A 57,671-nucleotide genomic window follows, 5' to 3' on the forward strand; every position below is an offset into this window, starting at 1 on the left:
GACCGACAAACAGAATCTTCTGCGACTCTATTGCCGATTGTCGCCCTGATGTTCGACGCTTCCCGCATGACGACCGTGGACACCAGAGCAGTGCACGCCGGCCGCGCCGACCTGGCCGCCCTCGGCGTCCACGTCCCACCCATCGACCTGTCCACCACCAACCCCCTGCCGTCGGTCACCGACGGCGGCGACGCGTACGAACTCCTCGCCACCGGCGGCGCCCTCCCACCCGGCGGCAGCGCCGTCTACCAGCGCCTCTGGAACCCCACCGTCGCCCGCTTCGAGACCGCCCTCGCCGAGCTCGAAGGCACCGCCGCCGCCGTCGCCTTCGCCAGCGGCATGGCCGCCCTCACCGCCACCCTCCTCGCCGCCACCCGGGACGGGAAGCGCCACATCGTCGCCGTCCGCCCCCTCTACGGCGGCACCGACCACGTCCTCGCCACCGGCCTGCTCGGCACCGAGGTCACCTGGGCCCACCCCGACGGCGTCGTCGCCGCCGTCCGCCCCGACACCGCCCTCGTCATCGTCGAGACCCCCGCCAACCCCACCCTCGACCTCGTCGACATCGCCGCCCTGGCCACCGCCGCCGGCGAGGTGCCCCTCCTCGTCGACAACACCGTCGCCACCCCTGTGCTCCAGCAACCCGCCCGGCACGGCGCCGCGCTCGTCCTGCACAGCGCCACCAAGAGCATCGGCGGCCACGGCGACGTCCTCGCCGGCGTCGTCGCCTGCGACGACCAGTGGGCCGCCCGGCTGCGCCAGGTCCGCGCCCTCACCGGCGCGATCCTGCACCCCCTCGGCGCGTACCTGCTGCACCGCGGCCTCCAGACCCTGCCCGTGCGGGTCCGCGCCCAGTCCGCCGGGGCCGAGAAGCTCGCCGGCTGGCTCGCCCGCCACCCCGCTGTCGCCCGCGTGCACCACCCCGGCATCGACGACCCCGCCGGGCTCGTCGGCCGGCAGATGGCCGGCACCGGCAGCCTGCTCGCCTTCGAGGTACGCGGCGGCGCGCCCGCCGCCGCAGCCGTCGCCGGGGCGTGCCGGCTGATCACCCACGCCGTCTCCCTCGGCGGCGTGGACACCCTCATCCAGCACCCGGCCTCGCTCACCCACCGGCCGGTCGAAGGCGACGCCAAGCCGGTCGGCGGTTTGCTGCGGATCTCCGTCGGCCTGGAGGATCCGGAGGACCTGCGGGCGGACCTGGAGCAGGCGCTCGCCGCACTCGGCTGACCGGCGGGTGCCCGGGTCGGGCGGCGGTCCCGCCCAGCGGGGTCAGGACTTCGGGCCGACGTGCCGGTCCAGCGCGGCGACCGCCTCGCGCCTGGCCACCGACAGCGAGTTGCGGCGGCTCATCCGCCAGGCGACGCCCAGCAGGCCCAGCGCCCACTGGCACAGCCCCATGATGTCGGCCGACTCGTTGGTGAACATGTAGCGGGGATAGACGTAGCCTTTGCCGCGCACGGTCACCCGGTTGGCGAACCGGCAGCCGTCGGAGTGGAAGAGGCCGCGAACGAAGTCGCCGGGGTGGGCGGTGACGATCTCGCGCTGCCAGTCGGCGAGGACGATGGGCCGCTCGTGCTTTTTGCCCGGCCCGTGCTGCGGCAGCAGGCAGGGCCAGTGCACGCCGTAGCTCTGCACGCTGACGCACCCCTGCTGCTGAACCCGTTGCACTTTTGCCGCCAAGACCGCTCGCATGGCGGAGTCGCAAGCCTCGATAAGGCCCGGCCACACGTTGCTGCACGAGATCCTCAGGACCGGAACCCGACTCGAGGTGGTGAGGTGCCCATCTCCGAGGTAAAGCCCCAGGAGATAGGCATAGGCATGTGGGTCTGTCGAATTGCCGATACCGGGACCGCAGCGAAAACAGCGGAAGGCGGTGCCTTGCTGCTTCGGCTCAGGACGATGCCTGCACCACTGACGGACCGTCGCGTAGGGGAGGCCGACACTGCGGGCGGTTTCGGCAACCGTGGCCCCGGAGAGGTAGAGGCGACGGGCGCGCGCTCGGATCTCAGGTGGATGCACCCACCCATCTTCGAACGCCTGTATGACAACTTCTGTGCCCCCGGTGGGACTCGAACCCACACTGTCGGAGGTTTGAGCTCCGTCTCTCTTCCGGTTGGAGTACAGGGGCTTCCGTGGTTCGGCCCTGACAGACTACCCACTACGCTAGGGGCGGCGACACCCGGCACGGCGGTGTCGGGCACAGACTGGTGGGAGTGGCTCGTGGCCGAGACGCAGACGGATGCCGAGCGCAGGCGGGTGTTGATCGCCGAGGACGAGGCGCTCATCCGGCTGGACCTGGCCGAGATGCTGGTCGAGGAGGGCTACGACGTCGTCGGCGAGGCCGGCGACGGCGAGACGGCCGTCCGGCTCGCCGAGGAGCTGAAGCCCGATCTGGTCATCCTCGACATCAAGATGCCGATCATGGACGGGCTGGCCGCCGCCGAGCGGATCGCCGGTGCCCGGATCGCCCCGGTGATCATCCTGACCGCGTTCAGTCAGCGTGACCTGGTGGAGCGGGCCCGGGCGGCCGGCGCGATGGCGTACCTGGTGAAGCCGTTCCAGAAGAGCGATCTGGTGCCGGCGGTGGAGATCGCGCTGTCCCGGTACTCGGAGGTCGCCGCGCTGGAGGCCGAGGTCGCCGGCCTGACCGACCGGCTGGAGATCCGCAAGACGGTGGAGCGCGCCAAGGGCACGCTGATGACCACGTACGGGATGACGGAGCCGGAAGCGTTCAAGTGGATCCAGCGCACGGCGATGGACCACCGACTGACCATGAAGGAGGTCGCCGAGCGGATCCTCGCCGAGACCGCCGGCGGCGAGGTGGCCCAGCCGGCCTCCTGACGGCCCCGTCCGGCGGCGGGCCCGCGCGTCGCGGGCTCCCCGTCGTTGCGATTGATCGATACGATCGCGTCCATGTCCTCTCGGCGCCTGCGGGCGATGCCCGGCGTGGTGGCCGCGTGCGCGGTGCTGCTGGCCGGGTGCTGGTCGGCCCCGCGTCCCGCGCCGACGCCGACCCCGCTGCGCCCCGACTGGCGGGCGGTGGCCCTGCCGACGCCGCCGGGCGCTCCGGGGCGGCTGCTGCTGCGCGACGCGGTGGCCTGCGGTGGGCGCTGGTTCGTGGTGGGCGCGGTCGCGGATGCGGCGGGCGTGACCCGGCCGGCGGCGTGGTCCAGCCCGGACGCGACGGCGTGGACGTCGCTGCGGCTGGCGGCGCGCAGCGGGTACGGCCCGGAGAACGTGCTGACGGCGGTGGGCTGCCGCGACGGCCGGCTGGCGGCGGTGGGCGCGAAGAGCGGCGGGGTGCACGGCAATCCCCGGGTGAGCACGTGGCGGCAGCTCGCCGACGGCTCGGTGGTGGAGGTGCCGGCGGAGTTCGAGGTGTTCGGCGGCCCGGACGCGGTGAACGTGGGGCGGATCGCGGGCGGCCCGGAGGGTTGGGTGATCGCCGGCAACCGGGGCACCGGCGCGGCGGCCTGGTCCTCGGTGGACGCGGGGGAGTTCCGGCTGGTCAGCGGCGTGCCGCCGCTGGCGTCTGACGCGGCGGGGCGGACCTGGGCGGCGGACGTGGCAGCGGGAGCGTCGGGTTGGGTGCTGGTGGGCTCGTCGCGAACGCCGGGGCGGCCGGGCGGTGAGCCGGCGGTGTGGACCTCGCCGGACGGCCTGGACTGGCGGCGGGAGACGCTGTCGGACGCGGACGCGCCGGGCGATCTCCAGCGGGTGGTCCGGGCGGGGGAGCGGCTGGTCGCGGTGGGTAGACGCGGTGACGGCGTGGGGGCCTGGATCGAGGGGCCCGGCGGAGCTGCGGGGGCGACCCGGGTGGAGTGGCGGCCGGGCGGGGTGCTGGATCGGGCCGGGGGCGCGTCGGCGCAGGTGGCGGGCCTGGCGGCGGTGGACGGCGGGATGGTCGCGGTGGTCCTGTCCGACGCGGGCGGGGCGGCCTGGTTCTCGACGGACGGTGGCGGCTGGTCGCCGGTGCTGGTGCCGGCCCCGTTGCCGGTGGGGGCGGACCGGTCGGTCGCGGTGGCCGGGGCGGGGGACCGGGTGTTGCTGCTGGTGGATGGCGCGCGGGGCACCGGGGTCTGGTCGGCGCGTATGCCGGACGGGCCCGGGTGAGCGTGCCTGTGGTTTGTTTCCGGACAGTGTCGGATGTCGGCTTTTACCCGATCCTCCCGAGTGTGTGTTACAGCACTTCAGTGAATCTGGCCACTCAACGTAACGGTTAGGTCAACCCCGCTTCTCAGGTCTTACGGCGTGCCCTGCTGGTGGGATAACGTCCCGCCCCAGACCGGGTTCGCGGTCGGTTCGAAACCCCTCCAGCAAGAGCCAATTTCCACATTGCGGCGGGTGATTCGGGCCTTCGGACGGAGGAGGGTACGAGCCGTGAGGCAGAAGCTCGCACGGGTGCTCGGTGGCGTAGCCATCAGCGCGCTCGTTTTCAGTGGCACGGCCGCGTGTAAGGCCGACAGTGGCACCGAGGAGGGTGGCAGCTCCGCCGCCTGTGACCTCAAGATCGGCTTCTTCGGCCCGCTCACCGGCGACGCCGCGGGTCTCGGTATCCACATGCGCAACGGCACCAAGCTGGCGATCGACCAGTACAACAAGGACAACGCGGACTGCAAGGTCAACCTCGAGCAGTACGACTCGCAGGGTGACCCGGCCAAGGCCCCGCCGCTGGCGCAGAAGGCGGTGGGCGACACCAAGGTCGTCGGCCTCGTCGGCCCGGCGTTCTCCGGCGAGTCCGAGGTGGGCGGCCCGATCTTCGACGAGGCCGGCCTGCCGGTCATCACCCCGTCGGCGACCAACCCGACTCTGACCACCAAGGGCTGGAAGGTTTACCACCGGGGCGTCGGCAACGACACCTCGCAGGGCCCGGCCGCCGGTCGCTACATCAAGAACGTGCTGAAGGCCGAGAAGGTCTACGTCGTCGACGACCAGTCGGCGTACGGCACGGGCCTGGTGGGCGAGGTCAAGAAGGTTCTCGGCTCGGTCACCGGCGAGGACAAGATCCAGGTCAAGCAGACCAACTTCTCCGCGGTCGTCACCAAGATCGTCGGCAGCGGCTCGACCGTCCTCTTCTTCGGTGGCTACTACACCGAGGCGGGCCTGCTGCTCAAGCAGCTCAAGGGCGCCGGCTGGAAGGGCACCATGGTCGCCGGTGACGGCGTCAACGACGCCCTCTTCATCAAGGTCGCCGGCCAGGCGGTCGCCGAGGGCACCGTCCTGACCTGCCCCTGCGCCCCGGCCACCGCGGCCAAGGGCACCTTCGTGACCGACTACAAGGCGGCCTTCGAGAACGCCGAGCCGGGCACCTACGCCGACGTGTCGTACGACATCGCCAAGATCTACCTCGAGGGCATCAAGGCCGGCAAGGTCACCCGCGCCGACCTCCTCGCCTTCGTGAAGGCCTACAACAAGGCCGGCACCGCCACCGGTGTGACCTACAAGTTCGAGGCCAGTGGCGAGCTGGACCCGGCGCAGGTGGTGGTCTGGGCGTTCAAGGTCAACGCGGGCAAGGTCGTTCCGGACATCGAGATCCCGAAGGCCTGACCGGTTCTCCGGTCCCGCCAGGGATACCAGACGACGCGGCCGGGAGTGATCCTCCCGGCCGCCTCGTTTGGCCGCACAGTTGGAGCCCTACTTGAACTTCGATGAGTTGTTCGGGAATTTCCCGGCCCTGACCATCACCGGGCTGGAACAGGGCGCGATCTACGCCCTGGTCGCCCTCGGCTACACCCTGGTCTACGGCGTCCTCCGCCTGATCAACTTTGCCCACTCCGAGGTCTTCATGGTCGGTACCTTCACCGCCTTCTGGACCTGGGAGGCCCTCGGCTACGACCAGAATTCCGCCGCGCCGGCCCTCGGCCCGCTGATCCTCGCGCTGGCGGCCGGCCTGATCGTGGCGGGCGTCGCCTCCGCGGCGACGGCGGTGACCGTGGAGTTGGTCGCCTACCGGCCGCTGCGGCGGCGCAACGCGCCACCGCTGGCCTTCCTCATCACCGCGATCGGCGCGTCGTTCGTGCTCGCCGAGTCCTTCGGCATCGGCACCCGCCGGGCGCCGTTCGGCATGCCGACGCTGCTTCCCTCCGAGACGCTGTTCACCGTCTTCGGTGCCGCCGTCACCAACGTCCAGCTGCTGATTCTCGGCGTGACGCTGGTGATGATGGTCGGCCTGGACCAGTTCGTGAACCGCAGCCGGCTCGGCCGTGGCATCCGGGCGGTGGCCCAGGACCCGGACACCGCCGCCCTGATGGGCGTCAACAAGAACCGGGTGATCCTGCTGGTGTTCGTGCTCGGCGGCCTGATGGCCGGCGTCGCGGCGCTGCTGTGGAACGTCCGCTACGGCTACACGAAGTTCAACGTGGGCTTCCTGATCGGGCTGAAGGCGTTCGCGGCGGCGGTGCTCGGCGGCATCGGCAACCTGCGTGGCGCGCTGCTCGGCGGTCTGCTGCTCGGGGTGGCGGAGAACTACGCCGCCGGCCTGTTCGGCGGAGACTGGAAGGACTTCACCGGCTTCGTGCTGCTGATCGTGCTGCTGATGTTCCGCCCCACCGGCCTGCTCGGCGAATCTCTCGGGAGGGCGCGCGCATGACCGCCACCGTGGACAAGGGTCGGCCCGCCGGCTTCAAGGGCCGCTGGTCGGCCATGCCCAAGCAGGTCCGCTGGGCCGCGATCGCGGCGCTGATCGTCCTGCTCTACATCCTGCCCAACAAGTGGTTCTACGAGTACCTGGGCTTCCCGATCGGGAGCGAGTACTTCGCGCTCTACACCACCCGGTCGGACTTCGCGGGCGTGCTCTTCGACACCGCGGTCTTCGTCCTGCTGGCCGTGGGGCTCAACGTCGTGGTCGGCTTCGCCGGCCTGCTCGACCTGGGCTATTTCGGGTTCTACGCGCTCGGCGCGTACACGGTCGCGTTGCTGACCTCGCCGGAGAGCCGGCTCGGGACGGAGTGGCCGTGGCTGGCGGCGGTGCCGATCGCGGTCATGGTCGCGATGATCTCCGGCGTCATCCTCGGTGGCCCGACGCTGCGGCTGCGCGGCGACTACCTGGCCATCGTGACCCTCGGCTTCGCCGAGATGATCCGGCTCTACGCCGCCCGTAACGAGGGTGTCCTCCAGGGGCAGCGGGGCATCCCGGGCATCCCGCACCCGCCGGGCACCGGATCGGACGGCAAGCCGTTGTTCGGGGTGGTGGACGCCCGCCCGTACTACTGGCTCCTGCTGACGTTGATCCTCCTGGTGATCGTGCTGGTCCGGAACCTGGCCAACAGCCGGGTCGGCCGGGCCTGGGTCGCCACCCGCGAGGACGAGGACGCCGCCGAGGTCATGGGCGTGCCGACGTTCAAGTACAAGCTCTGGGCGTTCGCCATCGGGGCGGCGGTGGCCGGCCTGACCGGTGCCGTCTTCGCCGGCAAGCAGACGTTCATCAACTCGGACCAGTTCGTGTTGGAGAGCTCCATCCTGGTGCTCGCGGCGGTCATCCTGGGTGGTGTCGGCAACATCAAGGGCGCCATCGTCGGCGGCGCGATCACCTGGTACCTGCCGGAGTGGTTGCGTGGCGTCGGCGAACTGCTGGGGGTGGAGTTCGACGCGGCGGAGTACCGGATCCTGATCTTCGGCCTGGTCGTCATCGTGATGATGATCTTCCGTCCGCAGGGTATCGTGCCCAACCGGCGGCGGGCGGCGGAGTTCGCCGACCGACGCCAGGAGGCGGTTCCGCAGGAGAAGGTGCCCAGTGAGTGACCCGCAGATGAAGAGCGAGCGCGACGCCCGCAGCGACCGCGACGTCGCCGCCGACGGCCGTAGCACGGTCGGCGTTCCGCCGGAGAAGGGCCCCGACGGGCCCACGGCCACCGCCCCGGCGGCGCGGGACGCCGCGGGGCGGGAGCCGCTGCTCGAGGTCGACGACGTCACGCTGCGCTTCGGCGGCGTGGTCGCCCTCGACAAGGTCAACTTCACCCTCTACAAGGGGGAGATCCTCGGCCTGATCGGCCCGAACGGCGCCGGCAAGACGACCTGCTTCAACGCGATGACCGGCGTCTACCGGCCCACCGAGGGCGAGATCCGGTTCAAGGGGCAGCGCACCAACGGCAAGCGGCGGTCGTGGATCACCAAGGCCGGCATCGCCCGGACGTTCCAGAACATCCGGCTCTTCCCCGAGATGACGGCGCTGGAGAACGTGATGGTGGGCGCGGACGTCCACCACAAGACCAGCGTCATCTCGGCCATGCTGCGCCTGCCGCGGCACTGGCGGGAGGAGCGGGAGGGCCGGGAGAAGGCGTACGAGCTGCTGCGGTTCGTCGGCATCGAGCGGCGCGCGAACGACCTGTCCCGCAACCTGTCGTACGGCGAACAGCGCCGGCTGGAGATCGCCCGGGCTCTCGCGACGGACCCCGCCCTGCTCTGCCTGGACGAGCCGGCCGCCGGCTTCACCCCGGCGGAGAAGGAGGAGCTGCTCGGCCTGATCCGGTTGATCCGCGACAACGGTACGACCGTGCTGTTGATCGAGCACGACATGCGGCTGGTGATGGGCGTGACCGACCGGATCGTCGTGCTGGAGTTCGGCAAGAAGATCGCCGAGGGGTTGCCGGCCGAGGTCCGGGACAACCCGAAGGTGATCGCCGCGTACCTGGGGGTGCCGACCGATGCTGCTTGAGATCAAGGACCTGACCCTGCTGTACGGACGCATCCAGGCGCTGCACGGGATCAGCCTGGTGGTCAACGAGGGCGAGGTGGTCGCGCTCATCGGCGCCAACGGCGCGGGCAAGACCACCACCATGCGGGCGATCTCCGGGCTGCGTCCGGTGGCCCAGGGCTCGATCGTCTTCGACGGCACGGACGTCACCCGGATGCGGGCCGACCTGCGGGTGACCCGCGGGATCGGGCAGGCGCCCGAGGGCCGGGGCGTGTTCCCCGGCATGACGGTGATGGAGAACCTGGAGATGGGGGCGTACACCCGCCGGGACAAGGCGGAGATCGCCAAGGACCTGGCGATGGTGCTGGACCTCTTCCCCCGGCTGGCGGAGCGGCGCAAGCAGGCCGGCGGCACCCTCTCCGGCGGTGAGCAGCAGATGCTCGCCGTGGGTCGGGCGCTGATGGCCCGGCCGCGGTTGCTGCTGCTCGACGAGCCGTCGATGGGTCTGGCGCCGAAGCTGATCCAGCAGATCTTCGAGATCATCACCCGGATCAACGAGCAGGGCACGACGATCCTGCTGGTGGAGCAGAACGCCCAGCAGGCGCTGTCCCGCGCCCACCGGGGGTACGTGCTGGAGACCGGCCGGATCGTCAAGGAGGGCACCGGCCGGGACCTGCTGCACGACCCGGCGGTCAAGGAGGCGTACCTCGGCGTTGCCTGAGGTCGTACCGTCGGCGGCCGGCTGTCCCCACCCGGGGGCGGCCGGCCGCCGACGTCTGCGTCCCCGACGTCCGGTCGCCGGGGCGATTCCCGGCTCCGCCGGCCGTGCCGGCGGGCGGCGATGTCGGGCGTACGGGCTAGAGTCGCGGGCGTGACAGCTACGACGCCGCGCCTGCTTCTCGTCGACGGACACTCCATGGCATACCGGGCGTTCTTCGCCCTGCCGGTGGAGAACTTCTCCACCACGACGGGGCAGCCGACAAACGCCGTCTACGGCTTCACCTCGATGCTGATCAACGCGCTGCGCGACGAGCAGCCGACCCACATCGTCGTCGCCTTCGACGTGTCCCGCCGCTCCTTCCGCACGGAGAAGTACGCGGAGTACAAGGCGGGCCGCAGCGAGACCCCGGCGGACTTCAAGGGCCAGGTCAGCCTGGTCAAGGAGGTCCTGGCCGCGCTCCAGATCCCGGTGGTGGAGATGGAGGGCTACGAGGCCGACGACGTCATCGCCACCCTCGCCTGCCAGGCCCGCGACCAGGGCATGACGGTGCTGATCTCCAGCGGCGACCGGGACGCCTTCCAGCTCATCGACGACAACATCACGGTGCTCTACCCGCGCAAGGGCGTCTCCGACCTGGCCCGGATGGACGCCGCCGCGATCGAGACGAAGTACGGCGTCGGCCCGCAGCGCTACCGCGACCTGGCCGCCCTGGTCGGCGAGACCAGCGACAACCTGCCGGGCGTGCCCGGGGTGGGGCCGAAGACCGCCGCCAAGTGGATCAACCTGTACGGCGGGGTCGACGGCGTCATCGCGCACGCCGACGAGATCAAGGGCAAGGCCGGCGACAGCCTGCGCGAGCGGCTCGCCGACGTGATCCGCAACTACGAGATCAACTGCCTGGTCTCCGACCTGGAGCTGCCGCTCCGCCCCGAGGACGCCCGCTGGGCCGGCTGGGACCGGGAGGCGGTGCACCAGGTCTTCGACACCCTGGAGTTCCGCATCCTGCGCGACCGGCTCTACCAGTACCTGGAGGCCGTGGAGCCGGAGGCGGAGGCCGGGTTCGACCTGACCGGCGAGAAGCTCACCGAGCCCGGCGCGCTGGCCGGTTGGCTCGACGCGCACGCCCCGGCCGGCGTCCAGGTCGGCGTCGCGGTGAAGACCCCGGCGAAGCCGACCACCCCCCGGGAGCGGTACGAGCCGCAGCTCGACGGCGTGGCCCTCGCCCTGGCGGCCGGCCAGGCGGCCTGGTTCGACCCGGCGCAGCTGGCCGAGGCCGACGAGCGGGCCCTGGCCGGCTGGCTGGCCGACCCGCAGCGGCCCAAGGTGGTGCACGACAGCAAGCACGCCCGGCTGGCGTTCGCCGCCCGCGGCTGGTCCCTGGCGGGCGTGGCCCGCGACACCGAGCTGGCCGCCTACCTGGCGCGCCCCGACCAGCGCTCCTACGACCTGACCGACCTGGCGCTGCGCTACCTGCACCGGGAGCTGCGGGTCGACGCCCCGGAGACCGGTCAGCTCACCCTCGACGGCTTCGGCGACGACGGCGAGGCCGAGCAGAACCTGATGCTCCAGGCCCGGGCCACCCTCGACCTGGCCGACGCGATCGACGCCGAGCTGTCCCGCGACGGCGAGCAGTCCGCCCGGCTCATGGCGGGGGTCGAGCTGCCGCTGTCGGAGGTGCTCGCGACGATCCAGCGGGTCGGCATCGCCGCAGACCTGGACTATCTCCAGGAGCTGGAGGCGCACTTCGCGGGCGAGGTCAAGGCCGCCGCCCAGGGCGCGTATGCCGCGGTGGGGCGGGAGTTCAACCTCGGCTCCCCGAAGCAGCTCCAGGAACTGCTCTTCGGCGAGCTGGATCTGCCCAAGACCAAGAAGATCAAGACCGGCTACACCACGGACGCCGACGCCCTCCAGTGGCTCTACGCGCAGAACCCGCTGCCGGTGCTGGAGCACCTGCTGCGCCACCGGGACGTGGCCAAGCTCAAGTCGACCGTCGACGGCCTGCTCAAGTCGGTCTCCGACGACGGCCGCATCCACACCACGTTCAAGCAGACGGTGGCGGCCACCGGCCGGCTCTCCTCCACCGACCCCAACCTGCAGAACATCCCGATCCGCACCGAGGAGGGCCGGCGGATCCGCCGGGCCTTCGTGGTGGGGCAGGGGTACGACTGCCTGCTCACCGCCGACTACAGCCAGATCGAGATGCGGATCATGGCGCACCTGTCGTCGGACGACGCGCTGATCGAGGCCTTCAACTCCGGCCGGGACTTCCACGCCGCCACCGCGTCGTCGGTGTTCGGGGTGCTGGTGGAGGCGGTCACCGCCGACCAGCGTCGCAAGATCAAGGCGATGAACTACGGCCTGGCGTACGGGCTGAGCGCGTTCGGCCTGTCCCAGCAGCTCGGGATCACCGCCGAGGAGGCGCGCGGGCTGATGGAGAACTACTTCGCCGGCTTCGGCGGCGTCCGCGACTACCTCAACGAGGTCGTCGCCCGGGCCCGGCACGACGGTTACACCTCCACCCTTCTGGGCCGCCGGCGATACCTCCCTGACCTGGTCAGCGACAACCGGCAGCGCCGGGAGATGGCCGAGCGGATGGCGCTGAACGCCCCGATCCAGGGCTCGGCGGCCGACATCATCAAGGTCGCCATGCTGCACGTCGACGCGGCGCTGCGTGACGCCGGCCTGCGGTCCCGGATGCTGCTCCAGGTGCACGACGAACTGGTCTTCGAGGTGGCCCCGGGCGAGCGGGACGCCCTGGAGGCGCTGGTCCGCAAGGAGATGGGCGGGGCGTACCCGCTGTCGGTGCCGCTGGAGGTCTCCGTCGGGGAGGGCCGCGACTGGAACAGCGCCGACCACTGACGCTCCACCCGGTCGCCGTGGCGGTCGGTCGCCGTAAACCCCGGTCGCCCCACCGGGGCCACGACCCGTCTCACTTGAGCGGGTCGTGGCCCCAGTTCATCAGCGACCACCGCCACTTCGTGTCGCGCACGTTCCCGGACGGCCGCTGCGCCATGTGCCGGCGGACGTATCCGACGACCTTGCGCATGTGCTGGTAGTCGGCCTCGGACAGCCCGGCCCGGCCGCGCCGCAGCAGGTTGATGATCTTCCGGCCGGACTCGTGCCCGACCGACTCGCCGCCGCCCGCCCGGCCGCCCTTGTGCGAGCCGACCTGCTTCGACTCGTCGGTCTCCAGCCACGTCGACAGCTCGCCCGGCTTCATGTTCACCGTCTCGGCGAACTCCCGGTACGTGTCGCGTCCCCGCTCAGCCCTGCTCACGGCGCAGCACCTCCGGCCGGTGGGCGACGTCCCGTCCCGAGTCGTCGACGCGGATGCGGTACTGCGGCTCGTCCTGCGACGCGTTCACGGTGTGCCCGCGCACGTGCGTCCGCTCGGTCAGCTCCTCCCGCACCACTCCGTGGGCGCGGCCGCTGTGGCTGGCCCAGGAGACGTGGTCACCCCTGTGGAACTTCTTGTCGGCCATGAGGCTGGCTACCCGGGGTGCCCTCGGCCAAACGGCGGCTACGCGGCGAGCTCGGCGACCGGTAGCTTGATCTCGAACGGCTCGGTCAGCTCGATGAGCTCCGCGCTGTCGGCGACCAGCTCGTACTGCCGCTCACCGCTCAGGCTGAGCTGGCCGCTGAGCCGGTACGCGTACACGTGCACAGGGTCCTGCTCGATGCGCCAGTAGAACGGGATGCCGGCGGCGGCGTACTCGCCCGGCTTGGCGAAGCGGTCGACCCGCCGGGTGCCGGGGGACACCACATCCACCGCGAGGACGACGTCCTCCGGCAGGAGCAGGGAACGGTCGGACCGCACCTCGGCGCGGCGCAGCAGCACGTCCGGCTGTCGGCTGGTGTTCGCGTTCAGCGCCACCCCGACGGCCTGCGTGGCGCGGAGGTGGTCGGGCGCGTGTTGCAACAACCAGCGGGCCAGGAGCAGGGAGATGTCCTGATGGCCCAGGGTGGGGGAGGGTGTCACCTGGATGACTCCGCCGACGAGTTCGACGCGCGGGGCGTCGTCCGGCAGGTTGGGCAGGTCTTCCAGCGTGTAGTCGGCACGCTGCTGCCGGATCGGGTCCGGACACCAGGGGCCAGGTGGTGTCGCGATCGGCTCGGCGCTCACCCGGTCAGCGTAACCCCGGCCCTCGCCCGGGGCGTCGCACCCGCTGTGCGACTCCGCTCAGCCGGCGGGCTTCTCCGCGACGAAGATGGCGGTGCCGGGGAAGAGCCGGCCGCGCAGCGGGCTCCACTGCCCCCAGATCCCCTCGTGTTCCTCCGGCCACTCCGGCTCCACCAGGTCGACCAGCCGGAACCCGGCGCCGACCAGCTCGCGGACCCGGTCGCCGAGGGTACGGTGCTGCTCGACGTACGTCGCCGCGCCCGCCGCGTCCTGCTCCACGTACGGGGAGCGGTCGAAGTACGAGTGCACGGCCGTCAGACCGTCCTGGCCCGGGTCGTCGAGGAAGACCCAGCGCATCGGGTGGGTCACCGAGAACACCCACCGGCCGCCGGGCCGCAGCACCCGGAACACCTCGCGCATCACCGCCGCCGAGTCGGCCACGAACGGGACCGCCCCGAACGCCGTGCACGCGATGTCGAACGCCGCGTCCGCGAAGGGCAGCGCGAGCGCGTCGGCCTGCACCAGTGGCACCCGTACACCCGAGCGGTCGGCGGCCGCCGCGGCGTGCCGGAGCATGCCGGCGGACAGGTCCAGCGCGACCGGTCTCGCCCCCGCCGTGGCCAGCCAGCGGGCGGCGGCCGCCGCCCCGGCGCCCACCTCCAGCACCCGCTGCCCGGTGACGTCGCCGAGCAGCCGGGCCTCGGCCTCCCGCAGCCCTTCGGGGCACCAGACGAACTCCACGTCGCCGAGGAACGCGCCGTGCTCGGCCTGGTAGTCGTCGGCGTCGGCGTCCCACCAGCCACGGCTGGCCCGGCGGCTCTCCGCGTCGGTGACCGGGCGCCGCAGCACGCCCTGCGGGTCGGCGTGGTCGGCGTGGGTGGCGGCACCCGCCCGATCGTCGGTCATCGCGGCAGTCTAGTGGCCACCCGGCCTGGTCCCCGGTTCCGCGCCGAGGCGGCCCGCCGCCCGGCGCGGCGCCGGCCGGACGGGGGCAAAGCACCGCCTGTCGGGACGTAAGAGACGGCGCATCGCGAAAGCGGGCTGGATCACTTATGCCCGGGGCTTGCACGCTGTGGTAATACACACGGTAGGCTGGACGATGCGCTCGCGGATCGTGTGCCTCGGCAGGGAGCAGGTGCGCGGTCGACGGAGCTACATCAGATCTCACTCAGCGATCGTTCGGTGTGCCCGGCGACGGATCCGTTGGCGCGGAACAGGTCACCGCGACACCAGCCTGCTGTGACAACCCAAAACCCATCCGACCGGAGCAACCGCCCACATGACGAGCAGCATCGAGGCCCCCTCGAGCGCCACCCGGGTCACCCACGACGATCTCGGTTCCGAGGAGGCTTTCCTCGCCGCGATCGACGAGACCATCAAGTACTTCAACGACGGCGACATTGTCGAAGGCACCGTCGTCAAGGTCGATCGGGACGAGGTCCTGCTCGACATCGGCTACAAGACCGAGGGCGTCATCCCCTCTCGTGAGTTGTCGATCAAGCACGACGTGGATCCCGCCGAGGTCGTCTCGGTCGGTGACCACATCGAGGCCCTGGTCCTCCAGAAGGAGGACAAGGAGGGTCGTCTGATCCTCTCCAAGAAGCGGGCGCAGTACGAGCGGGCCTGGGGCACGATCGAGAAGATCAAGGACGAGGACGGTGTCGTCCGCGGCTCGGTCATCGAGGTCGTCAAGGGTGGCCTCATCCTCGACATCGGGCTCCGCGGCTTCCTGCCGGCGTCCCTGGTCGAGATGCGGCGGGTGCGTGACCTGCAGCCGTACGTCGGACGCGAGCTCGAGGCCAAGATCATCGAGCTGGACAAGAACCGCAACAACGTGGTCCTGTCCCGCCGGGCCTGGCTGGAGCAGACGCAGTCCGAGGTGCGCACCGAGTTCCTCAACAAGCTGCAGAAGGGCCAGGTCCGCAAGGGCGTCGTGTCCTCGATCGTCAACTTCGGCGCGTTCGTCGACCTGGGCGGCGTGGACGGCCTCGTGCACGTCTCCGAGCTGTCCTGGAAGCACATCGACCACCCGTCCGAGGTCGTCGAGGTCGGCCAGGAGGTCGAGGTCGAGGTCCTGGACGTCGACCTGGACCGCGAGCGGGTCTCGCTGTCGCTGAAGGCGACCCAGGAGGACCCGTGGCGGCAGTTCGCCCGCACCCACGCGATCCAGCAGATCGTGCCGGGTAAGGTCACCAAGCTGGTGCCGTTCGGCGCCTTCGTCCGGGTGGACGACGGCATCGAGGGCCTGGTCCACATCTCCGAGCTGGCCGAGCGCCACGTGGAGATCCCGGAGCAGGTCGTCCAGGTCGGCTCCGAGGTCATGGTCAAGGTCATCGACATCGACCTGGAGCGTCGCCGGATCTCGCTGTCGCTCAAGCAGGCCAACGAGGGCTTCGTCGAGGGCGAGGAGCACTTCGACCCGACCCTCTACGGCATGGCCGCGACGTACGACACCGAGGGCAACTACATCTACCCGGACGGCTTCGACCCCGAGACGGGCGAGTGGCTCGAGGGGTACGACAAGCAGCGCGAGACCTGGGAGAACCAGTACGCCGAGGCTCGCGTGCGCTGGGAGGCCCACACCAAGCAGGTGCAGACCTCTCGGGCTGCCGACGCCGAGGCCGCTGCCAACCCGGCTCCGCCGGTGTCCGCTGGTGGCACCACCACCACCTCGACCAGCTCGGCCCCGAGCCGGCAGGCCGAGGAGCCGGCCGGCACCCTGGCCACCGACGAGGCGCTCGCCGCTCTGCGGGAGAAGCTCGCCGGCGGCAAGTGACCCGCTGACGACGACGGGCCCCGTCCCCGCGATCCGGTTTCACCGGGTCGCCGGGGGCGGGGCCCTCGCCGTGCCCGGTCCTGGGGGAATGCCCGGCCCTGCGGGCCGTCCCGCGTCGTGCCTGTCGCGTTGTGCTCGGCCCCCGCATGATCGAGCACGATCGTGGGCCACCAGCGGTGCCGGTGCCCTGTCCCCGGCACCGGCCGTCGGGCCGGTTTGGCTCGGCGCACCGGATCCGGTTGACTGGTCCGGTGTTGATGGTGGGACTGACCGGCGGAATCGCGTCCGGCAAGAGTGCTGTCGCGGCGCGGCTGGCCGCGCTCGGCGCGGTGTTGATCGACTCCGACCGGATCGCCCGGGAGGTGGTCGCCCCGGGCAGCGAGGGACTGGCGGAGATCGTCGACGCCTTCTCCGACCGGGTGCTCGGTCCCGACGGGGCACTGGACCGGGCCGCGCTGGGCGCGGTCGTCTTCGCCGACGAGGCTGCCCGCCGCCGGCTGGAGGCGATCACCCATCCCCGGGTCCGGGCCCGCAGCGCCGAACTCGTCGCGGCGGCGGCCCCGGACGCGGTCGTCGTCAACGACGTGCCGCTGCTGGTCGAGGTCGGGCTCGCCCCGACGTACCACCTGGTGGTCGTCGTGCGGGCGGAGGTGGCGACCCGGCTGACCAGGCTGGAGCGCGACCGGGGCATGGACCGGGTGGACGCCGAGCGGCGGATCGCCGCGCAGACCGACGACGCCCGCCGCCGGGCGGCGGCCGACGTGGTGCTGTCCAACGACGGCACCCTCGACGAGCTGCACGCCGCGGTGGACCAACTGTGGCGGGACCGGCTGCTGCCGTACGAGGCGAACGTGCGAGACCGGCGCGCGGTGCGTCCCGAGCGGGTGAGGCTGACGGACCCCGACCCCACCTGGCCCCAGCAGTACGCCCGGCTGGCGGCCCGGATCCGGCACGCGATCGCCCCCGCCGACCTGCGGATCGATCACATCGGGTCGACCGCCGTGTCCGGCCTGGCGGCCAAGGACGTCATCGATATCCAGCTCACGGTGCCGAGCCTGGCCGAGGCGGACGGTCCGCTGGCGGACCGACTCGCCGCCGCAGGGTTTCCCCGGCTGCCCGGCCAGTGGTGGGACAACCCCCGGCCGGAGGGCTGCGACCGGTGGGAGAAGCGTCTGCACGGCAGCGCCGACCCCGACCGCCCGGTGAACCTGCACCTGCGTCCGGCGGGCTCGCCCGGCTGGCGCTATGCCCTGCTGATGCGGGACCACCTGCGCGCGGACCCGGACCAGCGGGCGGCGTACCTGGCGCTCAAGCGGGAACTGGCGGCCAGCGCGCCGGACACCATGGCGTACGCCACCGCCAAGGACCCGTGGTTCGACGAGGAGCACCACCTCGCCGAGGAGTGGGCCGCACGGAGCGGCTGGCGGCCCTGACCCGTCGTATCCGTCCTGCGCCGCGGCGACCGGGCGTCAGCGCCCCGGCTCGCGGGCGGGCGGGACGGGCGAGGGCAACGCCGGCACCCGCCCCGGCACGAGGTCGAGCTGGGCGTACGTGCCGAGCCGGGTACGCAGCTCCAGCCGACGGAGCAGGCCCTTCTTGTCGATCCAGTAGCGCAGCCGGCCGTGCCGGGTGTCCACCTCGATGACGTCGACGGTCCGGTCGGCGAGGCGGTCCCCACGGATCCGGGTGGCTGGCCGGGGCGGCCTGGTCGCCGAGCCCACCCGCAGCGCGGTGGCCAGCAGCACGTCGACGTCGTCAGCGCCGGGCCTGCCGCGTTCCCAGGTGGGTCCGGCGCGTGGGGGCGGCACCGGCGGCGCGACGAGCACGTCCCCGGCGTACGGCGTCGACCAGACCCCGGCGGCGTCGTAGCGGCGCAGGGTCCGCCCGGCGGGTGCGTCGCGGGTGCCGACCGACAGGTACGCGGCCCGTTCGGTCCAGCTGATCCAGCCCGCGCCGCGCAGGGTGACGCCTGGGGCGACGGGTGCGGTGAGGGTCGCCGCCGCGCCACCCGCGGCGCGCATCCGGGCCGCCACTCGCGCGAACCGGTCCTCCTCGGGCTCGGTGAGCGCTCTGGGCAGCCCCGCCCGGCCGCCCAGCGCCGCCACCGGCCACAGCACCGGCCGGTTGGCCCGTTGCAGTTCCACCGTCACCGGCACGCCGCCGGGGAGGCGTCCCTCCAACCGGTGCAACCGGGCGTCCCGATCGAGCCACCAGCGTGCGGCCCCGTCGAGGAGCGCGGTCCCGGCGGGCCTGGCGGCTGCGGCCGGCAGGCTCACCGCCGGGCCGGGCCAGCCCGCGGGCCGACCGGCGGTGTCGGATCGCAATGGGGACGCCGTGGGAGCGTCCTGCGGTCCCTGCCGGCCGGCGTCGTCGGGCAGCGGGGCCTGGAGGACGTCCACGGGCTGCCTGCCGGCCTCGGCGCGGGCCAGCCACCGGGCGGTGCCGGCAGGGATCGCCCCGGCCGGCTCGGCCCGGGGCGCGGCGAGCGCGAAGAGCAGGTCGAGGGTGGGGCGCAGGGGGCGAGCGGCGGACCCGTCGGCGACCCGCCACCCGTCGACCGGGGGCACCATGGGCGGGGCTGCCGGTGCCGGCACCGCCGTGGGGTCGGGCCGGGCCATCAGCAGCCCGGGGGTGGCCTGGACCAGGCCCCGGCCCCGCCCGGCCCCCGGGCCGCCGACGTCCACGTAGGCCAGCGGCCGGGACCAGTCCACCCAGCCCACCACGTCGGTGCGGGCGGCGGCGGTGCCGATCGTGATCCGCAGGCCGGACCGGACGTCCCGGTGGTTGGTGACCCGGACGGCGGCGAGCCGCTCCGCCTCGGCGGGGGTCAGCGGCCGGGCCGGCTCCGGGGCCGCCGGCGCCCAGGTCAGCAGACCGGCGGCCAGGCCCGCGGCGGAGGCGACGGCGATCGCCCCGAGGGTGACCACGGTGGTACGCCGACGCCGGCTGTCGCGCCGGTCGCTTGCGCCGTCGCTTGCCGAAAGGTGACGGTTCCGGTCGGGCACGGCGTCGGTTGCCGAATGGCGACGGTTCCGGTCGGGTACGGCGTCGGCGCCCGGCCCACGCGGATCCCGGTCGAATTCGGCGCTGCGGGCACCCGGTGGGCGGCGGTCCCGGTCGGGTCGGGGCGTCGGGTCGGGGGAGTTGTCCACGGCAGGATGAACGTCCGGCGCGCGTGACAGGTGACGCACGAATCGCCCCTGGTGGGGCGCTCGCGGCGGCCGGTCTGCGCGTCGCGCGACCACCGGGGGCGCGCACGCCGGTGATGTCCGGGTGCTGCGACCCCCTGTGCCGGGGGCGCCGGCCGTTGAGGCCAGGCCGCCGGCCCGGACGGCCGCCGCGAGCGGCCTACGGCCCATACCCTAGCGCGGTGAGATGTGCCACACAATGCGAATATTGAAGCCGATCACTGACTGACGGTGGTCGCCGCGTTGTGTCGGGCCCCCGGCGTACGGTTGGGGTCATGGCGCTCGACATTCCCCGGCTCGACGGCCGGTTCCAGGTGGTCAGCGATTTCCAGCCGGCCGGCGACCAGCCGGCAGCCATCGACGATCTGGAGCGTCGGGTGCGGCGCGGAGAACGCAACACGGTCCTGCTCGGCGCGACCGGCACGGGAAAGAGCGCCACCACGGCCTGGCTCGTCGAGCGGTTGCAGCGCCCCACCCTGGTGCTCGCCCCCAACAAGACGCTCTGCGCCCAGCTGGCGAAGGAGTTCGGCGAGCTGCTGCCGCACAACGCGGTGGAGTACTTCGTCTCCTACTACGACTACTACCAGCCCGAGGCCTACATCCCGCAGACCGACACCTACATCGAGAAGGACTCCTCGATCAACGAGGAGGTCGAGCGGTTGCGGCACTCGACGACCATGTCGCTGCTCACCCGCCGCGACGTGGTCGTGGTGGCCACGGTCTCGGCGATCTACGGCCTGGGCACCCCGGAGGAGTACCTCGACCGGGCCGTCCGGGTCGCCGTCGGGCAGGAGCTCGACCGCGACCAGCTGCTGCGTCGCCTCGTCGACATCCAGTACACCCGCAACGACATGTCCTTCCAGCGGGGCACGTTCCGGGTGCGCGGCGACACGCTGGAGATCATCCCGGCGTACGAGGAGCTGGCCATCCGGGTCGAGCTGTTCGGCGACGAGGTGGAGAAGCTCTACTACCTCAACCCACTGACCGGTGACGTGGTCCGCGAGGCCGACGCTCTGATGATCTTCCCGGCCACGCACTACGCCGCCGGCCCGGAGCGGATGGAGCGGGCCACCCGAGACATCGAGGCCGAGCTGGCCGAGCGGCTCGCCGAGCTGGAGCGGCAGGGCAAGCTGCTGGAGGCGCAGCGGCTGCGGATGCGCACCACCTACGACCTGGAGATGATGCGTCAGGTCGGCTTCTGCTCCGGCATCGAGAACTACTCCATGCACATCGACGGGCGGCAGCCCGGCAGCCCGCCGCACTGCCTGCTCGACTACTTCCCGGACGACTTCCTCACCGTCGTCGACGAGTCGCACGTGACGATCCCCCAGATCGGCGGCATGTACGAGGGCGACGCCTCCCGCAAGCGGATGCTCATCGACCACGGCTTCCGGCTGCCCAGCGCCGCCGACAACCGGCCGCTGCGCTTCGACGAGTTCCTGGAGCGCGTCGGCCAGATGGTCTTCCTCTCCGCCACTCCCGGCCCGTGGGAGCTGGAGCGGGCCCAGGGTGAGTTCGTCGAGCAGGTGATCCGCCCGACCGGCCTGATCGACCCCGAGGTGGTGGTGAAGCCCACCCGGGGGCAGATCGACGACCTCATGCACGAGATCAAGCTGCGCACCGAGCGGGACGAGCGGGTCCTGGTCACCACGCTGACCAAGAAGATGGCCGAGGACCTGTCCGACTACCTGCTGGAGAACGGCATCCGGGTGCGCTACCTGCACTCCGAGGTGGACACCCTGCGCCGGGTGGAGCTGCTGCGCGAGCTGCGCAAGGGCGACTACGACGTGCTGGTCGGCATCAACCTGCTCCGGGAGGGCCTCGACCTGCCCGAGGTGTCCCTCGTGGCGATCCTCGACGCCGACAAGGAGGGCTTCCTGCGCAGCGGCCGGTCGTTGATCCAGACCATCGGCCGGGCCGCCCGGAACGTCTCCGGCCAGGTGCACATGTACGCGGACAAGATCACTCCGTCGATGGCGACGGCGATCGAGGAGACCAACCGGCGCCGGGACAAGCAGATCGCCCACAACAAGGCGCACGGCATCAGCCCCGAGCCGCTGCGCAAGAAGATCCACGACATCCTCGACGACATCTACCGGGAGGCGGAGGACACCGAGAACTCCCGGATCGGCGGGGCGGCGCGGCAGCTTTCCCGGGGCAAGGCGCCGGTCAAGGAGACCCGCAGCCGCAGCCGGATCGGCGCGGCGGGCCCGTCCCGTGAGGGGATGGCCCGGGCCGACCTGGCCCAGCTGATCCAGGAGCTCAACGACCAGATGCTGGCCGCCGCCCGGGAGCTGCAGTTCGAGCTGGCCGCCCGCATCCGCGACGAGGTCTCCGACCTCAAGAAGGAGTTGCGGGGGATGGACGCGGCCGGCGTGAAGTGACCGAGCACGGCTGACCGGGGTGACCACCGGCGCCCGTTGCGGACGGCGAGCGAGGTATTGCAGCGTGTGATCGATCTGCGTACTCTCCGTCCTGGGAGGCGGGGATGCCGTTGCCAACGAGTCCGGTGATTCGACGTGCGCGACTCGGTGCCGAGTTGCGCCAGCTACGCAGGCGGGAGGAGCTCACCCTTGAGCAGGTCTGCGAGCGGCTGGGCTGGGCGTCGACCTCCAAGCTGTCCCGCATCGAGCTGGGCCAGAGCCGCCCCGATCTCGCCGACGTGCTCGACCTGCTGGACGTCTACCGGGTCGCCGCCGAGGACCGCGACGCGCTGATCGTCATCGCCCGGGACGCGGCCATCGGTCGTGGCTGGTGGAAGACCCTCGGCGGGATGGGCGAGCGCCAGCGTGCGTACGCCGAGCTGGAGGCCGGGGCAGCGACCGTGGTGGAGTACCAGCCGGCCGTCGTGCCGGGCCTGTTACAGACCCCGGCGTACGCCCGGCTGCGTCTCGGGGTCGCCCGGCTGCTGCACCCCGAGGTCGACGTGGAGGCCGACGTGCGGGCCCGGCTGGTTCGGCAGGAGGTCTTGCACCGGGCCGAGCCGCCGCAGTACACGGCGCTGCTGGAGTTCACCGCCTGCGGCCCGGGTGGGTTGCCGGAAGGGGTCTGGCGCGAGCAGGTCCGCCACCTGGCCATCCTGTCCCGCAAGCCGAACGTGACGATCAGGGTGGTGCCGCCCGGCGTCACGACCGGCGGCGCCCATCCGCTGACCCCGTTCGCCCGGTATTCCTTCCCCGACCCGGCCGACCCGCGCACCGTGATGCTTGAGGCGTTGACCACCGATGTCCGGCTGGTCTCCGCCGCCGACCTCGCCTGGTACGACACCGTGGTCGACCGGATGCTCGACGCCGCCCTCCCGGCAGCCGAGACGACGGCGCTGCTGGCCCAACTGGCCGACGATCCGGCGCTGCCGTCGCCGACCGGTCCGGGCGGCCATCCACTGGCCTTCCGGGTGCGGCCGGATGAGGTGGCGGCGGTGCCCCGGCCCCGCCCGCCGCAGGACTGAGCCCGGACTGTCGCCGCGCCGCCACCGGGCCCGGCGGCCCCGAGCCCGTCGGCACCGGTGGTCGGCGCGTCAGGCGCACTGTAGGCGGGGGGTACGACACATTCGGCGGCCGACCGCTACGGCAGGCGTACCAGTCAAGCGCACCCGCGGTGCCGGGGTCGCTCAGGCAGGGACGTCGACGAAGTGCTCGACCAGCGGCGGGCCGGCGAAGTGTGGGCCGATCAGCTCCCGCCACCGGGTGAACCGCTCGGTGCCCCGGAAGTTCGCCTCGTGCGCCTCGACGGAGTCCCACTCGACCAGCAGCACGAATCGCGACGGCGACTCGATGCCGCGAGTCATCCGCACCGAGCGGCAGCCGGGCGTCGTCGCGAGGATCTCGTGACCCTGCGCGTACGCGGCGGCGAACGTGTCCTCGTGTCCGGGCGTCACATCGATGAGCGCGACCTCAAGCACCATGCCCCTGAGCCTGCCACGTCCCTGGCCGGGGCGGACGACGCGGGGGGACTGTCCCGCGCCTCGGACCGCTCCGCTCCGATCCGGCCCGCCCCGCCGCGCCCTTGCACGTTCTGCCCGCCGCGCGCGATCGCGCAAGTTGATCGCTGCCCGGTCGTGCGGGTTGGTGGCGGCGAGGTGTACGACCGCCGAGCGGGCAGCACCGGTTCCGGGGTAGCCTCCTAGGAAGCTCTGCGGGCGGAGACTTCCGTCACGTCGGACGTGGTGGGATCGTCGATGTGCCGGCCCGGAGATGCGGCCGGAGGCCTCGATGGGGAAGAATGGCGGCGAAGGAGGGGAGTATTCCCCCGTGACGGAGTCGTCAGCACGGTCGACCATCGCCCCCGGTGGCGCGACCCGGCTCCGTCGGTCAGCGGTCCACACCCGGGCCGCTGGCGGAAGAGACCTCCGACAGCCACCACTGTTTCGCGTTGCCGCAACCCGCCCGCCCACACGGGGCGTACGGTGTGCCCGACGCCGCGTGTCTGCCGGAGGATTGGATTGAACGTGTCCGGATTGGTGTGGGCGGTAACCCTCGTCGCACTGACAGCGGTTCTGGTCGTCGATTTGCTGATCATCGGTCGCCGGCCGCACGAGCCGAGCGTCCGCGAGTCAAGTCTCTGGGTCGCCTTCTACGTCGGGCTGGCCCTGGTCTTCGGCGTGGGGCTCTGGCTCGCAGCCGGCCCCGGCGTGGCCGGCGAGTTCTACACCGGCTGGCTCACCGAGTACAGCCTCTCGGTGGACAACCTCTTCGTCTTCGTGATCATCATGGCCCGCTTCGGGGTGCCCCGGCCGTACCAGCAGAAGGTGCTGCTCATCGGCATCGTGCTGGCGCTGGTCATGCGCGGCGGGTTCATCGCCGCCGGTGCGGCGCTGATCTCGCAGTTCTCCTGGGTCTTCTACCTGTTCGGCGCGTTCCTCATCTACACGGCGATCAACTTCTTCCGGCAGGGTGAGCCGAACGAGGACGACTTCTCCGAGAACCTGTTGATCCGGTGGAGCCGGCGGGCGCTGCCGATCTCCCGGGACTACGACGGCGCGAAGATGACCACGCACGAGGGCGGCCGTAAGCTGTTCACCCCGATGCTGGTCGTCATGATCGCGATCGGCACCACCGACCTGATCTTCGCGCTGGACTCGATCCCGGCGATCTTCGGCATCACCCAGGAGCCGTACCTGGTCTTCACCGCGAACGTGTTCGCGCTGATGGGGCTGCGCCAGCTCTACTTCCTGCTGGGCGGGCTGCTGGACCGGTTGATCTACCTGAGCATCGGGTTGTCCGTGGTTCTCGGCTTCATCGGCGTGAAGCTGGTGCTGGAGGCGCTGGCCGACAACAACCTGCCGTTCGTCAACGGCGGGGAGCCGGTGGGCTGGGCCCCGCACATCCCGATCTGGCTCTCCCTGGTGGTCATCCTCGGCACCCTGCTGGTGGCGACCGTGGCCAGCCTGATCAAGTCGGCCCGGGACCGGCGGCGAGAGCTGACCACCGCCCGGGGCTGACAACCCACCCGACGCCGAGGGGCGCTCCCGCATTGGGGGCGCCCCTCGGCGTCGGTGCCGGGCCGCCCGTGTCGCGGTGCTTTCTGCGCGGCGGACGTGCGGTTGCGCCATGCCGCAGCGGCGTTACGTCCCGGGCGGTCGTGCGCGCCATGTCCGCAGTGTCGCGGGACGCCGGTCGGGTCAGACCCGGTGCGCGCCGACCAGGGTGGCGGTCCGGCCGGCCGGCATCGCCTCCTCCACCACGCCCCGATGCTGGTAGCAGGCGTGCAGGAGGCGCCGGTTCGCCGCGGCGTCCGGCTCGGCGCTGACGAAACCGATGTGGTGGATCTGCCGGCCGGGCCGGGCGAAGAAGTACAGGTCGCCGGGTCGTTCGGCGCCCAGCGGCAGCGGGGTGGTCGCCCGCGCCTGGTCGACGGCGTCGCGGGGCAGCACCACGCCGAACCGCCGCCAGGCCAGGTGCACCAGGCCGGAGCAGTCGATCCCGTACGTCGACAATCCGCCCCAGACGTAGATCACGTCGCGCAGCCGGGCGGCGACGGCCAGCACCTCCCGGGCGGGCGGCGGCTCGGTGGGCAGGGGCACGAGGTGGCCGTCGGGAAGCCAGAGCGGCCGGTCGTGTCCGGAAGCGTGCACGGGGCGCCAGCCGTCGGCCGGCGGGCCCGCCGGGGCCAACCGGGTGCCGAGGACGATGCCGGCGACGACCGGCTCGCCGCCCGGGGCCGTATGCAGGGCGGTGACGGTCGCGTCGACGACCCAGGGGGCGTCCGGTCCCTGCGGTTCGTCGGATGTGACGGGGGCGAGCTGGGCGGCCGGCAGCCAGCCCGGGTAGCCGCGCGAGTCATGGGTGGCCGACGGCTGCTCGACGGCCACCACGTGCGCCCAGCCGTCGGGGCGCAGCGCGGTGACCAGCACCCGTTCCCCGAACAGCAGCTGGCTCAGGACGCAGTCACCCACCTGCTGCTCGGGGTCCATGCCGGAGATCCAGGCGGCGACGTCGGCTTGCGGGTCGAGGGCGGGACGGTCGACGGGGCGTACCTCCTCGGGGCTGGTCCACAGGGTCGCGACCGCGACCCGGACGACGGCCTCTTGACCCGGTTGCAGTTCCACGTCCACTCCCAGCTCCGATGTCACCTGCCGTGACCCTATGAAAGAAAATGCCGAGCATCAACTGGGCGATCGCATATTTGCTACAGACACGGAGGTGATGCCGAGGCCGGGGGCGTCCGGCAGCAGCACCGTCGCCCCGTCGTACCGGATGCCGCCGACCACCGGCGACCAGGCCAGCCACCAGGCGGCGTCGAGGTCGGAGACGGCGGTGGTCCGGTACGCGGCGACCAGGCTGGCCGCGGCCCCCACCCCGACCTGGCTTTCCATCATCGAACCGACGATGGTGCCGACGCCGTGCGCGGCGGCCAGGTCGAGCAGGGTTCGGGCGGCGTGCAGGCCGCCGCACTTGGCGAGCTTGACGTTGACCATGTCGGCGGCCCGGCGGCGGATGACCTCGACCAGGTCGCGCACGCCGAACACCGACTCGTCGGCCAGGATCGGCACGCCGACCCGGTCGCTGACCCAGGCCAGCCCGTCGAGGTCCCAGCGGGCCACCGGCTGCTCCACCAGCTCCACGTCCAGCCCCGCGTCCTCGATGCCGCGGATCACCCGGACCGCCTCGCGGGGCGTCCAGCCCTGGTTGGCGTCCAGCCGGATCTGCACGCCCGGGCCGACGGCGGCGCGGACCGCGCGGACCCGTTCCAGGTCGCCCGCCGCGTCGGTGCCCACCTTCAGTTTCAGCACCGCGAACCCCTCGGCCCGCCGCTGCCGCGCGGCAGCGGCCAGGTCGGCGGCGTCGCCCGCGGCCAGGGTGACGTCCGTCGGCACCCGCAGGGCCGTGCCGCCGAGCAACCGCACCAGGGGTACGCCGAGCCGGCGCGCGGCCAGGTCGTGCAGCGCGGTGTCCACCGCGGCCTTGGCGGCCTCGTTGCCGGCCACCGCGCGCTGCACCTCGACGCAGCGGGCCACCAGATCGTCGGCGTCCCGCCCGACCAGGACCGGTGCGAGCATCTCCCGGACGCAGGCCTCGGCGCCGGCCAGCGACGCCCCGGTCACCTGCCACACCTGCGGCGCCTCGCCGAACCCGGACCGCCCGTCCTCGTCGACCAGCTCCACGATCAGGGTGTCCACGGTGGTGGTACGACGCAGCGCCGTCACGAACGGGGTGTGCAGGGGCGCGGAGAGCCGATGGGTGCGTACCACGGCGATTGTCATGTGCGGCACCCTATACGGCAGCGTACGACGACAGGGGAGGCCGGATGACGGGGCAGGGCTGGGAGCTGGTTGGCGCGCCGAACGCGCGTGACCTCGGCGGCATGGTGGGTGCGGACGGGCGGCGGGTGCGGACGGGCCGGTTGATCCGGACACCGGCGCTGGGCCGGTTGACCGACGACGACCTGTCGACGCTGGGGAGGATCGCCCCGGCCTGCGTGGTGGACCTGCGTGACGACTCGGAGATCGCGGCGGCCCCGCCGAACCGGCTGGCCGGCGAGCCCCGGGTGGTTCGACTGCCGGTGTACGACGAGGCCCACCCGGTCTTCACGGCGGTGTCGGAGGTGCTGCTCGGGCACAACCTGGGCGCGGAGGCGACGCTGGCCATGCAGGGCAGCCCGGCGGCGATGGCAGGGATCTACCGGTGGTTCGTCACCGGGGAGGCGGCCCGGACGGGCTTCGGCGCGGCGGCCCGGCTGGCCGCCGACGCGGGGAACCTGCCGCTGCTGTTCCACTGCTCGGCCGGCAAGGACCGCACGGGCTGGCTGTCGGTGGTCCTGCTCACCGCGGTGGGCGTGGACGAGGCGGCGATCCGGGCGGACTACCTGCGGACCAACGCGCAGACGGAGAGCCTCAAGGAGGTCGTCCTGTCCGCGATGCGGGCCCGGCAGCCGGAGCTGGCGGAGGCGGCGATCCGGCCGCTGATGGAGGTGCGCGGTGAATACCTGGACGCCGCGTACGACGAGGTCCGGCGGGTGCACGGCTCGTTCGACCGGTACCTGCGCGACGGGTTGGGGCTGACCGACGCGCACCGGGCGGCGCTGCGGGACAGCCTGCTGGACTGAGGCCGGCGCGACGGGGGTCGGAGCGCCTTCGCGCCGGCCTGCCGGGGGCGTGGCGCCTGCCGGGGGCGTGGCGGACCGGCGTGGCGCCTGCCGGGGGCGGGACTAGCCGGCGGGGCGCAGGTCGTGGCGGGCAGCCCAGGCCCGGGCGGAGACGTCGGCGAGCACCAGGCAGGCGTCGTCGGAGGACTCGTCGCCGGTGGCGCCCCCGTCGGCGAGGTCGGTGGTGGTGCAGACGACCAGCACGTACGGCGGGGCGTCGGGCGGGTAGATCACCCCGGCGCCGTGCCGGACGCCGCGTACCCAGCCGTTCTTGTGGGCTATGCGGACCCCCTCGGGCAGCCCGGCGGCGAGGTCCTCGCGGAACTCCTGGGCGAACAGGACATCGAGCATGGCGGCGCAGCCTGGGGGGGAGGCGAGCGGCCCGGGCCGGATCGCCCCGGCGGCCAGCCCGCCGAGCAGGGCCGCCAGGTCGGCGGCGGTGACCAGGTTGGTGATCCCGGCCTCCCGGGCGGCGAAGTCCTCGATGCCGCGCCCGGTGACGCTGTGCCGGGCGCCGGCGAGTGCCCAGGCGTCGGCCACGGCGGGCAGCCCGACGTGGCCGAGGCAGACGTTGGTGGCCAGGTTGCTGGAGCGCACGATCATCCGCTCGGCGAGCCAGCGCAGGGGTGCGCCGTGGCCCTCCCGCTGCCAGACGGCCTCGTCGTTGTCGTAGTGCCGGGCGCAGGAGAACCGGGGCATGCCGGGCCGGGCGGAGTCGAACTCGTTGCGTACGTCGACGGGGGCGGCCAGGTCGAGGGTGCCGGCCTCGGCCGCCCGGTGCAGGGCCAGCAGCACGGCGACCTTCATGGTGCTGGCCGCGTAGTGGGTGGCGTCGGGGTGGCGGGTCCAGGTGGGGGCGGCGCCGAGCCGACCCAGGTACGCCGACATGGTGCCCGGCAGCGTGTCCAGATGCGCGTCGAGCTCGTCCCAGATCATGCCGGTGACCGTAGCGGATCCGGTCGCCGGCGGGCCGGGTGCGGGGGCCGGGCGCGGAGCGGGCCGGGAGGTGGTCCCTCCCGGCCCGCCCGGTACGTCGTGCTCGGCCGTCAGCCGGCGTGCTTGCGGCGGGCGGTCGCGCGGGCGCGCTGCGTCTGGTCGAGGACGACCTTGCGGATGCGCACGGACGCCGGGGTCACCTCGACGCACTCGTCCTCGCGGCAGAACTCCAGGGCCTGCTCCAGGGACAGCTTGCGCGGCGGGATCAGCTTCTCGGTCTCGTCGGAGGAAGAGGCCCGCATGTTGGTGAGCTTCTTCTCCTTGGTGATGTTGACGTCCATGTCGTCGGAGCGGGAGTTCTCCCCGACGATCATGCCCTCGTACACCTCGGTGGTCGGATCGACGAAGAGCTGGCCGCGCTCCTGAAGGTTGATCATGGCGAACGAGGTGACCGCGCCGGACCGGTCGGCGACGAGCGAGCCGTTGTTGCGGGTGCGCAGCTCGCCGAACCACGGCTCGTAGGACTCGAAGACGTGGTGCAGGATGCCGGTGCCCCGGGTGTCGGTGAGGAACTCGGTGCGGAAGCCGATCAGGCCGCGCGCCGGGACCAGCCACTCCATCCGGATCCAGCCGGTGCCGTGGTTGACCAGCTGCTCCATCCGGCCCTTGCGGGTCGCGAGGAGCTGGGTGATCGCGCCCAGGTACTCCTCCGGCGCGTCGATGGTCAGCCGCTCCACCGGCTCACAGGTCTTCCCGTCGATCTCCCTGGTGACCACCTGCGGCTTGCCGACGGTCAGCTCGAAGGACTCGCGGCGCATCTGCTCGACCAGGATCGCCAGGGCCAGCTCGCCACGGCCCTGCACCTCCCAGGCGTCGGGCCGCTCGGTGGGCAGCACCCGCAGCGAGACGTTGCCGACCAGCTCCTTGTCGAGGCGGTCCTTGACCATCCGGGCGGTGACCTTGGCGCCTTTGACCCGGCCGACCAGCGGCGAGGTGTTGGTGCCGATGGTCATCGAGATGGCCGGCTCGTCGACGGTGATCAGCGGCAGCGCAACCGGGTTCTCCGCGTCCGCGAGGGTCTCGCCGATCATGATCTCCGGGATGCCGGCGACCGCGATGATGTCGCCCGGTCCGGCCGACTCCGCCGGCCTGCGCTCCAGGCCCTCGGTCATCAGCATCTCGGAGATGCGGACCCGCTGGTTGGTGCCGTCGGTGCGACACCAGGCGACGGTCTGGCCCTTGGCGATGGTGCCCTGTCGGACCCGGCACAGGGCCAGCCGGCCGAGGAACGGCGAGGCGTCGAGGTTGGTCACGTGCGCCTGCAACGGCGCGCCCTCCTCGTAGGCGGGCGGCGGGATGGTGTCCAGCAGGGTGCGGAACAGCGGCTCCAGGCTCTCGCTGTCCTCGGGGACCGAGCCGTCGGCGGGCTGGGTGAGCGAGGCGATGCCGTCGCGGGCGCAGGCGTAGACGATCGGGAAGTCGATCTGCTCCTCGTCGGCGTCCAGGTCGAGGAAGAGTTCGTAGGTGTCGTCCACGACCTCCTTGATCCGGGCGTCGGGGCGGTCCACCTTGTTGATCACCAGGATGATCGGCATCCGGGCGCGAAGCGCCTTGCGCAGTACGAAGCGGGTCTGCGGCAGGGGGCCCTCGCTCGCGTCGACGAGCAGCACCACGCCGTCGACCATGGTGAGGCCCCGCTCCACCTCGCCGCCGAAGTCGGCGTGCCCGGGGGTGTCGATGATGTTGATGGTGACCGGGTCGGAGCCGTCCGCAGGCAGGTACCGCACGCCGGTGTTCTTGGCGAGAATGGTGATGCCCTTTTCCCGTTCCAGGTCCCCCGAGTCCATCACCCGCTCGGTCGTCTCACCGCGGGCGCCGTAGGCACCGGCCTGCCGCAACATGGCGTCGACCAGGGTGGTCTTGCCGTGGTCGACGTGAGCGATGATGGCGACGTTACGGAGGTCGGTGCGAAGCTGCATGGGTTCCATCCTCCCGCCTGTGCGGATCAGGGGCGGCGTCGGGGTCACCCCGGCGCTTCCCGGATCTGTGCCGAAACCGCTGTCGCCCTGCTTATCCCGGCTGGCATGCTGGCCGTCGTGACCCCCGGGCTGTCGTGCACGATCTGTTGAACTCGGTGCGGGACCTGCCGCCCCTGCTGGTCTACCTGGCCGCCGCGGCGATCGTGGCCGGCGAGACCGCCGTGATCGTCGGGCTGCTGGTGCCCGGGGAGGCGACCCTGCTGCTGGTCGGCTTCCTCACGTACACCGGTGCCCTCCGGTTGGGCCCGGCGCTGCTGGTGATGATTGTCGCAGCGGTGACCGGCGACGCGGTGGCATTCCGTGCGGGTCGCCGGTACGGGCCCCGGCTGCGGGCCTCGGGGCTGGGCGCCCGGGTGGGACCGGACCGCTGGCGGCGGGCGGACGAGCTGCTGGAGCGGCTCGGCGGGCGGGGGGTCCTCGCCGCCCGCTGGGTCGCCTTCGCCCGGACCCTGGCGCCCCGGCTGGCCGGGGCCGCCGGCATGCCGTACCGCCGGTTCGCGCCGTGGAACCTCGCCGGGGTGGCGACCTGGGTGGGCGGGTCGGTGCTGCTGGGCAACGTGGCCGGGGAGTCGTACGAGACGGTGTCCCGACTGCTCGGGCGGGCCACCGGGGCGGTGCTGGTGCTGTTCGGCGGGCTCCTCGCCGTGCTTCTGGTCGGCCGTTGGCTGGGCCGTAACCCCGACCCGGCGCGGGCGCTGCTGGCCCGGGTGGTGGCGCTGCCGCCGGTGCGCTGGTTCGCCGCCCGGTACGGCGTGCTGTTCTTCCTGCTGACCATGCGGATCGGGCCGGCCTGGACATTATTGATCAACCTCTTGGCGGGGCTCGCGCTCCTCTTCGCCGCCGGTTTCGCCGTCGCCTGGCTGCTCGGGGCGGCGATGCGGTGGAGCGGGCTGGCCGCGGTCGACGACGCGATCGCCGGCTGGTTCACCGACCGGCGCACCGTCGGCGCGGCCGACGTCGCGTTCACCCTGGTCTCGGTGTTGCGCGGCTCGGTGCTGATCGGGCTGGTCGCGGTGGTGGCCGCCGGGTTGGCCTGGCGGCAGCGGCCGTGGCGGGCCGACCTGCTCAGCGTGGTGGGCTCGGTGGGGGCGTTCCTGCCGCTGGTGGTCCTCGCCGTGGTCACCGACCTGACCGCGCCGGGGCGGGCCGCGTCGGGGGAGGAGAGCGCGCCGTTCCCGGCGCAGAACGCCGTCGTTGCGGCGAGCCTGTGCACGCTGGCCTGGCTGCTGTCCCGGAGCGCGCGCTGGCAGGTGGCGGTGGCCACCTGGACGGTGGCTGCGGCCGGCGTGTCGGCGATCGGTGGCGCCCGGGTCTACCTCGGGTTGAGCACCGCCAGCGGCACCGTCACCTCGGTGCTGCTCGGATCGGCCTGGACCGCGCTGTTCATGGTCGCCTGGGCCACCCGGGACCGGGCTGCGGGCGGCGGCGGGGCAGGGCGCGAGGTGATCCCCGAGCAGGGCCTGCCGCAGGCGGTCGACGGCGAGGCGCGGCCGGGCCGCTGCGCCGGTACGGGGCAGCGGCCCGACATGGGGTAGGGCCGGGATCGGAAGGGCGGGGCGAGCGGTCAGTCGCGGGTGGCGGTCGGTTCCGCGGGTCCGTGGCCCCGGCCCGCCGGGGCGTCCTCGGGCGTCCGGTCGATCCGGCCCGGCCACCAGAAGCGTTCGCCGAGCACGAACGCGAGCGCCGGCACGAGCACCGTGCGTACCAGCAGGGTGTCGAGCAGCACCCCGATGCACACGATGATCCCGATCTGGGTCAGCGTGATCAGCGGCAGGACGCCGAGGACGGCGAAGACCGCGGCGAGCAGGATGCCGGCGCTGGTGATCACGCCCCCGGTGACGCGCAGCGCCGACAGCATGCCGTCCCGGGTGCCGGTGCGCCGGGCGTCCTCGCGGGCCCGGGTGACCAGGAAGATGTTGTAGTCCACGCCGAGGGCCACCAGGAACACGAAGGCGAGCAGCAGGACGCCGCTGTCCAGCGCGGGGAAGCCGAGGACGTGGTCGAACAGCAGCCACGCCGCGCCGAGGCTGGCGAAGAACGACGCGATGACGGTGAGCACCAGCAGCAGCGGCGCGACCAGGCCGCGCAGCAGCAGCACGAGCACCGCGCCGACGAGCAGCAGGATGATCGGCAGGATCAGCCGCAGGTCCTTGGCGTCGGCCTTGTCGGAGTCGTAGGTGGCGGCGACCGTGCCGCCGACCACGGCGCCGGTGAACGGGCCGGCGCCCTCGACGGCCGGTGGCGCGGAGCCGGGGACCGCGGCGACGGCGTCCCGCAGCGCCTCTACCACCCGGTCCGAGGCGGCGGTGCCCGGCTCGGCCTCCAGCACCACGTCGACCTGGGCGACGTTCGTGCCCGCGTCCCCCGGCCGGGCCGAGGCCACGCCGGGGACGCTCGCGGCGGCGCCGGTGACGGCCGCCACGGCGGCGGGGGTGGTGAGCACGGCTACCGGCTGGGTCGTGCCGGCGGGGAAGGCCTTCGCGAGGGTCTCCGCGCCGGCCACCGCCTCGGGCTTGACCCGGAACTGCTCGGTCTCCGACAGCCCGGTGCGGATGCCGAGCCCGCCGAGGGCGAGGCCGGCGAGCAGCAGCGTCGCGAGGGCCGCGACCGGCACGGGCCGGCGGACGACGGCGGCGCCGAGCCGGCCCCAGAGCCGGCCCTCGCGGGCTGGGCCGCCGACCCGGGGCACGAACGGCCAGAACAGCCCTCGGCCGAAGATCACCAGCACGGCGGGGAGGAGGAAGAGCGCCGACAGCATGGCGAACACCACGCCGGTGGCGCAGGCCACGGCGAGGGCCCGGTTGGTCTCCTGCTCCGACAGCAGCAGGGTGAGCACGCCGAGGACGACGGTTCCGCCGCTGGCCAGGATGGGTTCGGCGGTGCGTCGCAGGGCGGCCCGCATGGCGGCGAAGCGGTCCTCCTCGCGGCGCAGCTCCTCCCGGTAGCGGGCGATGAGCAGCAGGGCGTAGTCCGTGGCGGCGCCGAAGACCAGGACGCTGGCGATGCCGGTGACCTGGCCCTCCTGGAGGTTGATGCCGAAGGCCGGGACGATCGTGTCCACGGCCCGCAGGGTGAGCTGCTCGGTGGCCGCGACGACGACGAGCGGCACGATCCACAGGAACGGGCTGCGGTAGGTGATGAGCAGCAGCAGGGCGACGACGCCGGCGGTGACGGCGAGCAGCGTGATGTCCGCGCCGTCGAAGACCTTCGTCAGGTCCGCGGAGAACGCCGGCGCTCCGGTCACCTCGGCGGTAAGCCCGTCGGGCAGGCCGTCGAGGGCCGCGCGGAGGTCGGCCACGGTCGCCGCGACGTCCTCCTGGCCGCCGGTGGTGGACAGCGGGACGGCGATGAGCGCCACGGTGCCGTCCGGGGATATCTGCGGCGGGGCGACCCGCCCGCCGACGGCGAACCCACCCAGCTCGCCCGGGATGCCGGTGACCGCGGCGCGGTCCGGCTCGGTGAGCGGCCCGTCGTCGGCGCGGCTGACGACGACGATCGCCGGCTCGACGTCGCTGGCGGGCAGCTCCTCCTGGAGCCGTTCGACCTGGGTCGACTGCCATTGCACCGACAATCCGGTGGACGAGACGGGGGCGGGGTTGTCCGGCTCCGGGAACCCGAAGACGGCCGCGCCGAGGACGATCGCGACGGCCACGGTGAGCCAGGCGGCGAGCCGCCCCCGGGCGACGCGGGTGAACACAGACATCGGGTTCCCTCAGGGTTGCCGGGACGTGTCCCGGGTACGGCGGCGCGGTTCGACGCGGCCGTGCGATTCAGCACGCCTGTCGAGTATCTTGACAGGCGAGATTATCCGCCGCTCATCTATGCTGCAAGCGGGACCGCGACGGCAGGGGAAGCGACGGCGTGAAACGGCACGGCATGTATCGGCGGCGCGACAGCCGGCGCGACCAGCTCGTCGCCGAGATCACCAACGACCTGCGCCGGTACTCCGTCGACGCCCAGCACATCGGGCACGCCTTCGCCGGGCTGCACGGGCTCAACCCCACCGACCTGCACGCCCTGATCGCCGTCATGGACGCCGAGCTGCTCGGCACGCCGATCACCCCGGGACGGCTGGGTGAGCAGCTCAACCTCTCCTCCGGCTCGGTCACCGCGCTGGTCGACCGGCTGGAGCGGGCCGGCCACATCCGCCGGGACCGGGACACCGCCGACCGGCGCAAGGTGTTCCTGCGCTACGCCGACCGGGGCGCCGCGCTGGCCATGGAGTTCTTCCAGCCGCTGGGCCGGCGAACCGACCGCGTGATGGCCGACTTCGGCGACGCCGAGCTGGAGATCGTGCACCGCTTCATGGCGACGATGGTCACCGCGATGCGGGAGCACCGCGACACTGTGCGGGCCGCCCGCCCCGCCCCGCTCCGCCGCCCGGCCGGCTGACCGCACCCGCTTTCTCGGCGACGCCGCCCACGTCGGGGGCTACCACCCACTGCGGCTCCACCGAGCCGTCGCCGGCGACAACTCGGTGGTCGGGTCGCCCGGGACACCGCAGGGCTCACCCTCGACGCCTCCGCGCTGGACGGCGGCCGGTTCTCCAGCCACCTCGGGCGGAGACATCCACGACCTGCGTTCCTGCTCCGCCTGGTGGGTCCACGGGGACGGACGACACCCGGGACACTCACGAGACCATTTACTCCCCGGACGGCACCACGGCCCGGCGGCGGGACCGGCTCGGACGGCGCAGCACAACCGCCTCTTCGACGCCGTGCTCGACGGTGGGTCACGCATGGGCGGGCGCGCAGCCCGCCATCCTGTCTGACAAGGACCTCACGGACGAGCTGGCGATCGTGGCCGGCGTCCTGACCTCGGAGAAGATCGCCGCCGCACCGCCGCCCAGCCTGGCAAGGCAGGTAGCCGACGAGATCGCTCGGCGGATGGCGGACTTGAGATTGGCCGGCGGGGGGGGGTGGGTGGTCCCGGGCCGGCACGCGCTGTGACGGCGGCCGGGTAAACCCGGCCGCCGCCACCGGCACGAAGCTAGATCGGACGGACGTTGTCCGCCTGCGGGCCCTTCTGCCCCTGGGTCACGTCGAACTCGACCTTCTGGCCCTCATTGAGTTCCCGGTAACCGCTGGACGCGATGGCCGAGTAGTGGACGAAGACGTCCGGACCCCCGCCGTCCTGCTCGATGAAGCCGAAGCCCTTTTCCGAGTTGAACCACTTGACCGTGCCGGTAGCCATGCATTTCTCCCTGTTCAAAGCGGGAGACCACCGACCGCCGGCCGATGATCGCCCTGTACCTCCCTGAGACTAACTGGCGAAACCCCGATCCGCTGGTCGAAGTGCCGCAGGAAGGCCGGTAAAAAAAACTCACACCGGCCACGCCAGGGGGAAAGCCGCCCGGAGTTCGGGCCGCTCGGGCATGCTTGCCCGGTGAAAGGACCCGCAGCCGCCGCGCTGTCTGAGCTGGAACGCGAGGTCGGCGCGCCCGGGGACGGGCTGGACCGGCTCCGGCTGGTCGCCACCCCCTTCGTCCCCGAGGTGCGGCTGCACCTGGCCGAGGACGCCATCGTCTGGTGGGCCCGGATGGAGGCAGCCGCCGGGCACGCCCTGCCGGCGCCGTACTGGGCGTCGGTCTGGGCCGGCGGGCAGGCCCTCGCCCGGCACCTGCTCGACCACCCCGAGCTCGTCGCCGGACGCCGCGTGCTCGACCTGGCCGCCGGCTCGGGCCTGGTGGCGATCGCCGCCGCGCTGGCCGGCGCGGACCGGGTCGTGGCCAACGACATCGACCCGTACGCCGTCGCCGCCGTCACGCTCAACGCCCAGGCCAACCGGGTCACCGTTGCCGCCACCGGTGAGGACCTGCTCGACTCCGACCCCGACGACACGGACCTGCTGGTCGCCGGGGACGTCTTCTACGACGAGGAACTGGCCGACCGGATGCTGCCGTTCCTGCGCCGCGCCGCCGCCCGGGGCAGTCAGGTGCTGGTCGGCGACCCCGGCCGCGGCCACCTGCCCCGCAACCGGCTGGACCTGGTGGCCAGCTACCAGGTGCCCACCACCGAACCCGCCGTCGACACCCCGGTGCGCCGCGTCGAGGTGCTCCGCCCCCGCTGACGCCCCCGGCTCAGGGGCGTACCCGGGGAACGGATCAGGACGCGGTGGGCTGCGGCGCGCCGGCACGGGGGCGGCGCGCCGCAGCCGGGATCACCAGCCGCGCGCCCGCCACTGGGGCAGCGACGGACGCTCCGCGCCGAGGGTGCTGTCCCCGCCGTGTCCCGGGTAGAACCACGTCTCGTCCGGCAGCCGGTCGAACAGGCGGTGCTCCACGTCGTCGATGAGCTGACCGAAGCGCTCCGGGTCCTTGTCCGTGTTGCCCACCCCGCCGGGGAAGAGCGAGTCCCCGGTGAACAGGTGCGGGGTCCCGGCCGGGTCGCGGTAGAGCAGGGCGACCGAGCCCGGGGTGTGCCCCCGCAGGTGGATCACCTCCAGCTCGCGGTCGCCGACGGTCACGGTGTCCCCGTCGGCGAGGGTGTCCGCCCCGATCGGCAGGCCCGCGGCGTCGTCGGCGTGCACCAGGGGACGGGCGCCGGTCTTGGCGACCACCTCCTCCAGGGCCACCCAGTGGTCCATGTGCCGGTGGGTGGTGACCACGGTGGCTAGGCCAGCGTCACCGACCAGCTCCAACAGCCGGGGGGCCTCGTTGGCGGCGTCGATCAGCAACTGCTCGCCGGTGCCCGTGCACCGCAGCAGGTAGGCGTTGTTGTCCATCGGCCCCACCGACACCTTGGTGATGGTGAGCCCGTCGAGTTCGCGTACGGCCGGCGCGCCGCCGGGGCTGACGTCTCCGCTGTAGGTCATCGTTCTACATCCATTCCGGTGGGTTCGGCAGGGGACCGTCGGGGGCGACGGCGAGCGTCTCGCCGGCACCGCGGCCGGTCAGCCAGGCGGCGAGGTCGGGGGCGGGGCCGGTGATCGTGGGCGCCGCCCCGCGGTCGCCGACGACCAGCTCGTGGTGGCTGCCGTCGAAGCGCAGCACCATCGCCGGCGCGTCGGCCCGGCCGGACAGGCCGGTCGCGACCTCGTGCAGCAGCCGCTGGGCGAACGCCTCCGACCAGTCGGCCGGGCGGTACCCGGTGGCCAGGTCCACGTGGTGCACCTCGATCTCGCGCAGCCGTCCCCAGACCAGCATGGCGGCCGGCCACGGGCCGCGTCGCGTCTGCACCGTGGCCGCCCACGCCTCGACCGGCATGGCCGCGACCGCCTCGTCGAACCGCTCCGCCGAGCGGCGCAGGTCGTCCAGGTGGGCGGCGGGCGGTCGGGACGCGCCGGCGGAGATGTCGGCGGCGCGGGCCGCGGTGCTGGCGTACATCGGGATGTGCTCGCCGGTGCGGGCGGCGGTGAGCAGGTTGACGAACCCGTCGGCGTTGCGGGCCAGGTGGGTCAGCACGTGCCCCCGGGTCCAGCCGGGCAGCAGGGACGGCCCGGCGACGCCCGCGGCGTCGAGGTCGGCCGCGGTGCGTAGCAGGCGGGCCGTGGCGTCGTCGAGGTCACCGGTCAGCAGCAACGGATCTGCGGTCACGACCCGACCCTAGCGGTCCGTTCCCGCCGCGTCGCCGTGGAAATCGCTTTCGGCGCGTCGGCCCGCCCCCTACCGTCGGCGTCGTAGGCGGCACCCGGGACATCGGAGGAGGTGGTGCCCATGCCGGTCGTAGCACGCGAGTCGCGCCACTGCTCACCCCGACACCGGAGAGGTTCCGATGACCATCGACCTGATCGCCCTCGGCTGGGACGCCGAGTGGGCGGCCCACGTACGTAATCGCACCCACCAGCGGCCGGGCCGGGTGGCCCGGGTCGACCGCGGCGTGTGCACCGTGCTCGGCGCCGACGGCCCGGTCCGCGCCACCCTGGGCGCGGCGGTGCTGGCCGCCGCCGCCCGTGACCTGACCCGGCTGCCCTGCGCGGGGGACTGGGTGCTCCTGCACACCTGGCCGGACGGGCCGGTCACCATCGAGGCCGTGCTGCCCCGGCGCACCGCGCTGGTGCGCCGCACCGCCGGCAAGGACGCCAGCGGGCAGGTGCTCGCCGCCAACCTGGATGCCGCCGCCGTCGTCGAGCCGGTGCACCCGGAGCCGGACGTCGCCCGCGTCGAGCGGCTGCTCGCCCTGGCCCACCTCTCGGGCGCCACCCCGCTGGTGGTGCTCACCAAGGCCGACCTCGCCGCCGACCCGGCTGCGATCGCCCGGCAGTTCGCCGGGGTCGCGCCCGGGGTGCCGGTGCTGCCGGTCAGCGCCGAGCGGGGCGTCGGCCTCGACCCGCTGCGCGCCCACGTCGCCCCGGGCCGCACCCTGGCCCTGCTCGGGCCGTCCGGGGCCGGCAAGTCGAGCCTGGTCAACGCCCTGGCCGGGGCGGTGGTGATGCCGACCCAGGCGATCCGCCGGGTCGACGGCAAGGGTCGGCACACCACCACCTGGCGGGCGCTGGTCCCGGTCCCCGGCGGCGGCGCGGTGCTGGACACCCCGGGGGTGCGGGCGGTCGGCCTGCTCGACGCCGCGGTCGGGCTGGACCGCACCTTCGCCGACATCGCCGAGCTGGCCACCGGCTGCCGGTACGCCGACTGCGTGCACGACGCCGAGCCGGGCTGCGCGGTCCGCGACGCCCTCGCCGCCGGGGAGCTGACCGCCCGCCGGTACGACAGCTGGCGCAAGCTGCAACGGGAGGTGGCCTTCGAGACTCGGCGGCGGGAGACCCGGCTGGCCGCCGAGCGCCGGGGCGGCTGGCGCGGCGGGCGTCGCCGGACGGGCTGACCGTGACGCGGGGGTCCGCACGGTCCCTCCGTCGGCACCTCGACGGCGAGGCAGACCGGCGCGCGGGAGCACGGGTGTCGTGACGCACGGTTGCCGCGGCGTCGCCTCACGCGCGCGGGTGGGCCGGGTTGCCCGGGCGGGGCCATGGCCGGGGTCACGCCGCCGCCGGTGGCTGCCCGCAGGGCGGGGCGGCGGTCCGGCGCGACCGGCATGAGCTGGGGGAATGTGCGGGCGCGGGAAGTTGTCGTACCTCGGGGCTAGAGTTGCCGAGGCGCTTCTTCTGCGCCCGCACAACCGCTCAGGGCCGTCCCGGAAGCCCCCGGACCGCCCCGGAGCGGACAGATCCTCCTCGCCTTCTTCTCCCGGGAGTACACGGACCGTGGCCGACCGACTGATCATCCGTGGCGCACGCGAGCACAACCTGCGTGACGTCAGTCTCGACCTGCCCCGGGACGCCCTGATCGTCTTCACCGGGCTCTCCGGCTCCGGCAAGTCGAGCCTGGCCTTTGACACGATCTTCGCCGAGGGGCAGCGCCGGTACGTGGAGTCGCTCTCCTCGTACGCCCGGCAGTTCCTCGGTCAGATGGACAAGCCGGACGTCGACTTCATCGAGGGGCTCAGCCCCGCCGTGTCCATCGACCAGAAGTCCACCTCGCGCAACCCGCGTTCGACCGTCGGCACCATCACCGAGGTCTACGACTACCTGCGCCTGCTCTACGCCCGGGTCGGCGAGCCGCACTGCCCGGTCTGCGGCGAGCGGATCTCCAGGCAGAGCCCGCAGCAGATCGTCGACCGGGTGCTCGCGATGGCCGAGGGCACCAAGTTCATGGTGCTCGCCCCGGTCGTGCGGGGCCGCAAGGGCGAGTACGTCGACCTGTTCGCCGAGCTCCAGGGCAAGGGGTACGCCCGGGCCCGGATCGACGGCGTGGTGCACCCGCTGACCGAGCCGCCGAAGCTCAAGAAGCAGGAGAAGCACACCATCGAGGTGGTGATCGACCGGCTCACCGTCAAGCCGAGCGCCAAGCGGCGGCTGACCGACTCGGTCGAGGCCGCGCTCGGCCTCTCCGGCGGCCTGGTGCTGCTCGACTTCGTCGACCTCGCAGAGGACGACCCCGACCGCGAGCGTCGCTACTCAGAGCACCTGGCCTGCCCCAACGACCACCCCCTGGCGATCGAGGACCTGGAGCCCCGGGTCTTCTCCTTCAACGCCCCGTACGGCGCCTGCCCCGAGTGCACCGGCCTGGGCACCAGGAAGGAGATCGACCCGGAGCTGGTCGTCCCCGACCCGGAGCGCAGCCTGCGCGAGGGCGCGATCCAGCCCTGGTCCACCGGGCACAACCTGGAATACTTCCTGCGCCTGCTGGAGGCCCTCGGCGAAGCCGAGCACTTCGACGTCGACACGCCGTGGCGGGCCCTGCCGGCGCGGGCGCAGAAGACCATCCTGCACGGCTCCGGCGACCAGGTGCACGTGCGCTACCGCAACAAGTTCGGCCGCGAGCGTTCCTACTACACCGGCTTCGAGGGCGTGGTGCAGTGGATCGAGCGCCGGCACACCGACACCGAGTCGGAGTGGTCGCGGGAGAAGTACGAGGGCTACATGCGCGACGTGCCCTGCGCGGCCTGCGGCGGGGCCCGGCTCAAGCCGGAGGTGCTCGCGGTCACCCTGGCCGGCAAGAGCATCGCCGAGGTCTGCAACCTGTCGGTGGGCGAGTGCGCCGAGCTGCTGGCCGGCATCGAGCTGACCGACCGGCAGAAGATGATCGCCGAGCGGGTGCTCAAGGAGATCAACGCCCGGCTGAAGTTCCTGCTCGACGTCGGGCTGGACTACCTCTCCCTGGACCGCCCGGCCGGCACCCTCTCCGGCGGCGAGGCGCAGCGCATCCGGCTGGCCACCCAGATCGGCTCCGGCCTGGTCGGCGTGCTCTACGTGCTCGACGAGCCGTCCATCGGCCTGCACCAGCGGGACAACCACCGGCTCATCGAGACCCTGATCCGGCTGCGCGGCCTGGGCAACACGCTGATCGTGGTCGAGCACGACGAGGACACCATCCGCGCCGCCGACTGGATCGTCGACATCGGCCCGGGCGCGGGCGAGCACGGCGGCCGGATCGTGCACTCCGGCTCGGTGCCCGCCCTGCTGGAGAACCCGGAGTCGGTCACCGGGGCGTACCTGTCGGGGCGCCGGGAGATCCCGACGCCGAGCCGGCGCCGGCCGCAGACGCCGGAGCGGGAGCTGGTGGTGCACGGCGCGCGTGAGCACAACCTGCGAAACCTGACCGTGTCGTTCCCGCTGGGCCAGCTCATCGCGGTCACCGGGGTCAGCGGCTCGGGCAAGTCGACGCTGGTCAACGACATCCTGCACGCGGTGCTGGCCAACCAGATCAACGGGGCCCGGCACGTGCCGGGCCGGCACACCCGGATCACCGGCCTGGAGCACGTGGACAAGGTCGTCGGCGTCGACCAGTCGCCGATCGGCCGGACGCCGCGCTCCAACCCGGCCACCTACACCGGCGTCTGGGACCACGTCCGCAAGCTCTTCGCCGAGACCACCGAGGCCAAGGTCCGGGGGTACGGGCCGGGCCGGTTCTCGTTCAACGTCAAGGGCGGCCGGTGCGAGGCGTGCTCCGGCGACGGCACGATCAAGATCGAGATGAACTTCCTGCCCGACGTGTACGTCCCGTGCGAGGTCTGCAAGGGCGCCCGGTACAACCGGGAGACCCTTGAGGTGCACTACAAGGGCAGGACCGTCTCCGACGTGCTGGAGATGCCCATCGAGGAGGCGGCGGAGTTCTTCTCCGCCATCCCGGCCATCCACCGGCACCTCAAGACGCTGGTCGACGTGGGCCTGGGCTACGTCCGGCTGGGTCAGCCCGCGCCGACGCTGTCCGGCGGCGAGGCGCAGCGGGTCAAGCTCGCCTCCGAGCTGCAGAAACGCTCCACCGGCCGGACGGTGTACGTGCTCGACGAGCCGACCACCGGCCTGCACTTCGAGGACATCCGCAAGTTGCTGATGGTGCTGGAGGGCCTGGTCGAAAAGGGCAACACCGTCATCACCATCGAGCACAACCTCGACGTGATCAAGACGGCCGACTGGCTGATCGACATGGGGCCGGAGGGCGGCCACCGGGGCGGCAGCGTGCTGGCCACCGGCACCCCGGAGGAGGTCGCCGAGGTGCCCGAGAGCCACACCGGCCAGTTCCTGCGCCAGGTGCTCAGGCTCGACGGCGAGGCCAAGGGCGCCAAGGCGGCCACCGGCCGGGCCGCGAAGGCCAACGGCACCACCCGCGCCCGCCCCGGCCGGAAGGCCACGGCCGGGGCGCGCTGACCCCTGGACCGGCCCCGGGCCGGCGACGCGGCGGTCTCCCGGCGACGGGCACCGCCGCGTGCCGGCCCGTCAACCCCGGGGAGCAGCGCGACCTGTTCGCCGCCGCCGGCATCGCCACCGACCGAAGCGATCACGGTGGTCTATTCGTTGAACCGTCAGGCCCCGTGATCCGTGGACAGCGGGTACGGCCGCTGATCGTGACGGCGGCGACAGTCGAGAGAGAGGCCAGACATGAGTGACGAGCAGACGCAGACTCCTCCGGGCACGCAGACACGCCGCGCCCTCCTCGCCGGTGCCGGCGCGGTGGGCGCGGCGGTCGTCCTGTCGGCCTGCGGGAGCGACGACGACACCGCCGGCGGCTCCGCCCCGACCAGCGGCGGCCCGGGCGCGACCGGCGCGGGCGACGCCGCCGGCGGCAACCGGGACACGTCCGCCCCGCTGGCCCGCACCGCCGACATCCCGGTCGGCGGCGGCGCGGTGTACGCCAGCAAGGGCGTGGTGATCACCCAGCCCGAGGCCGGCACGTTCAAGGGCTTCGACCCGATCTGCACCCACCAGGGCTGCCCGGTGTCGAACGTCGACGGCGGCACCATCAACTGCACCTGCCACAACAGCAAGTTCTCCATCACCGACGGCTCGGTGAAGGGGGGCCCGGCGACGAAGCCGCTGGCGGCCAAGGAGATCAAGGTCGACGGCGACCAGATCACCCTCGCCTGACAGCGGCGGCCGGCACGGATGATCCGTGCCGGCCGCCGCGCGGGGGTCAGCGGGCGTACACCGACATCTCCCACAGCGAGAAGCCGTACTCGGTGCCCCGGGTCAGGCCGCGCATCCGCACGTACCGGGCGGTCCCGCTCGGGAACGCCGCCACGTCGGTGCCGCCGTCGCCGGCCGTGGTCGACCAGGCCGTGCGCCAGGTCGTCCCGTCGGCGGACACCTCGATCCGGTACGACCGGGCGTACGCCGCCTCCCAGTCCAGCACCACCCGGCCCACGGCTCGGGCGGAGCCCAGGTCGACGGTGAGCGTCTGGTCGTCGTTGCGGGAGCTGGCCCACCGGGTGCCGAGGTCCCCGTCGACCGCCCTGGCCGCGGGGTAGCCGAACTGGTTGCTCGACGCGGTCACCGACCGGCCGGCGGCGAGGTTGGTCACGTCGTCGCCGCGTTTGGCCGGGAACGAGACCACCTGCTGGTAGGTGGGCCGGTTCTGCCAGGCGATCGTGGCGTGCTTGATCCCGCCCAGCGGCGACTGGATGATCGCGTCGGCGCACCACTGGTCGCCGGCCGAGCAGGTGGCGTCGCCGGGGTAGACCTGGGCGGCCGGGGTGGCCGCCGCGCCGCGCAGCGTGTCGAGCAGGATCTGCCGGCAGCCGGCGAGGGTTCCGCCGCCGCAGTACGTGCGGCCGAGGCCGCCGGCGACCGGGTCGCCGAGCACCGCACGCAGGTCCTTGTCGACGTACCCCCACCAGCCGTACTGGAACGACGAGCCCTTGTGTGACTGGGCCTCGGAGGGGGACTCGTTGATCTGGAGGGTGTTGACCAGCGCCTGGTAGAGGTCCGGGCCGAGCGGCGCGGAGAACATCCCCCGCACCAGCAGCGGCCACCAGGCGTCGAAGGTGCGGATGGCGTCGGCGTGCTGGTACACCTTCGAGCCCTTGGCCGTCTCCACCCGCAGCGCGCCGGCCTGCCGCCACGCCTTCAGCCGGCCGATCTCGGCGGCCAGGGCGGCGTCGCCGACGGGCTGGCTCTCCAGCACCCGGATCAGCTCGTCGAGCACCTCGGCGCCGCGCAGGTCGGTCAGCCCGGCCTGCTCCACGAGGCTGGTCAGCGACGCCCGGTCGAACTTCTTCCCCGTCGCGAGGGCCGCCTTGAGCGGCCGGTCGAGCAGGTTGCCCCGGTGCACGGCACCGAAGCTGAAGTTGCCGTCGGCCCCCCCGAAGTCCTTGGCCTGCTTGTTGTTCCAGCTCACGTAGTAGTCCTGGTCGACCGAGTTGGGGTGGGCGGCCAGCGGGGCGTACGTCGCGGTGTTCGTCGCCGGCTGGTAGCCCTGCCACTCGTACGCGGCCTCGGCCTTCATCGGCAGGTTCGGGTTCGACCCGGCGGCGCGCATCGGGTTGAGCCCGGAGTTGAAGTACGCCGACTGGGTGGAGTTGACGTAGAACCAGTTGAACGCGTACTCGACGTTGTTCGCCGAGGCGATGAAGGCGTCGGCGGAGCCCATCTGGGCCGGGTCGTTGAACATCTGGAAGCCGATCGCGGAGTCGGCCTCGTGCCGGTAGGTGGAGCGGAGCTGGGTGAACGCGTGCGGCTTGCCGCCGACGGTCCCGCGCCAGGCGACCAGGCCGAGCTTCGTGCGCCAGGCGGTGAGCTTGTACGACCCGGCGGGCGTGCTGTCGGCGGTCGTCGGGTTCCACTTGTTGATGTGCGCGAGCTGCTCCATCGCCAGGCACTGGCCACGGTAGAGGTAGTGGGCGCTGGCCAGGGTGGGCGCGCTGCCGTCGGTGGTGCACAGCGGCACCGCGTAGGTGTCGGTGATGTCGTGGGTCGACGAGGTGGCGCTCCAGGCGTAGTCCTGGCCCCGGCCGAGCAGCACGTAGAGGTTCAGGCCGGCGAACGCGGCCCCCCGGGCGCTGATCCCCGGGCCCTGCAACTCCTGGATCATCAGTAGCTGCGGGGAGAAGTAGCCGGTCTGCGGCCCGAACACGGCGACCGGGTGGCCGGTCGCGGAGTTGGCGGCGGAGACCAGGGCCGCGTTGGACATGCCCCGGTGCGCCGGGTCGATGGTCAGCCCGGACAGCGCGGCGGCCAGATCGGAGCCCTTGCCGGCGGTGGTGGTGGCGGAGCCGGTGGGGTCGGTGAAGACCGGTTCGACCTTGGCGGAGCCGGCGTCGGGCAGCGCCACGCTGGCCGCGTCCGGGGAGGCGCTGCCGTACGGGAAGCTCTGCCCGTTGTGCAGGGTCAGCACCGTCTCCGGGTCGTTCTGGTTGCGGAAGGCCGCCCACACCTTGTCGCCCTCGACGGGGCCGTACTTGGCCCGGGCGGCGATGCGGACCAACGCGGACTGCATCTCGTTGCCGCCTCCGCCGCCGAACAGGCCGCCGACCACGCCGGCGATGGCGATCAGGTCGGTCATCCGGAACGGCTCGGGGCCACCCTTGTTGGTGATCGCGTCGAGGTGCCCGGTCAGCACGTACTCGCCGGGGCAGTTGCGGTTGGCCATGCAGACGCCGATGTAGGCGTTGATGCCGGCGATGTACTCCTGCACGTCGGTGTAGAGCTGCGCGCCGCGCGGGCCCTTCGTGCGCAGCGCGTCGACCTGCGTCTGGAGGTCCGCGTCGGTGTAGGGCGAGTTGCGCCAGACGCTCTGCTCCAGGGCCCGGTTGCCCGGAGACCCGCCGGCGAACGGGGTGAGGGTTCCCCGGCCGACGTGGCGCAGCAGGTCCATGGTGAACAGCCGGTCCTCGGCGCCGGCGTACCCGGCGCCGTACATGGTGCCGCCGCGGGTGGTGCCGGTGACGTGGGGGACGCCGGTCGCCCTGTCCCGCAGGATGCGTACGTCGGAGCGGGGCGAGTAGTCGCGTTCGACCTGGCCGGCCGGGACGCCGAAGGAGGCGTCGTTGAAGAAGCTGCCGATCTGCTCCTCACGCAGCCCGGCGTAGCCGTAGACCAGGTCGGCGTACTTGCCGAGCTGGTCGGCGGAGTGCCGGGGCAGGGTGCCGAGGCTCTGGTTGGCGAGGATCTCGACGAGGGTGGCGTTGCCGTTCTGGCCGGGCGGCACGATGTCGCCGCACTCGCCCAGGCAGTAGTCGTTGCCGGCGAACGCGCTGGTGGTGGCGGTGGCGGCGGGGTTGGCCGGCGCACCCACGGCGGGAGTCGGGGTGGGGGAGGCGACGAGCAGGGCCGCGACGCCGACGGCGGCGGTCGCGCCGGCCAGCAGGCGGCGTGTGGTGGTGGGACGGGGCATGGTGATCCTCCGGGGGGATGGGGATCATGGCGAGGGACGGATGCCGATCATTACGTGAAGAACATTCAGTTACCGGATGGTAATCTCCATGCCTCGATATTGGAAGACACCAATCCGCGCACCGGCCGTCGGTCATCCGTGAGTGTTGAGCCGGGCGAATTCATTCGATACCCTTCGATCCCCCGAGCCGGTGCCGGCCGGACCCGGTCCCGCTGTCGAGAAGGGACGTCGGATGAGACCCGCCCGCCTGCTGGCCCCCGTGGCGCTGCTCGCCGCTCTGCTGCTCCCGTCCGCGCCCGCCGTCGCCGCGCCCGCCCCGGCATCCGCGCCGGCGCCGGCCGCCGTCACGTCCGGCGCCTTCTCGGTGCTCACCTACAACGTCGCCGGCCTGCCCGAACCGCTGTCCGGCAGCAAGCCGGCGGTCAACACCCGGCCCATCGGCGAGCGGGTCAACGCGTACGACATCGTGCACGTCCAGGAGGACTTCAACTACCACGCCGACCTGTACGCCACCGACCAGCACCCGCACCGCACGCCGACCAGCGGCGGGGTGCCCATCGGCGACGGCCTCAACACGATGTCCAACTACCCGGTGTCGGACTTCGTCCGGGTCAAGTGGGACGACTGCAACGGCTTCGACTGTCTCACCCCGAAGGGCTTCAGCCGGTCCCGGGTCCGGCTCGCCGAGGGCGTCTTCGTCGACCTCTACGACGTGCACACCAACGCCGGCACGACCGAGGCCGACCTCGCCGCCCGCCGGTCCAACGTCAGCCAGCTCTCCGCGTACGTCGCGGCCAACTCCGCCGGCAACGCGGTGATCGTGATGGGCGACCTGAACTCCCGCTACACCCGCGTCGGCGACACCATCCGCGACCTGGTGGCCGCCAACGGCCTCACCGACGCGTGGGTGCGCCAGGAACGCGGCGGGGTGCCCCCGGCGATCGGCAGCCCGGCGCTGACCTGCGACCCGGCGAACGTCACCGACGCCTGCGAGGTGGTCGACAAGATCCTCTACCGGAGCAACCGGCTGGTCCGGCTCGGCCTGACCCGCTACCACAACGAGCACGCCCGGTTCCTGGACCCGGCCGGCGACCCGCTGTCCGACCACTACCCGCACGCCGCCTGGTTCACCTGGACCCTCGACCCCGGCCTGCGGGCCAGCGACACCTGGGGCGGCCCGCACGGCACCCCGTTCACCGACGCGGACGCCGCCGGACCCCGGGTCGCCACCGTCTCGCTGCGCGCCGGCGCCCGGCTCGACCAGGTCGGCGTCGGCCTCGCCGACGGCGTCACCCGCACCCACGGCGGCGGGGGCGGCACCCCGGCCAGCCTCGCGCTGGCCGCCGGTGAGCACGTCACCCAGGTCACCCTCACCCAGGGGAAGAAGGACGACCGGACCCGGATCTTCTCCGCCCGGTTCACCACCAACCTCGGGCGCACCCTGTCCGGCGGCACGCCGACCTCGGACGCGGTGACCTTCACCGCGCCGCCCGGCGGGCGGCTCGCCGGCTTCCTCGGCCGGGCCGGCAGCGAGGTCGACCAGCTCGGCGTGATCTGGGCTGTCGGGGCCGGCGGCTAGTCTTCCAGGCGTGGCTGATCCCTCCACCTACCGTCCCGCGCCCGGCACGATCCCCGACTCCCCGGGGGTCTACCGGTTCCGCGACGGCACCGGCCGGGTGATCTACGTCGGCAAGGCGAAGAGCCTGCGCAGCCGGCTCAGCTCCTACTTCGCCGACCTGTGGGGGCTGCACCAGCGCACCCAGCAGATGGTCACCACCGCCGAGTCGGTCGACTGGGTCACCGTCGGCACCGAGGTCGAGGCCCTCCAGCTCGAATACACCTGGATCAAGCAGTACGACCCCCGGTTCAACGTCCGCTACCGCGACGACAAGTCGTACCCGTACCTCGCCGTCACCGTCGACGAGGAGTTCCCCCGGTTCCAGGTGATGCGCGGCGCCAAGCGCAAGGGGGTGCGCTACTTCGGGCCGTACTCGCACGCCTGGGCCATCCGCGAGACGCTCGACCTGCTGCTGCGGGTCTTCCCGGCGCGCACCTGCTCGGCCGGCGTGTTCAAGCGCGCCGGCCAGGTGGGCCGCCCCTGCCTGCTGGGCTACATCGGCAAGTGCTCCGCGCCCTGTGTGGGCAGCGTCTCCGCCGAGGAACACCGGCGCATCGTCGACGGCTTCTGCGACTTCATGGGCGGGCGCACCGACACCATGGTCCGCCGGCTCGAACGCGAGATGACCGAGGCCAGCGAGGCGCTGGAGTTCGAGAAGGCCGCCCGGCTGCGCGACGACGTCGCGGCCCTGCGGCGGGCGATGGAGAAGCAGACCATGGTGCTCGGTGACGGCACCGACGCCGACGTGGTCGCGTTCGCCGACGACCCCCTGGAGGCCGCCGTCCAGGTCTTCCACGTCCGCGACGGCCGGGTCCGGGGCCAGCGCGGCTGGGTGGTGGAGAAGACGGAGGACCTGACCCCCGGCGACCTGGTGCACCACTTCTGCACCCAGGTGTACGGCGGGGAGCAGGGCGAGGCCGACGTGCCCCGCGAGCTGCTGGTGCCCGCACTGCCCGCCGACGCCGACGCGCTGGCCGACTGGCTGTCGGGCCGTCGGGGCAGCCGGGTGTCCCTGCGGGTGCCGCAGCGCGGCGACAAGCGGTCCCTGCTGGAGACGGTGGAACGCAACGCCAGGGACGGCCTGGCCCGGCACAAGCTCAAGCGCGCCGGCGACCTGACCACCCGTGGCCAGGCGCTCGACGAGATCAGCGACGCGCTCGGCATGCGCACCGTGCCGCTGCGCATCGAGTGCTTCGACGTCTCCCAGATCCAGGGAACCGACGTGGTGGCCAGCATGGTCGTCTTCGAGGACGGTCTGCCCCGCAAGGGCGAGTACCGCCGGTTCATCGTCCGGGGCGCCACCGACGACCTGTCCGCCATGTCGGAGGTGCTGCGCCGCCGCTTCGCCCGCTACCTCGACGCCCGCGCCGAGACCGGCGAGCTGGGGGAGGAGACCGCCTCCGACCCGGACCGGCCGGGCATCGACCCGACGACCGGGCGGCCCCGCAAGTTCGCGTACCCGCCGCAGTTGGTGGTGGTCGACGGCGGCGCGCCGCAGGTCGCGGCGGCGGCCCAGGCCCTCGCGGAGTTGGGCATCGACGACGTGGCGCTGTGCGGCCTGGCCAAGCGGCTGGAGGAGGTGTGGCTGCCCGACGACGAGTTCCCCGTCATCCTGCCGCGCACCTCCGAGGGGCTCTACCTGCTGCAACGGGTGCGCGACGAGGCGCACCGCTTCGCCATCACGTTCCACCGGCAGCGCCGCTCGAAGCGGATGACCGAGTCGGCGCTGGACAACGTGCCCGGCCTCGGTGAGGTGCGGCGCAAGGCGCTGCTGCGCCACTTCGGCTCGCTCAAGCGGCTCGCCGCGGCCTCGGTGGAGGAGATCATCGAGATCCCCGGCGTCGGCCGGCGCACCGCCGAGGCGATCACCGCCGCCCTCAACCCGACCCCGGACGCGACGCCACCCGCGCCCCCCGCACCAGACACGCTGGGTGACGTCTAGTTCCCGTTCCACAGCCTCCCGGCTCGGCCGGATCAACGGGGCCCCCGCCTCGACGCCCGCCTCCGCGTGGCCCGCGCGACCTGACCCGCCGCCCCTCACGCGCATCCCGCGCCGTCAGGGCCGCGCCGTCGGGGCCGCGCCGTCAGGGCCGCGCCGTCAGGGCCGCGCCGGCACGGTCGCTGTCGCAAGATCGCGCTCGATCCGGGAAAGAGTGGCCTCCTCAGCGCGGAAGGCCACTCTTTCCGTGTTCGAGCGCGATCTTGGCCGGCCCGATCCGCGTGGCGCGGCGACTCACGCCTTGTCGCCGTCGCCCCAGCAGAGGCGCCGATGCCGGCCGCACTGTGGAAGCCGGGGTGCCCCGTGACGTCCATGCAGATTTCGTTGTCGGGGCCGATCCGGCCGCAGAAGACCGGCTCGACGTGGTTCCAGGCGTCGGCCCGCGACAGCGACGCGGCGCTCGCGGCCAGCTCGGGGCGCGGGATCGTCAGCCCCTCCGCGTAGACGACCGCCTGGTCCCGGGCCTCCCGCAGGTCGGTCGCCAGGTAGTTCGGGTGCAGCGTCCAGCGGCGTGGCATCTCGTACGCCCGGTGGGTGGCCCGTCGCGCCCTGACTGCCGCTCGTGCTCCGTCGTGTAACGGGTGACCACGGAGTTGACGTACGAGGAGAGGGCGTCCGGCTTCGCCAGCGCGTACGCGCTGGCGAAGCCGGACCCGCTCGGACCCGTCGAGCACGGCGGCCAGGTCGTCCTGAAACTGCTCCGGGCGTTCCCGCAGGGCGGAAGAGCAGCCGGAGCAGCGCAAGCGGCTCCAACTGTGTCGAGGTGGCCGAGTTGACCGATGCGTTGGCGGTGCGGGACTCCAAGGACCCGGAGGGGCCTGCGCTCCTCTTCGACGGGACGCCTGGTCGTCGTTCGTCGTCGGCCTGCGGCGTGGCGGGTACGCCTGACGCCCTCCCTGCCCTGATGCCGACGGCATCACCCACGCCCGGTTAGATGGCCGGATGGCGGTACGCATCGACATCGACGCCCTGCGGGGCGAGGCCGGGGCTGTGGCCTGCGACGCGGCGGACAAGCTTCGGGCGGACGGGCAGCCGGCGGCGATCACCCCGGACGGCGGGGGAACGTCCTGCGTGATCCGAGAGGCGGGGCAGCCGCCGTACGAGGTCTGGGTGGGAATCACGGCGGAAGGCTTCACCGCCGAGTGTGACTGCCCGGCCAGTGCGGAGCTGTGCGCCCACGCGGTGGCCCTCACCACCGCCGCTGTGGAGGACGGATTCGACTGGTCCTCGGCGGCCACCTCGTCGTCGGCTCCGGAGGTCGACCCCAGGCTCGCCGAGCTGACCGAACTCGCGCGGTGCATTCCCGCCCATCGGCTCGCGTCGCTGGTCGCCGAGTGGGCGGCCGCGGATCGGGTGCTGGAGAACAGGTTGCTGGCGCAGGCCGGCCGGCTCGCGCCTCTCACCTCCGCCGAGCTGGACGACGTCGGCCGGAGCATCGACGGCATCGCCCACGAGGCGATCAGCGGTGACCGTTGGGACCTGCACGACGTCGAGAAGGCAGGTCGGGCGATCGTCGAAGAGGTACGGGTACTGGCCGAGCGGCCGGCGACGGAGCAAACCCTGCTGGTGGTCGAGCGGGCCGCCCGCGCCTGGGACCGCATCGTCCCGCCTCTCCACGACGCCTGGGAGACGTACGAGGAGGAGCCGGGCGAGATCGGCGGTGCGCTACGGGCGGTCCACGTCCAGCTCTGCGAGCAGGTGCAGCCGGATCCCGATGAACTGGCGGAGCGGCTGGCCGAGATCATCGGGGCGGTCGAGGTCGACTCCTGCCTCGACGAGCCGTGGGACTACCTCGGCGTGCTCGGCCGCCGCCGGGTCAAGGCGCTGGAGCAGCGCGGCTGACGGCGCCCAGCCACCCTCGGCGGTCTCGCCGCTGGTGGCCGAGGCTCCGGTCACCAGCGGCGGCGTGCCGGGTCAGGCCCAGGGGGCCAGCGGGTACCAAGGGATGATCTCGCGGCGGGCGAGCAGCCGTACGTCCCAGTAGAGGAACGTGAACGCGCCGGCGACGATGAACGCGACGGCGGTCAGTACCGCCAGCCGGGTCGGCCGCTCGGTGAACCACCGTTGCAGTCGGGAACCGGCGAGCCAGGCGAGCAGCAGGAACAACACCGCCATGATGACGATGTTGCCGATGGACTGGAGCGTGAACGCCGCCGCCCCGTACAGCGGGTTGCCGCTCTCCGCGGCGTCGCGGAACATCTGCCGGAACAGTCCGAACGGCCGACCGATCAGGAAGCCGGCGATCAGCGCGCCCATGAAGATCATCGGGGCGTTGGGGTACCGGCGGGCGAGCCGGGCGAACGGGTCCCGCACCACGCCGATCGAGGCCAGTCCGAGATAGACCATCACCAGCCCGATCACGCCGAAAACGACCATCGACTGGATGCTTCTCGGCGACAGGCCGCCGGGCGTGGTGGGGGCGGTGGAGAACTGCGGCATGGAGGTGCCGACGATGCCGACGATCGCGCCGTAGACGGCCGACACCGCGATCATGCCCACCGACATCCAGCCGAGCGGCTTCAGCGGCTGGACGAACCTGCTGAACCTGCTCCCGGTGGTGGTGCCGGTCAGCGGGGCGAGGGCGCCGAAGGCGGCGATGTTGCAGGCGGTGAACGTGCCGGCGATCCCGGAGACGAAGGCGAACACGATGCCCGCCGCGATCCCCTGGATCGGTGTCTCCTTGGCGTCGTGGCCGAGGAGGGTGTTGGCGACGTTGTCGCCGATGGTCTGGTCCACGAACTCCGCCGACCAGACCACGGTCAGCAGGAAGCCGCCGATCACGCTGAGCAGGACGATCAGCGCCCGCCGTCGGGGGAAGTGCCCGTTGACGAAGGCGGACGTCCCCTCCTGCCCGGTGTCCGGCCGGAGCCCTGCCGGGGCCTCGGGCCGTCGGGGGGAATTGTGGGTCTGCGTCACGCTGCGCTCCTCACGCTGGGGGGACGAGACCCGGGCGCGGGCGCGACGGCGACGCTGGCGACGACGCCCGGACCGGGAGGCCGGTGACCGCCGGCCGCGTGGACGCACCCGCCCAACCCACCGAAACGCAGTTGATTGATACGGATCAATGTCCAACCGCAGTGTGGCGCGGCTTTCGCCGACTGACTTCTTCCATCGTGCCCAATCCGTCACCCCAGCACCTCCGCAACCGCGATCTTGCACTTGCGGCCCTCGATATGTCGCTTACACACCCTATGTCTGGGCCGCAAGTGCAAGATCGGCGTGGAGCGGGGCTTGTTGGGGCGTGGAGCGGGGCTTGTTGGGGCGTGGAGCGGGGCTTGTTGGGGCGTGGAGCGGGGCTTGGGGTGGAGCGGGGGGGTGGGGTGGGGAACGGGGGCGTGGACCGGGGGTGGGGGGTGGGGAACGGGGGTGGGGTGGGGAGGGTGGGTTGGGGGGTTGGGTGTGGGCTGCGCCGGGGCGGGGCTCGGCGGGATAGAGTCGCAGATTGGCCGTGCGCGGTCATCTCGACCGTGGCGTCACCTGTGGGGGAGTAGGCAGTGAACGAGGCGCGGACGCCCGAGGTTCCGGTGACCAGCGACCCGACATCGGCGGCGTCGGAGGCGGAGACCACCCTGGTGGTGGTGACCGGCGTGTCCGGCGGTGGTCGCAGCACCGTGGCGCGGGCGTTGGAGAACGTCGGCTACTACGTGGTCGACAACCTGCCCCAGGCGCTGATGCTCGACATGGCCGAGCTGGCCGTCAAGGCCGGCGGCGCGGCCCGGCGTACCGCGATGGTGCTCGACGTTCGCTCGCGCGCCTTCTCCACCGACCTGGTCGGGGCGATCCGGGAGCTGAAGGAGCGGGGCTTCTCCCCCCGGGTGGTCTTCGTCGACGCCGACGACGAGGTGCTGATCCGCCGGTTCGAGAGCGTCCGGCGCTCGCACCCGTTGCAGGGCGACGGGCGGCTCGCCGACGGCATCGCCGTGGAGCGGGGCCTGCTGGAGGAGGCCCGGGACCAGGCCGACGTGATCATCGACACCAGCCACCTGAACGTCAACCAGCTCCGCCGCCGGATCGAGGAGCTGTTCGGCGGCGAGGACAGCCGCCGGCTGCGGGTCACCGTGCTCTCCTTCGGCTTCAAGTACGGCCTCCCGCCCGACGCCGACTTCGTCCTCGACGCCCGGTTCCTCCCGAACCCGTACTGGGTACCCGAGCTGCGCGAGCACACCGGCCGGGAGGAGGCCGTCAGCGCGTACGTGCTCGGCCAGGAGGGCGCGGACGCCTTCGTCGGCACGTACGCGGACCTGGTCAACGCCACCACCGCCGGCTTCGAGCGGGAGGGCAAGCGCTACCTCACGGTGGCGGTCGGCTGTACCGGCGGCAAGCACCGCAGCGTCGCCATCGCCGAGGAACTGGCCGCCCGGCTGCGTCACGCCGGCCTCGCCGCCAAGGCCCAGCACCGCGACCTGGGGCGGGAATGACGCCGACGCGGGTGGTCGCGTTCGGCGGCGGGCACGGCCTGTCGGTGTCCCTGCGGGCGCTGCGCCGCTGCGCGCCCGAGCTCGACCTGGACATCACCGCCGTGGTCACCGTCGGCGACGACGGCGGCTCCAGCGGGCGGCTGCGGGCCCGGCGCGGCGGCCTGCCGCCGGGGGACCTGCGCCAGGCGTTGGTGGCCCTCGCCGGCGACCACCCGGCCACCAGGCGCAGCGGGAGGCTGTTCCAGCACCGCTTCGCCGGCACCCCCGGTGACCCGGCGGACACCGACGACGGGCTCGCCGGGCACGCCGTCGGCAACCTGGTCCTGTGCGGGCTGATCGAGCTGCTCGGTGACCCGGTCGCCGCGCTGGAACACGCCGGGGCGATGCTCGGCGCGGTGGGCCGGGTGCTGCCGATGTCCCGCCAGCCGGTCGGCATCGAGGCCCGGGTACGCGGCGTCGACCCGGCGTGCCCGGACGAGGCGCGCACGGTGCGCGGGCAGCACCAGGTGGCGGTCACGACCGGGCGGGTGGAGGCGCTGCGCCTCACCCCGACCGCCCCGGCGGCCTGCGCGGAGGCTGTTGCGGCCACCGCCGAGGCGGACTGGTTGATCTTCGGGCCGGGGAGCTGGTACACCAGCCTGCTGCCGCACCTGCTGGTGCCGGGGCTGGCCGCCGCCATCGTGGCCAGCCCGGCCCGCCGGCTGGTCACCCTCAACCTGGCGGCGGAGAAGGAAACCCTCGGGCTCTCCCTGGCCGACCACCTGGCCACCCTGCGGCACTACCTGCCCGAGTTGACGGTGGACGTGGTGCTGGCGGACTCCAAGGCGGTGGGCGATCCCGGCCCCGTCGAGCGTGCGGCAGAATCGCTGGGTGCCCGGCTGCTCCTCGCCCCGGTCGCCGTCACCGACGGCGGACCCCATCACGATCCGGCAGCCCTGGGCGCAGCCCTGGTGCCTGTCCTGGGTGCCGATCGTTAAGCACGTACGTAATCTCCGGCGACACGCCGGAACCGGTCCGTGAGGGGGCGCACAATGGCGATGACGGCTGCGGTCAAGGACGAGCTGAGCCGGGTCGACGTGCCCAAGCCCTGCTGTCGGCGGGCAGAGATGGCGGCGCTGCTGCGCTTCGCCGGCGGGCTGCACATCGTCTCCGGCCGGGTGGTGGTGGAGGCCGAACTCGACACCGGGGCGGTGGCCCGGCGGCTGCGCCGGGAGATCGCCGAGGTCTACGGCTATTCCAGCGAGATCCACGTGCTGGCCTCCGGCGGGCTGCGCAAGGGCAGCCACTTCATCGTCCGGGTGGTCAAGGACGGCGAGGCCCTGGCCCGGCAGACCGGGCTGCTCGATGTCCGGGGCCGGCCGGTGCGGGGGCTGCCGCCGCACGTGGTGGCCGCGAACGTCTGCTGCGCGGTGTCCGCCTGGCGGGGGGCGTTCATGGCGCACGGCTCGCTGACCGAGCCGGGCCGCTCCAGCGCACTGGAGATCACCTGCCCCGGCCCGGAGTCGGCCCTGGCGCTGGTGGGCGCGGCCCGCCGGCTCGGCATCACCGCGAAGAACCGCGAGGTGCGCAACGTGGACCGGGTGGTGGTCAAGGACGGCGACGCGATCGCCGCGCTGCTCACCCGGGTGGGAGCACACTCCAGCGTGCTGGCCTGGGAGGAACGCCGGGTGCGCCGTGAGGTGCGGGCGACGGCCAACCGGTTGGCCAACTTCGACGACGCCAATCTGCGCCGCTCGGCCCGGGCGGCGGTGGCCGCCGCCGCGCGGGTGACCCGGGCCCTGGAGATCCTCGCCGAGGACGCCCCGAACCACCTCACGTCCGCCGGCCAGCTGCGCCTGGAGCACCGGCAGGCGTCCCTGGAGGAACTGGGCGCGCTCGCCGACCCGCCGCTGACCAAGGACGCCATCGCCGGGCGGATCCGCCGGTTGCTGGCGCTGGCCGACAAGCGGGCCCGTGACCTGGGCATCCCGGATACGGAAGCGGCCGTCACGCCCGACATGCTCGTGGTCTGATAGGACGGTGGCGGTAGGCGGACGACGGCGCGCGGCGGCGGGTGCCGCCCCGCCCCGCCGCGCGTCCCACGGGCCGGACCCGGCCCGCGAACGCGAAGCGGATCACCACCCGGCGCAGCACGCCGCCCCGCGCTCGGATAGGGTCGTTGCATACGGCAAGGGGGCCGGCACCGGCACTCCCCGCCGTGCTCACCGCCTCGGGCGGTCATGGTCTTGCGGACCGCGGCGGGGTGGCCGACATGAACTGTCAACGGCCGGCTCCAACGGCCGGCGCACATCACCTCGCCGGCCGAAGCTGACGCCGGCGGATCAGAACGCGAGGAGACGGGACCTGTGACCATCCGGGTTGGCATCAACGGCTTCGGCCGCATCGGCCGTAACTTCTTCCGGGCCGTGCTGGCGTCCGGCGCGGACATCGAGGTCGTGGCTTTCAACGACCTGACCGACAACGCGACGCTCGCCCACCTGCTCAAGTACGACAGCATCCTGGGTCGCCTCCCGTACGAGGTCAAGGCGACCGCCGACGAGATCACCGTGGGCGGCAAGACCATCAAGACGTTCGCCGAGAAGGACCCGGCGAAGCT

At 72.7% G+C, this 57,671-nt stretch carries 46 protein-coding genes, 1 tRNA gene and 3 pseudogenes (1 of these 50 only partly in view); 31 read left to right on the forward strand and 19 right to left on the reverse strand.

All coding sequences use genetic code 11. The annotated features are described in order from the left end of the window. Positions 1 to 48: 48 nt before the first annotated feature. Positions 49 to 1,227, forward strand: coding sequence for a trans-sulfuration enzyme family protein (locus ACFYZF_RS22630; RefSeq protein ID WP_387023798.1), 1,179 nt, complete (start codon positions 49 to 51; stop codon positions 1,225 to 1,227). A 42-nt stretch (positions 1,228 to 1,269) separates the two neighbouring features. Here ACFYZF_RS22630 and ACFYZF_RS22635 read toward each other — a convergent pair whose 3' ends face one another. The 3 genes and pseudogenes from ACFYZF_RS22635 to ACFYZF_RS22645 all read right to left on the reverse strand — a co-directional run bounded on the left by ACFYZF_RS22635 (position 1,270) and on the right by ACFYZF_RS22645 (position 2,128). Further along, positions 1,270 to 1,635: a hypothetical protein gene (locus tag ACFYZF_RS22635; protein ID WP_350885155.1), complete on the reverse strand. Its 366-nt coding sequence runs from the start codon at positions 1,633 to 1,635 to the stop codon at positions 1,270 to 1,272. Between the two features lie 276 nt (positions 1,636 to 1,911). Further along, positions 1,912 to 2,079 (reverse strand): annotated as a pseudogene (locus tag ACFYZF_RS22640) (hypothetical protein); the annotation flags it as partial. Further along, positions 2,055 to 2,128, reverse strand: a tRNA-Leu gene (locus tag ACFYZF_RS22645). The pseudogene ACFYZF_RS22640 and the gene ACFYZF_RS22645, both read right to left, overlap by 25 nt. Before the next feature lie 92 nt (positions 2,129 to 2,220). Between ACFYZF_RS22645 and ACFYZF_RS22650 the strand changes: the two genes are divergently transcribed. From ACFYZF_RS22650 to polA, 8 genes are all read left to right on the forward strand, one after another. Next, complete coding sequence (locus tag ACFYZF_RS22650; protein WP_387023800.1) at positions 2,221 to 2,841, forward strand: ANTAR domain-containing response regulator; 621 nt, start codon at positions 2,221 to 2,223, stop codon at positions 2,839 to 2,841. A gap of 72 nt (positions 2,842 to 2,913) precedes the next feature. Next, on the forward strand, positions 2,914 to 4,113 hold the full coding sequence (locus ACFYZF_RS22655; protein WP_387023802.1) for a hypothetical protein: 1,200 nt from the start codon (positions 2,914 to 2,916) through the stop codon (positions 4,111 to 4,113). Between the two features lie 267 nt (positions 4,114 to 4,380). Further along, positions 4,381 to 5,547, forward strand: coding sequence for a branched-chain amino acid ABC transporter substrate-binding protein (locus ACFYZF_RS22660; RefSeq protein WP_387023804.1), 1,167 nt, complete (start codon positions 4,381 to 4,383; stop codon positions 5,545 to 5,547). 91 nt (positions 5,548 to 5,638) lie between these two features. Further along, positions 5,639 to 6,589: a branched-chain amino acid ABC transporter permease gene (locus tag ACFYZF_RS22665; protein WP_387023806.1), complete on the forward strand. Its 951-nt coding sequence runs from the start codon at positions 5,639 to 5,641 to the stop codon at positions 6,587 to 6,589. Then, complete coding sequence (locus ACFYZF_RS22670) at positions 6,586 to 7,740, forward strand: branched-chain amino acid ABC transporter permease (protein ID WP_387023808.1); 1,155 nt, start codon at positions 6,586 to 6,588, stop codon at positions 7,738 to 7,740. The genes ACFYZF_RS22665 and ACFYZF_RS22670 overlap by 4 nt, the downstream gene beginning before the upstream one ends. A 7-nt stretch (positions 7,741 to 7,747) precedes the next feature. Next, positions 7,748 to 8,653, forward strand: a complete 906-nt coding sequence (locus tag ACFYZF_RS22675; RefSeq protein ID WP_387023977.1) for an ABC transporter ATP-binding protein — start codon at positions 7,748 to 7,750, stop codon at positions 8,651 to 8,653. Next, positions 8,643 to 9,353 (forward strand): ABC transporter ATP-binding protein, encoded by a 711-nt coding sequence (locus tag ACFYZF_RS22680; protein ID WP_387023810.1) that lies wholly within the window; start codon positions 8,643 to 8,645, stop codon positions 9,351 to 9,353. Before ACFYZF_RS22675 ends, ACFYZF_RS22680 begins: the two co-directional genes overlap by 11 nt. Before the next feature lie 150 nt (positions 9,354 to 9,503). Further along, complete coding sequence (gene polA / locus ACFYZF_RS22685; RefSeq protein ID WP_387023812.1) at positions 9,504 to 12,212, forward strand: DNA polymerase I; 2,709 nt, start codon at positions 9,504 to 9,506, stop codon at positions 12,210 to 12,212. Positions 12,213 to 12,285: 73 nt separating this feature from the next. Here polA and ACFYZF_RS22690 read toward each other — a convergent pair. The 4 genes and pseudogenes from ACFYZF_RS22690 to ACFYZF_RS22705 form a co-directional block, all read right to left on the reverse strand. Then, positions 12,286 to 12,573 (reverse strand): annotated as a pseudogene (locus ACFYZF_RS22690) (DUF3140 domain-containing protein); the annotation flags it as partial. Between the two features lie 43 nt (positions 12,574 to 12,616). Continuing rightward, on the reverse strand, positions 12,617 to 12,835 hold the full coding sequence (locus tag ACFYZF_RS22695; RefSeq protein ID WP_387023813.1) for a DUF2945 domain-containing protein: 219 nt from the start codon (positions 12,833 to 12,835) through the stop codon (positions 12,617 to 12,619). Between the two features lie 38 nt (positions 12,836 to 12,873). Beyond that, positions 12,874 to 13,476, reverse strand: coding sequence for a Uma2 family endonuclease (locus ACFYZF_RS22700; protein WP_387023815.1), 603 nt, complete (start codon positions 13,474 to 13,476; stop codon positions 12,874 to 12,876). Between the two features lie 57 nt (positions 13,477 to 13,533). Next, positions 13,534 to 14,379 (reverse strand): class I SAM-dependent methyltransferase, encoded by an 846-nt coding sequence (locus tag ACFYZF_RS22705; RefSeq protein ID WP_387023816.1) that lies wholly within the window; start codon positions 14,377 to 14,379, stop codon positions 13,534 to 13,536. Positions 14,380 to 14,752: 373 nt separating this feature from the next. Between ACFYZF_RS22705 and rpsA the strand changes: the two genes are divergently transcribed. Then, positions 14,753 to 16,249 (forward strand): 30S ribosomal protein S1, encoded by a 1,497-nt coding sequence (gene rpsA, locus ACFYZF_RS22710; protein ID WP_387023818.1) that lies wholly within the window; start codon positions 14,753 to 14,755, stop codon positions 16,247 to 16,249. Between the two features lie 251 nt (positions 16,250 to 16,500). Then, a complete protein-coding gene (gene coaE / locus ACFYZF_RS22715) occupies positions 16,501 to 17,682 on the forward strand; it encodes a dephospho-CoA kinase (RefSeq protein ID WP_387023820.1) in 1,182 nt (393 codons plus the stop codon). A 36-nt stretch (positions 17,683 to 17,718) separates the two neighbouring features. Here the strand turns inward: coaE and ACFYZF_RS22720 are convergent, their stop codons facing one another. Continuing rightward, positions 17,719 to 19,176 (reverse strand): hypothetical protein, encoded by a 1,458-nt coding sequence (locus ACFYZF_RS22720; RefSeq protein WP_387023822.1) that lies wholly within the window; start codon positions 19,174 to 19,176, stop codon positions 17,719 to 17,721. 536 nt (positions 19,177 to 19,712) lie between these two features. On the opposite strand from ACFYZF_RS22720, the gene uvrB reads away from it, so the two are divergent. Together uvrB and ACFYZF_RS22730 are read left to right on the forward strand one after the other, a co-directional pair. Then, entirely contained in the window at positions 19,713 to 21,821 is a 2,109-nt protein-coding gene (gene uvrB, locus ACFYZF_RS22725; protein WP_387023824.1) for an excinuclease ABC subunit UvrB, read from the forward strand. Positions 21,822 to 21,925: 104 nt separating this feature from the next. Further along, entirely contained in the window at positions 21,926 to 22,885 is a 960-nt protein-coding gene (locus ACFYZF_RS22730; protein ID WP_387023826.1) for a helix-turn-helix domain-containing protein, read from the forward strand. 162 nt (positions 22,886 to 23,047) lie between these two features. Here the strand turns inward: ACFYZF_RS22730 and ACFYZF_RS22735 are convergent, their stop codons facing one another. Then, the gene (locus ACFYZF_RS22735) at positions 23,048 to 23,341 is read right to left on the reverse strand and encodes an antibiotic biosynthesis monooxygenase family protein (RefSeq protein ID WP_387023828.1); all 294 of its coding nucleotides are present in this window, start codon (positions 23,339 to 23,341) and stop codon (positions 23,048 to 23,050) included. A 537-nt stretch (positions 23,342 to 23,878) separates the two neighbouring features. Between ACFYZF_RS22735 and ACFYZF_RS22740 the strand changes: the two genes are divergently transcribed. Next, complete coding sequence (locus tag ACFYZF_RS22740; RefSeq protein ID WP_387023830.1) at positions 23,879 to 24,877, forward strand: TerC family protein; 999 nt, start codon at positions 23,879 to 23,881, stop codon at positions 24,875 to 24,877. Between the two features lie 180 nt (positions 24,878 to 25,057). On the opposite strand, the gene ACFYZF_RS22745 is transcribed toward ACFYZF_RS22740, so the two are convergent. Both ACFYZF_RS22745 and ACFYZF_RS22750 read right to left on the reverse strand, forming a co-directional pair. Continuing rightward, complete coding sequence (locus tag ACFYZF_RS22745) at positions 25,058 to 26,008, reverse strand: NlpC/P60 family protein (RefSeq protein ID WP_387023832.1); 951 nt, start codon at positions 26,006 to 26,008, stop codon at positions 25,058 to 25,060. Between the two features lie 33 nt (positions 26,009 to 26,041). Next, positions 26,042 to 27,139 carry a mandelate racemase/muconate lactonizing enzyme family protein gene (locus ACFYZF_RS22750; protein ID WP_387023834.1) on the reverse strand — a complete coding sequence of 366 codons (1,098 nt, stop codon included), beginning with the start codon at positions 27,137 to 27,139 and terminating at the stop codon, positions 26,042 to 26,044. A gap of 44 nt (positions 27,140 to 27,183) precedes the next feature. Between ACFYZF_RS22750 and ACFYZF_RS22755 the strand changes: the two genes are divergently transcribed. After that, positions 27,184 to 27,981, forward strand: a complete 798-nt coding sequence (locus tag ACFYZF_RS22755) for a tyrosine-protein phosphatase (protein WP_387023836.1) — start codon at positions 27,184 to 27,186, stop codon at positions 27,979 to 27,981. 102 nt (positions 27,982 to 28,083) lie between these two features. Here the strand turns inward: ACFYZF_RS22755 and ACFYZF_RS22760 are convergent, their stop codons facing one another. Both ACFYZF_RS22760 and typA read right to left on the reverse strand, forming a co-directional pair. Further along, entirely contained in the window at positions 28,084 to 28,956 is an 873-nt protein-coding gene (locus ACFYZF_RS22760; protein ID WP_387023838.1) for a serine hydrolase, read from the reverse strand. Positions 28,957 to 29,066: 110 nt separating this feature from the next. Continuing rightward, a complete protein-coding gene (gene typA / locus ACFYZF_RS22765) occupies positions 29,067 to 30,935 on the reverse strand; it encodes a translational GTPase TypA (protein ID WP_387023840.1) in 1,869 nt (622 codons plus the stop codon). A gap of 134 nt (positions 30,936 to 31,069) precedes the next feature. Between typA and ACFYZF_RS22770 the strand changes: the two genes are divergently transcribed. Beyond that, positions 31,070 to 32,530, forward strand: a complete 1,461-nt coding sequence (locus ACFYZF_RS22770; RefSeq protein WP_387023842.1) for a DedA family protein — start codon at positions 31,070 to 31,072, stop codon at positions 32,528 to 32,530. 29 nt (positions 32,531 to 32,559) lie between these two features. Here the strand turns inward: ACFYZF_RS22770 and ACFYZF_RS22775 are convergent, their stop codons facing one another. Beyond that, positions 32,560 to 34,698, reverse strand: coding sequence for an MMPL family transporter (locus tag ACFYZF_RS22775; RefSeq protein WP_387023844.1), 2,139 nt, complete (start codon positions 34,696 to 34,698; stop codon positions 32,560 to 32,562). Between the two features lie 173 nt (positions 34,699 to 34,871). On the opposite strand from ACFYZF_RS22775, the gene ACFYZF_RS22780 reads away from it, so the two are divergent. Further along, positions 34,872 to 35,387 (forward strand): MarR family winged helix-turn-helix transcriptional regulator, encoded by a 516-nt coding sequence (locus ACFYZF_RS22780; protein WP_387023979.1) that lies wholly within the window; start codon positions 34,872 to 34,874, stop codon positions 35,385 to 35,387. A gap of 597 nt (positions 35,388 to 35,984) precedes the next feature. Here ACFYZF_RS22780 and ACFYZF_RS22785 read toward each other — a convergent pair. Next, the gene (locus ACFYZF_RS22785) at positions 35,985 to 36,188 is read right to left on the reverse strand and encodes a cold-shock protein (protein ID WP_161690055.1); all 204 of its coding nucleotides are present in this window, start codon (positions 36,186 to 36,188) and stop codon (positions 35,985 to 35,987) included. Positions 36,189 to 36,404: 216 nt separating this feature from the next. On the opposite strand from ACFYZF_RS22785, the gene ACFYZF_RS22790 reads away from it, so the two are divergent. Further along, the gene (locus tag ACFYZF_RS22790; RefSeq protein WP_387023981.1) at positions 36,405 to 37,064 is read left to right on the forward strand and encodes a class I SAM-dependent methyltransferase; all 660 of its coding nucleotides are present in this window, start codon (positions 36,405 to 36,407) and stop codon (positions 37,062 to 37,064) included. Positions 37,065 to 37,154: 90 nt separating this feature from the next. Here the strand turns inward: ACFYZF_RS22790 and ACFYZF_RS22795 are convergent, their stop codons facing one another. Continuing rightward, positions 37,155 to 37,808, reverse strand: a complete 654-nt coding sequence (locus tag ACFYZF_RS22795; RefSeq protein WP_387023846.1) for an MBL fold metallo-hydrolase — start codon at positions 37,806 to 37,808, stop codon at positions 37,155 to 37,157. A 4-nt stretch (positions 37,809 to 37,812) separates the two neighbouring features. Then, positions 37,813 to 38,529: a maleylpyruvate isomerase family mycothiol-dependent enzyme gene (locus ACFYZF_RS22800; RefSeq protein ID WP_387023848.1), complete on the reverse strand. Its 717-nt coding sequence runs from the start codon at positions 38,527 to 38,529 to the stop codon at positions 37,813 to 37,815. A 178-nt stretch (positions 38,530 to 38,707) separates the two neighbouring features. Here ACFYZF_RS22800 and rsgA point away from each other — a divergent pair, with 178 nt between their 5' ends. The 3 genes from rsgA to ACFYZF_RS22815 all read left to right on the forward strand — a co-directional run bounded on the left by rsgA (position 38,708) and on the right by ACFYZF_RS22815 (position 43,796). Next, complete coding sequence (gene rsgA / locus ACFYZF_RS22805) at positions 38,708 to 39,754, forward strand: ribosome small subunit-dependent GTPase A (protein ID WP_387023851.1); 1,047 nt, start codon at positions 38,708 to 38,710, stop codon at positions 39,752 to 39,754. A 379-nt stretch (positions 39,755 to 40,133) separates the two neighbouring features. Continuing rightward, a complete protein-coding gene (uvrA, locus tag ACFYZF_RS22810; RefSeq protein WP_387023853.1) occupies positions 40,134 to 43,079 on the forward strand; it encodes an excinuclease ABC subunit UvrA in 2,946 nt (981 codons plus the stop codon). A gap of 231 nt (positions 43,080 to 43,310) precedes the next feature. Further along, positions 43,311 to 43,796, forward strand: a complete 486-nt coding sequence (locus ACFYZF_RS22815) for a Rieske (2Fe-2S) protein (protein WP_387023855.1) — start codon at positions 43,311 to 43,313, stop codon at positions 43,794 to 43,796. A gap of 46 nt (positions 43,797 to 43,842) precedes the next feature. Here ACFYZF_RS22815 and ACFYZF_RS22820 read toward each other — a convergent pair whose 3' ends face one another. Further along, positions 43,843 to 47,040 carry a penicillin acylase family protein gene (locus tag ACFYZF_RS22820; RefSeq protein ID WP_387023857.1) on the reverse strand — a complete coding sequence of 1,066 codons (3,198 nt, stop codon included), beginning with the start codon at positions 47,038 to 47,040 and terminating at the stop codon, positions 43,843 to 43,845. A 232-nt stretch (positions 47,041 to 47,272) separates the two neighbouring features. On the opposite strand from ACFYZF_RS22820, the gene ACFYZF_RS22825 reads away from it, so the two are divergent. The 6 genes and pseudogenes from ACFYZF_RS22825 (at position 47,273) to ACFYZF_RS22850 (ending at position 52,499) form a co-directional block, all read left to right on the forward strand. Then, positions 47,273 to 48,619 (forward strand): jacalin-like lectin, encoded by a 1,347-nt coding sequence (locus tag ACFYZF_RS22825; RefSeq protein ID WP_387023858.1) that lies wholly within the window; start codon positions 47,273 to 47,275, stop codon positions 48,617 to 48,619. 10 nt (positions 48,620 to 48,629) lie between these two features. Further along, positions 48,630 to 50,600 carry an excinuclease ABC subunit UvrC gene (gene uvrC / locus ACFYZF_RS22830; RefSeq protein ID WP_387023860.1) on the forward strand — a complete coding sequence of 657 codons (1,971 nt, stop codon included), beginning with the start codon at positions 48,630 to 48,632 and terminating at the stop codon, positions 50,598 to 50,600. A 369-nt stretch (positions 50,601 to 50,969) separates the two neighbouring features. Then, positions 50,970 to 51,101, forward strand: a complete 132-nt coding sequence (locus tag ACFYZF_RS22835; protein ID WP_387023862.1) for a hypothetical protein — start codon at positions 50,970 to 50,972, stop codon at positions 51,099 to 51,101. A gap of 137 nt (positions 51,102 to 51,238) precedes the next feature. Next, on the forward strand, positions 51,239 to 51,433 hold the full coding sequence (locus ACFYZF_RS22840; protein ID WP_387023989.1) for a hypothetical protein: 195 nt from the start codon (positions 51,239 to 51,241) through the stop codon (positions 51,431 to 51,433). Then, positions 51,376 to 51,545: pseudogene (locus ACFYZF_RS22845) on the forward strand (DUF397 domain-containing protein); the annotation flags it as partial. The gene ACFYZF_RS22840 and the pseudogene ACFYZF_RS22845, both read left to right, overlap by 58 nt. 54 nt (positions 51,546 to 51,599) lie before the next feature. Then, positions 51,600 to 52,499, forward strand: coding sequence for an SWIM zinc finger family protein (locus ACFYZF_RS22850; protein WP_387023864.1), 900 nt, complete (start codon positions 51,600 to 51,602; stop codon positions 52,497 to 52,499). 72 nt (positions 52,500 to 52,571) lie between these two features. Here ACFYZF_RS22850 and ACFYZF_RS22855 read toward each other — a convergent pair whose 3' ends face one another. Further along, positions 52,572 to 53,573, reverse strand: coding sequence for a hypothetical protein (locus ACFYZF_RS22855; RefSeq protein WP_387023866.1), 1,002 nt, complete (start codon positions 53,571 to 53,573; stop codon positions 52,572 to 52,574). Between the two features lie 578 nt (positions 53,574 to 54,151). On the opposite strand from ACFYZF_RS22855, the gene rapZ reads away from it, so the two are divergent. From rapZ to gap, 4 genes are all read left to right on the forward strand, one after another. After that, entirely contained in the window at positions 54,152 to 55,075 is a 924-nt protein-coding gene (gene rapZ, locus ACFYZF_RS22860; RefSeq protein WP_387023867.1) for an RNase adapter RapZ, read from the forward strand. Further along, positions 55,072 to 56,052 carry a uridine diphosphate-N-acetylglucosamine-binding protein YvcK gene (gene yvcK, locus ACFYZF_RS22865; protein WP_387023869.1) on the forward strand — a complete coding sequence of 327 codons (981 nt, stop codon included), beginning with the start codon at positions 55,072 to 55,074 and terminating at the stop codon, positions 56,050 to 56,052. Before rapZ ends, yvcK begins: the two co-directional genes overlap by 4 nt. 54 nt (positions 56,053 to 56,106) lie before the next feature. Next, positions 56,107 to 57,087, forward strand: a complete 981-nt coding sequence (gene whiA, locus ACFYZF_RS22870; protein WP_161690040.1) for a DNA-binding protein WhiA — start codon at positions 56,107 to 56,109, stop codon at positions 57,085 to 57,087. 333 nt (positions 57,088 to 57,420) lie between these two features. Then, on the forward strand, positions 57,421 to 57,671 hold the 5' portion of the coding sequence (gene gap / locus ACFYZF_RS22875; protein WP_387023871.1) for a type I glyceraldehyde-3-phosphate dehydrogenase. Its footprint extends 754 nt past the window's final position; the window shows 251 of its 1,005 coding nt (coding positions 1-251); the start codon lies at positions 57,421 to 57,423; its stop codon lies beyond the right edge, outside the window.

The organism is Micromonospora sp. NPDC001898 (assembly GCF_042891255.1).
Lineage (GTDB): Bacteria > Actinomycetota > Actinomycetes > Mycobacteriales > Micromonosporaceae > Micromonospora.

Bases quoted from the DNA above. Each gene is read 5' to 3' on its own strand.
- ACFYZF_RS22815 (WP_387023855.1), top strand. From the start codon at position 43,311: ATGAGTGACGAGCAGACGCAGACTCCTCCGGGCACGCAGACACGCCGC.
- ACFYZF_RS22680 (WP_387023810.1), top strand. From the start codon at position 8,643: ATGCTGCTTGAGATCAAGGACCTGACCCTGCTGTACGGACGCATCCAG.
- ACFYZF_RS22730 (WP_387023826.1), top strand. From the start codon at position 21,926: ATGCCGTTGCCAACGAGTCCGGTGATTCGACGTGCGCGACTCGGTGCC.
- rpsA (WP_387023818.1), top strand. From the start codon at position 14,753: ATGACGAGCAGCATCGAGGCCCCCTCGAGCGCCACCCGGGTCACCCAC.
- ACFYZF_RS22695 (WP_387023813.1), bottom strand. From the start codon at position 12,835: ATGGCCGACAAGAAGTTCCACAGGGGTGACCACGTCTCCTGGGCCAGC.
- yvcK (WP_387023869.1), top strand. From the start codon at position 55,072: ATGACGCCGACGCGGGTGGTCGCGTTCGGCGGCGGGCACGGCCTGTCG.
- ACFYZF_RS22775 (WP_387023844.1), bottom strand. From the start codon at position 34,698: ATGTCTGTGTTCACCCGCGTCGCCCGGGGGCGGCTCGCCGCCTGGCTC.
- ACFYZF_RS22835 (WP_387023862.1), top strand. From the start codon at position 50,970: ATGCAGATTTCGTTGTCGGGGCCGATCCGGCCGCAGAAGACCGGCTCG.
- ACFYZF_RS22750 (WP_387023834.1), bottom strand. From the start codon at position 27,139: ATGACAATCGCCGTGGTACGCACCCATCGGCTCTCCGCGCCCCTGCAC.
- whiA (WP_161690040.1), top strand. From the start codon at position 56,107: ATGGCGATGACGGCTGCGGTCAAGGACGAGCTGAGCCGGGTCGACGTG.
- ACFYZF_RS22785 (WP_161690055.1), bottom strand. From the start codon at position 36,188: ATGGCTACCGGCACGGTCAAGTGGTTCAACTCGGAAAAGGGCTTCGGC.
- ACFYZF_RS22760 (WP_387023838.1), bottom strand. From the start codon at position 28,956: ATGATCTGGGACGAGCTCGACGCGCATCTGGACACGCTGCCGGGCACC.
- ACFYZF_RS22705 (WP_387023816.1), bottom strand. From the start codon at position 14,379: ATGACCGACGATCGGGCGGGTGCCGCCACCCACGCCGACCACGCCGAC.
- rsgA (WP_387023851.1), top strand. From the start codon at position 38,708: ATGACCATCGACCTGATCGCCCTCGGCTGGGACGCCGAGTGGGCGGCC.
- ACFYZF_RS22825 (WP_387023858.1), top strand. From the start codon at position 47,273: ATGAGACCCGCCCGCCTGCTGGCCCCCGTGGCGCTGCTCGCCGCTCTG.
- ACFYZF_RS22795 (WP_387023846.1), bottom strand. From the start codon at position 37,808: ATGACCTACAGCGGAGACGTCAGCCCCGGCGGCGCGCCGGCCGTACGC.
- ACFYZF_RS22675 (WP_387023977.1), top strand. From the start codon at position 7,748: ATGAAGAGCGAGCGCGACGCCCGCAGCGACCGCGACGTCGCCGCCGAC.
- ACFYZF_RS22755 (WP_387023836.1), top strand. From the start codon at position 27,184: ATGACGGGGCAGGGCTGGGAGCTGGTTGGCGCGCCGAACGCGCGTGAC.
- ACFYZF_RS22735 (WP_387023828.1), bottom strand. From the start codon at position 23,341: ATGGTGCTTGAGGTCGCGCTCATCGATGTGACGCCCGGACACGAGGAC.
- ACFYZF_RS22630 (WP_387023798.1), top strand. From the start codon at position 49: ATGTTCGACGCTTCCCGCATGACGACCGTGGACACCAGAGCAGTGCAC.
- ACFYZF_RS22670 (WP_387023808.1), top strand. From the start codon at position 6,586: ATGACCGCCACCGTGGACAAGGGTCGGCCCGCCGGCTTCAAGGGCCGC.
- typA (WP_387023840.1), bottom strand. From the start codon at position 30,935: ATGCAGCTTCGCACCGACCTCCGTAACGTCGCCATCATCGCTCACGTC.
- ACFYZF_RS22850 (WP_387023864.1), top strand. From the start codon at position 51,600: ATGGCGGTACGCATCGACATCGACGCCCTGCGGGGCGAGGCCGGGGCT.
- ACFYZF_RS22655 (WP_387023802.1), top strand. From the start codon at position 2,914: ATGTCCTCTCGGCGCCTGCGGGCGATGCCCGGCGTGGTGGCCGCGTGC.
- uvrB (WP_387023824.1), top strand. From the start codon at position 19,713: ATGGCGCTCGACATTCCCCGGCTCGACGGCCGGTTCCAGGTGGTCAGC.
- ACFYZF_RS22820 (WP_387023857.1), bottom strand. From the start codon at position 47,040: ATGCCCCGTCCCACCACCACACGCCGCCTGCTGGCCGGCGCGACCGCC.
- ACFYZF_RS22780 (WP_387023979.1), top strand. From the start codon at position 34,872: ATGTATCGGCGGCGCGACAGCCGGCGCGACCAGCTCGTCGCCGAGATC.